Genomic DNA, 46,773 nt, shown 5'->3' with positions numbered 1-46,773 from the left:
GTGTGCGCCGCTCAGCCGGCCCGAGGAAGCAGCCACAAATTACACGATGACTCATAACCACCATGTGACGGCTGCAGCGAGGTAGATGGCGCTGAGGAAGTTGGTGGCGAGTTTGTCGTAACGGGTTGCGATGCGGCGATAATCCTTGAGGCGGCAGAACATGCGCTCGACGGCGTTGCGGCCCTTGTAGAGCGTCTTGGAGAAGCAGCTTTTCCAGCGGCGGTTCGTCTTGGAGGGGATGTTCGGAACTGCACCCTGCCGCTCGATCAGGTCGCGGATCGCATTGCTGTCATAAGCCTTGTCCGCGAGCACGATGGTGCGCGGCGCGAGATCATCGAGCAACACATCGGCTGCGCGGCAATCGGCGACCTGGCCCCCGGTCAGCAGGAAGCGGAGCGGTCGACCTTCGCCGTCGGTGAGCGCGTGGAGCTTGCTGTTGCGGCCGCCCCGGCTGATCCCGATCGCCTGGACGAGCGCCCCCCTTTTCCACCGCCTGCGGATCGGTGCGCCTTCATATGCGTGCTGTCGATCAGGACCTCGGCGGGCGGCCCGCCTGCTGCCGCGAGCGTGACGAACAGCTCCTGCCACACACCCTTTGCCGCCCAGCGCACGAACCGGTTGTAGAGCGTCTTCCTCGGCCCGTAGCAGGCCGGCGCGTCGACCCAGCGCCCGCCCGACTTCACCACATGGATGATGCCGCTGATCACCCGGCGATCATCGACCCGCGCCACACCGCGCACCTTGTCCGGCAGCAGCGGACGCAGCCGTTCGAACTGGGCTTCACTCAACCAAAACTCGCTCAAATCCACGCTCCTGCTGGCGCAGCGCATGAATCACATCCCAGCCGCCAAGGGAATCCCGTTTATGGGTCCTGACCCTAAGATACGACGGTATCGCGTTGAGCTAATCTGTTGCGGATATCCCGCGCGGCAGATTGCGGGGTAGTCAGTACTGGGCAACCAGTCATATCCTCAATGACACGAGCCGATCGCGCCAAGCTGATGGGAACCTAACCCGTGTGACCATGGCCCAGGGATCGATTCGACGCATCCGCTACTGCCCAGCTACGCACAGGAGGCATGATGCTTGAAGCGTCGTCGCTGGATGCAGAGGCCTTCGCCCGCGCGGTCGAGTCGCTCTCCCCGCAGCAGTGCCAGTTGCTGCGATTGGCCGCCGAGGGCTATTCGACCAAGGAGATGCTTCGGATGGGTGTGACCCTGAAAGAGGGCACGATCGACAACTACGTGTCCGCGGCCACCAAATCACTCGGAGCGCGTGACCGGCGGCACGCCGGGAAATTGCTGCTGGCCCACGAGGCGGGACAATCTCAACAATCTCATTTGAGATCGCCGAGGCTTCTCGACGCCCAAGATTCCGGCATTTTTCAACCGTCCGAACCGCATGGCGAATTGGCGCGAAAGGTAAGGGACGAGCGGGTTTCTTTCGACATGGGGGACGCCACGTTCGTACCGGTCTCGTCGGGTCACGCGTCAGCCTGGATCGAATTGGTCAAGCACTCAATGCTGCTCAAGGTCGGCTGCTCCGTCGCGCTCGCGATTGGGCTGGTGATCATTGTTGCCGGCGTAGGGGCGATCGCTTCGAACCTTCAGGCAATGCGGGAGCGGGCAGTTGGCAACATGGCTCCCCCACAGGAGCCGTAATAAGGGGGTTTACGATGCCCACGGCTCAGCAAATGCGCGCCGCTCGCGAAGTCCATGACCTGTTCGTCGCGTCCGAGAGACTCGTCGACCAGGCCTCGCTACAGATCGCAGTCTGCCAATCGAAAATGCAGATTGCCGCCGGCGAACTCGAGGTGCCTCTCGCCACGGGCCTGCGCGCCCTTCAGAAGGTGTCCGAAGCCAATGCTCTGATGGTTCGGGCTCGGCAGCTCATGATCGAGGCGCATCCGTTGATGAAGAAAATCCCCGGGGAACTCGGCCTCGACGACGGATATGGCCATATGGAGCAAACCCCGAAGTTCGCGACGAAATTCGAGGCGCCCCTCGACCAGCCCGAACCGTTGAGGGCCGTCGCCTGAATCGCCTATGCGGGGGCGTCAAGGAGGCGCCCCGGCATGTCAGGAACCCACATTTTCCTCATCATACTGGGGGTCACATGCGGCTATGCATTGTGGCGAGGTGGTGGGCCCGAGCGCGTTACATCGGCGATGCTGCTCGCAGCGGCATTGGCGACGGGCTATCTCTACGCCGCTTCTTCGATCTCGTTCCAGCGCCTCGAATTGGGCGTCCTGATCGTCGATCACCTTTTACTGGCTGGCTTGCTCCTCGTAATGTGGCGCGCCGATCGGGTTTGGCCGATCGCGATGTTCAGCATGCATCTTGTGAACGTCGCGGGCCACTGGATACGCCTGGAGAATCCTGGGATGCTGGGTGCCGTCTACGCGATCATCCTCCAGAGCTGGGCCTACCCGATGCAACTGCTTCTGGCCGTCGCGACGGTCCTGCACCGGCACCGGATCAGGAAACGCGGTGCCGACAACTCCTGGCTGCCCTCCTTGCACCCGTGGCGTCGGGTTCGACCGACATCGCCGACAAGCTGATTCGCCGGTTCGGATCATTGCCAGCTGTATTCGACGCGGCACGGCATTCCGCACATCTGCGCGTACCGATCGAAGTGGCGCGATGGCTCGCACTTCTTGGAGATGCCTTGCAGCATTCACTACTGTGGCGCGTTCCCGAGCAGATCCCGGTCGGCGATAGCAGCGAACTCACCGACTATCTGACCTTCACCCAGGGACATGCCCGCACGGAGCGCGTGCGTGTGCTCTACCTCGACATCAAGAGCCGTCTCCTGAGCGACGAGATCCTTGCGGAAGGCGATGTCGATTCGGCACCGTTCAGCGTCCGCGATATCCTTGATCGCGCGTTTGCCCTGAATGCGGGCGCGATGGTTCTTGTGCATAATCATCCAAGTGGGGACGCCAAGCCCAGTCGGGCGGATATCGACTTGACGCGGCGCCTGGCTCTCGTCGGCCGCGAATGTGGCATCTCGCTCCTCGATCACATTCTGCTCGGAAGGGGAGCATCGACGTCGTTCCGTTCGATGGGACTCATGTGAGCGCCCTCGCCCGCCCGAACTGTTGGCCCAACGGGCACGCTTTCTTGCGGTGCGTTCAAGACCCCGTTCCGGAGAGCGTTCATCGCCGGGTTGTCCAAGCACCCGAGTGTGCGCGATCGGGAAACCGACGCGATCGCGTCACCTGCATAGGCGGCTTGCGATCTGCCGGGTGCACCTCGCTTCACACGCCCGACATTGCTCCAGCAGCCAATGGCGAACAGGCACTGCGGTGCACGGGCGAGCTGCATGGCTGATCGCTCGGTCCGTGGTTCGATCAGCCCTTTGCTGCATGTCTGCAATCTGCTTGCATATTTGCATGAAGTGGAAACCGGACTGGCGGGCCACAGCCGATGTGATCGAGGGCTGCCTGCTGGCGGTGCTTGTGGGCGGATCTGCCCTGGCCGGCTTTTTCCACGCGGCCCGCTGGCTGTTTGGCTAACCACACACTGTAGCACACTGCCTTCTGGCAACACGGGAGAGCGCAGAAGCGCGCTCAGCTTGCCGCGATGGCGCTGGTCGACGGATCGATCTGCTTTTCCGACATTTTGATCCGCCAACCGCAAATGAGGTTTCACACCTCGGTGCCATAGCCACGGCACGCCGGTATGTTCGCCACCCCGCAACGCTCAAGGCAAGGCAGCAAAGCAGCTATCGACGCGAAAGCCTGCCTTGGCGCTCCACGCATGCCTCCCCACCATTTCTGGTAGTTGCGGGGAACCGCATCGCCTCCCAGAGTGACAGGTGCGCGCCGCCACACCGGGGCAAGACGGACAGGGATGCGCCATGATCGAGGTCCACCTGCTGCGCTATGCGCTGGCGGCCGCGGAAACTGGCAGCTTCAGTCAGGCCGCCGACTTGTTCCGCGTCAAGCAGTCGACGCTGAGCAAACGGATCAGCTATCTCGAACAGCGCCTCGGCCTGTCGATCTTTACGCGATCGACCCGGGGCGTTGCCCCGACCAGGAGCGGTCTCCATTTTCTCGCGCAGGCCCGATCGATCGTGGACGATCTCGAACGCCTGTCGTGCGAGGCGCATGCGCTGGCCGCGGGACATCACGGAACGTTGCGGATCGGCTTTCACGCCTCGCTTGCCGGGGGCGATCTGCGCGCCATTCTCGACAGCTATCGTGCCACGTTTCCGGAGGTCAAACTGGAGGCGCTCGAAGGCGGCCGCGAGATGCTCCTCGGCGCGCTCGATCACGATCGGATCGACATCGCGATCGTTGCGGGGGACAGCGCATCGCCCGCGCTTCGGTCGCTGACCTTGTGGAGCGAACCGCTGATGGTCGGACTGCCGAGCGGGCACCGGCTGGCGCAGATTGAAAGGCTATACTGGACCGATCTGCGGGGCATCGCCTTTCTGGTGACACAGGCCGATCCAGGAAGCCTGATCGCGGCGATGATCGCTGCGCGGATGACCGGTCCGGGCACGAGGCCCACGATCACCGTCCAGGCGGTCAGCCGCGACAATCTGCCAGGTTTCGTCGACGACGCGCATGTGTCCGTGACCGCTGGCGCGCTCCCATCATGTGCCGCGACCCGACTTCGGGAGGTGCATGATGCCTTTGGCGCGACCCGCATCGACCAGACGATACTCTGGCATGATACGAACCCGAACCCCGCGCTCGCCCGGTTCCTCTCGCTGATCGAGCAGCGCTACGGCTGCATCGAAAGCGTCGCTCCGGAGGTCCATGGAAGGGCCGCCACGCGAGGGGAAACGTGACGGCCCTCCCCCGTAACGGGTGGCCCAGGGGGCGGGAGCCGACCCGCTCCGGAACTAGCGCAACCCGGTCACCAAATTGGTCGCGGCATTGCCTGTCGCGGTCGCGATCACCTGATTGGCGCCGATCATGATCGTCGCATTTCGCACAGCATCCATGGCGACGTCTCCGAAGCCGCCTGCGACCTGAGCGACAATCGGCGCATGATTGGTCTGCCGGGTGACGAGGGAGACCCCGCCCGCCGCGCCGGGAAGCGCGACCTCATTCGCCGCGCCATTGCCGAAGGCGGTTGCCGAGAGACGGTTGCCGCTGAGCGTCACGGACGCCGCATCGGTCCGGTTGAGCGGGACCTGGACGCCGGAGACCGAAACCAGCGCAGCGACGGATCCATGATTGGTCTGATCGCTGACAAGCGCCTTTGACGTCGCGTGCGCCGGAACTGCGGGGACCCCAGCCAGTGCCTCCACCCCGACATGACCTGCTCCGGAAATCGTCAACCGGTTGTCGGCATGATTGCCTTGCGCGCGTGCCGCGCCGCCATTGCCCTCGATCCGCACCGACGCATCGGCCAGCCCGCCGCCAAACTCAGGCTGCTCGATCAGCGTGCGCGCGGTCGCATAGGCGCCGATGGTCGCGACATTCACCTGAGTTGACGCAAGCCCGCCCGACGCGCCGGCATCGAACGCTGCGGCGTTGAGCGCGCGGTTGCCGGCCGCCTGGGCCAACGTTTGATTGTCCCGGATCGCCAGCACGCCGCGCGTAAGGTCCGGGTGGGTCGCATTGCCCGAAGATGAGCCGGCCAGCGTGGTCACCGCCCGGGCGCTGACGGTGCCCGCCGAATGCTGGGTGCTCGCGAGCACATGATCGCCCATTGCCGACGCGCCGGATGCGGCGCTTGCGACCGATGCGGGCGCGGAGTGACCGGAGAAGCGTCCGCTAACATCAAGCCGGTTATCGACCTCGTTCACGCTCGCTATCGCGCGATTGCTGTTTCCTGCGATCTCGACCGAGGAGTCCACAGCCATGCCGGGCGCAACCGCGCGCATCGTCGAATTGGCGAGGACGGTTGCGTCGCCATATTGCGACGCGGCGAGCGCGGTTCGGGTATCGCCAGGATCGGCGGCATCGAGGATCAGTGTATTGGCACCACTGTTCGCGGTGGCGCTCGATTGCTGCATGTTATCGACAATCTGCAGCGTATCGCGCTTGAACTCCCCCTCGCCGGTGACAGCAAAGCGTCCGACCGCGTCGCTCTGGACGAGCGGCCGCAGCGACAAACTCCCCGAGCGCTGCACTGCGGTCAGCGCCAGCGTCGCCGCGGCGCCATCGCCCATCTCCAGCGCGCCTGCTGCTCCGCGCACATCCTCGCGCTCATCGTCGGCCGAGCCGACATCGAGCGCGAGCCGATTGTCGGCCCGATTGCCGGTCGCTGCCGAGACAATGGTGTTGCCAGCAATGCGCAATTGCGCGTCGCGGATCCAGGGACCCGTCGCGATCGTCGCACCGGCTGGTGCCACCACCGAGCCGTTGGTTGCGAGCAGGTCCGCATCGCTGCCCTGGACACTGAGCAGCCCGGCGCTACGCGCGAACCGGGCCGCTTCGATCTCCAGGCGCCCCACCGACGCATTTGCCACCGCATCGGCAGTTTGCAGATTGTCGGACAGCGTGACGTGCGAAGCGTCCAGCCCGTCTTCGAACCGGGCGATCGCAGCGCCTTCGTTGACCCGGGCGACGATGTTCGCATTGCCTGCCCGCTGATCGACATGGATCGCATAGGGCGCGCTGGTGGTGCGCGTCCCGTCATGTCCGACCATGACTGCTGCGGGCGGCTGGCCGCCTTCGGACGCAGCGGCGATCGTCGCACCGTCGATCCGCAACCCCGCCTCGGCGACATTGCCGGAAGCGCGGGAGACAATTTCATTTTGCGATACCGACATCGACGTGCGTTCGGCAAGACCAGAGACCTGGGCGTAGTCCGATCCGGTCACGGTCGCAGAGCCCAGGCCGTCAAACTGCTGATCGACCAGAACAGCGGCCGACTCGCCAGAGGATGGCCCCGCGAGCGCGTCGATCGCGATCTCGGCGCGCAGGTCGTTCCCCGCGCTCAGCGCTGCACGGCGATTGGCCGCGATCGCGACGCTACTTTCATTGAGCGCGCCGAACCGGAGCAGGATCCCCGTCGGGGCTCCCGGCTGGCCCGCCATCGCGAGCGACAGGCCGGACGCTCGCTGGCGCGACAGGATCGCGTCGCCCGCACGCAGGCTGATCCCGAGACCATCGGCCCGCACACCCGGAGCGGCGACCGACACTGCTGCATCTCCCAGCCTCGACGCGGCGAGACGGAGCGTAGCGCTGTTGATGATCGCCGATGCCTGCCCGACATTGGCGGTGACCTCAACATCACTCTGCGCCACACGATCAGCGCTCAAGAGCACCGGACCCGACAGCGTGCCGCGCACGCCGCTTGCGCCGTCCTGATCCTGCACATTGGCGATCAATCCGCCCGAACCGGCCATGACGACCGCGGCGAGATGATCATTGCCGCGCCCGTCGGCGCGCTGAACAGTGTCCGAAATGGCAAGCGCGCTGTGATCAACAGACCCGATGGTGGCGGTCGGTGCCGATTGCGCAGCCTGCGCGAAGACGAGGGCGCCCCGCATCGCCTGCGCGGCCACCGAACCGATCGCCCCCTCGGCGTGCAACGCCTCGCCGCTTGTCGCCGCGCCGGCACTGCGCGCCATGCGGTCGCCACGTTCGTCTTCGACGCGCGTTTCGAGCGCGTTGGCACTCGCGCTGGCGTGCGCCACATTGGCCGCGAAGCGCATTTGCGCATTGCGCAGCGTCTGGATCGTAAGAGACGGCACGGGCTGGGCGACGCTGGTGATGTGCGAATTCGCCTGCGCCTGGCTGGTGGCGATGACGCGCTCGCCATCGGCTTCGATGTCGAGCGCCTGGGCCAATGCGGCGCAGGGCAGCAAGCTGACGCCGACCAGAAGCCCGCAGGCGCGGGCGCGGAGCTGATGCCGGACACGGTGCAGATAATATGACTGGGGCATTGAATTGTCCTGTGATGTGAGGAAACAGTCAGGCGGAGCGGTGGACGCGATCACCTCCTTTCGGTTGGGAGGATGGCTCAGGCACCGACGCGAAGGCGCGCGATGCGCTGATCGCCGGGACCCTCGCGATGGATTTGCGTGTCGGTTGGGCCCGGTCGCCAGATCAGCCGGATGCTCTCTGCGACGATCCCGCTTGCTTGCAGAAGCGATACGACCGCTGCGATCCGAAGATCGGCGAGCGCATGGCGTCGCGCCGGGTCGGCAGGCTCGGTGTCCCCGGCGGTCAGGAGGAGCTCGACCGCCCCCAATTTCCGGGCCGCCGCGATCCGGGCACCGAGCTCACCGGACGTGGATGCGAACCTCGCCGATTCTGCCTCGAACCGGATCGTGATCTGCTGAGCTGATGGGGCAACGCGCGCGCTGACGGTCGGGCCTGCCACAGTTGCGGCAACCGATCTTGCGGGCACGCGCGCCTGTGCGGCGGGCGACGGTGCGCGCCAGGACTGGGCGGACAGGCAGGGCGCGGGATCGCGCCCGGTCACGGCCCCTACCAGCCGGAGCGTTGCCTCTTCGAGCGCGGTCCGGATGCCGAGCTGGAGCGGCTCCTGCGCCTTGGCGCCAAGGTTGATGTCGAACAGCTCGGATCCGAAGAAGCGGAAGCTGTTGAAACCGACCTCATAGCCCGAAAACTGTTTGGTGAGGCTCAGGGCATGGACGACGAGCAGCGAGCGGGTATCGACGATCCGCAGGTCAATCCCGACCGACTGGGTGTAGGTGCGTGCCTTGGGACCGATCTGGCCGACGCGGAGTTCGCCGCCACCGGACCGGATATTATAGTTGAGCTCGGTGATCCCACCGACGATGTAATAATCCGAGGCCGCAATCGTGCCGCCATAATAAGGCAGCCAGGCGACCTTGGTGCCTGTCTCGCCTCCCAGGACATGAACCTGCCCGTCACCGAGCTGGCGGCGATCGACATAGCCAAGTTCGCGCTCGGCGATGCTCGGATCGAACCGCTCGGCCATGACGATCGCGCCGCCGAGCTTGCCAAGCCCGGAGGCCACCATGAGCGCCCCGCCCTGGGTGATCGCCGTGCCCTCGTTGACCGAGTATTTGCCGGTATAGTCGCGCACCTCGCCGACCGCGATGACTGGCTTGCGCACCCCGAGCGTTGCAAGGGATGTTGCAAAGCAGGCGAAGGCTGGATCCATCGGTGTCCGGTTGTCGCGAACCGGCGCCCCCATGAGCGATGGCACCTCGCCCGGCGCGAGCCTGACGCCCTGGACGCGGACGCAGCCCGCGAGGCTCAAGCCGATCGCGAGCAGTGCGCAGCCCCGCAGAACCAGCGAGCGACCAAGAACGCGGCGCATCAGTTGAGCGCCCCGAAGCCGCATGCGGTGCTGCCTTCGACCCGGGCGCTTTGGATGCCGGCGTTGCGCTGCTCGGAGTTGAGTGCCTGAAACGCCGATCCGCTCACCGACGCGGCGGTGTTACCCGCGGCCGCGGCGCCAACCGCTCCGCCATTATGCTGCTCGACGCCAACGGCGGCATCCCCGCCGACATCGCTGGCCGAATCGTTGCCGGTCGCATGCGCGCTTGTGCCGGTGACTGTCGGAGAGTTCGCAACGGCGCTCTGCGCCCCGCTATTGCCGGTCGCACTTGCACCAACCGAGCAATTATACTGGCGATCGATGGTCGTGTTGTAGACCGGCGCAGCATAAACGCCCGCCCGGCGCTTCATCATCAGGTCGAGCGCTGCCGTGCGTGCCGCAAGGTCCTGGGGCGTTGCAAACTGCCAGTTGCGGTTCTCGCTCACGTCCTGCGCGCGCGCCGTTGGCGCAGCTATGCCGATGATCAGCGCGGGGACGATCACGCCGAGGCGAAGCGTCCATCGGCTCGTGAAACCTGTACAATCTTCCATTTGCCAGCTCCCGTCGCCGTGGCGGGTGCCCGGCGATGGGAGAAGCAAGAGAAGCGGAATTTCTGGTGCCGCAACAGCTTTCTGCGCTCAGCAAAGCCTGGCGAAATATTGGCGCCGATCGGCGAGCTTCGAATCTCGTCTTGCCGGGGTCTTGCGCGCGAGCAGGTCGTTGTTCCGAATCGCTCCCACTGCAGCCAAAGCCCCGGCTCGTCGACCAAATGGACTCGCAGTCTCGTCCCGGTTCGACTAGTTAACGGGCGGGGAACATGCTGACCGCGTCATCAACATCTTCCGGTGCAAAGCCGCTGCTCTCACCCAAGCAGATCGCTGTTCTGCGCCTTGTTCAGTGCAATCTCACGTCCAAGGAGATTGGCCTTCGCAGGGGAGTATCCAGTTACGCTGTTGATGCGCTCATTGAGCGGGCAATGCAGCAGCTGGGCGTGTCGAGCCGGATGGAAGCGGCGCGCTGGGTCATGCAGAACGTCCCCGGGCCATACGAACGGTTCGTATATGAAGCGCAACCCGTTGCGGGCTGGAGCCTGCCCGCTGCATCCATCGAGCCGTCGGATCAATCGAGCGAACCTGAGGAAGCGGGAGTAGCGGAGGCAATTGCCGCTTACACCCCGCCAGATTGGGCAAGCAAGGAAGGACCCCGGCAGAGAGACTGGAGGGATCCAGGAACGATAGGCCCGAGGATGCGTCTGGCGCTGATTCCAGCGGCAGCCTTTCTCACGCTGGCGATAACCTTCACCCTCCTCGCGGCGGGCATGGCAGCCAGTGACTGGGCAAATCGGAACCTTGCCCCCCACCAACAGGCCAACAGATAGCTGCGGTGCCCTCGCGCACTGCGGGGGAGTGCTGCATGTCCGAATTTATCCATGAGATCGCTGCGGAAGTTTCGCCTCTCCTTCGAAAGGCAGAAGAGGCGAACGAGACCGCCATCGCTGCCATCGCCGATCTGATCGCCGGAACGGTCAGCAGGCGTCGCGAGGCAGGAGTGTGCCCATCCGAAGCGCAACCCACCATCCTGCTGCTGCGCAAGGCACTGTCCCAGGCGGTGGACTCGAACGGCAACGTCCTCCGCGCGCATGGTCGGCTTCACCAGCAATACAAAACGCTCGCCAGCGACGATCTCCATCCGTTCACGCAGGAAGGCACCAGGAAGGCATCGCGGGACGCTTCCGAGCACCGGCGTCCTCGCCGCCATCTGACGATCGCAAGCGCGCAGGGTTGACTGGATTGGCGGAGCCGGTCGAACTGGGGTCATGCGACCTTCGATCCTTGCCGGCTTCGCCACCTTCGTTCTGGCCGCCGCGTTCTACACTGCGAGCAACCTCGAACAGCTGGACAGGCTTGGCCTCGCGCCGTTCATGCTCGGCGTTTCGCGAAGCTCGTTCTTCCTGGCGCTGGCGGTCGGTGGTTGCCTGTATGCGATCCGGTGCGGTGGCGGGCCAGAGAGGATCATCGGCGCGACGATTCTGGCAACAATTGTCGCCGATCCGATCCTTCACCTGGCTCTGAGCGTCCGGTTTGTGAGCGTCGATCCGACGCACCTCATCATCGATGTCGCAAGGTTTGGAGCGTTCACGCTCGTCGCCCTTCGCGCAAACAGGTTTTGGCCGATATGGTTGGCAGGACTTCAGATGCTCGCGCTTGGCGCGCACCTGACCCGGGAAATGGAGCTTTCCATTCATCCCGTGGTCTATGCCGTGATGAAGGCGATGTGGAGCTATGGGATGGTGGCTCTGCTCGTGTTTGCCACCCGACACCATCAACGGCTGATCGCAGGCGGCGCGACGCGGAAGTCCTGGAACAGCTTCTCTCCGCCTGCGCCGAACGGGGCACCGCCAGCCAGACGCTGATTGAGAAGTTCGGCTCGTTATCTGGTGTCCTGACCGCGACGCCACCCGCAATCGCCGAGGCCGCATCGCCTTCCGTCGCGGGCGTCATCGCGGCCCATCAGCGCCTGTTGGAGCACAGTCTGCGCAACCGCCTGCTGGATGCGCCGATAACTGCGAGCGGCGACGATCTGCGGCGCTATCTCATCGCGACGATGGGCGACAGGAGAACCGAGAGGTTACGCGCGCTCTATCTCGACAGTGGGAATCGGCTCATCACTGACGAGGTCGTCGCCGATGGCACCCCGTCCGGAATCTGGGCCGAACCACGCTTGATCCTGAAGCGCGCGCTCGAACTCAATGCCGCCGCGCTCCTCGTGGTCCATAACCACCCTGGCGGGCAAATGTCGGCGAGCGACCGGGACCGGCGGTTCACCCGTGCCCTCGCCGACGCGTCCGCCCCATTGGGCATTTGTCTTCAAGATCATCTGATCGTTGCAGACGACCGGTGCCTGAGCCTGCGTGCTGAGGGGCTGATCCAATGACGACCCACAGTCACTCGAATGGCGCACTCGGCAACGCGCAACAGTCCGAGGTTTGGCGGCGGCTGCGCTCGCTGGTCGAAGCGATCCGGGAAGAGGCACTGGCCCATACCGGCGTCGTCAGCCTGGCCGAGCCGGCAGAAAGAGCGATCACCGAGGCGGCGAAGGCGCTCTATTCCGCCCGCCGTCGCCGGAGTCAGTATTTCCAGCAGTTGTCCGGCATGTTTGAGGAACCAGCCTGGGACATCCTGCTGGATCTGTTCATTTCCGAGCGCGAAGGCCGCGAAGTCTCGGTATCGTGCGCATGCATCGCAGCAAATGTGCCGTCTACAACGGGTCTGCGATGGCTTGGCGTGCTGGAGGAGCAGGGGGCAATCCTGCGAGAACCCCACCCGTCGGATCGGAGGCGGATCAATCTGCGCCTTTCGGACGAAACGCGGGCTGCCATGTATGTCTACATCACGGAGGTTGTGACCGGCCGGGCCGGGTGACCGGCCGCTTTCGTCTCAAGCGCCAAGGCAAGCGCGTGATCGATATGGCACGCAACGAGCGACATTCCCGCTTCGTCGGCGCAGCGCAAGGCAGCGCGCAGATGTTGCACGACGCAGTCAGCGGACTCTGTTTGGTCCTCGATCAATTTTTGCTCCTGTCGCCCCCTTGGCTTACGAGCGCGCATCGACAAGGCTTCCGTCCCATGATGCGTGCGGTCGAAGAGTGATCTTCATGATGATTCTCGATCAATCAAGCCAAAGTAAAACCACTCAGCGCCCAGCTATGTAAAACGCGCCTGGCGCGTGCTTCGGCTCACACCATGGCTGGGGGCGTTCAGATGACCAGCCCGCGACGGTGCTTCTCGATCACGGAGACCAATCTGGAAGGCATCGGCAGGTGCGCGATCTCGCTCGTCCAGATGGCATCGAACCGCTCGATTGTCTCGCGCGCGGCCTTGAGCACCGGTGTTGCTGCAATCCGTGCCTTGTCGGCAAGACGGACCAGCGTCTCCTCGTTGAAGTCGCTCCAGTCTTTTGACCGTCGGAACTTGAGGGCAGCCTGCTCGCCCGGGAGATACGCAATGGTCGAGAGGAGATCATAGGCTGGCGACAGGATCGGGCGCCTGCCATCAGGGTAGATGAGCGACCAGTTTTTGAGATGCATGTCGCCATTGCCGATCAGCACGCTGAACGTCAGCCGGCGGATGAACTGATCGACGCTCTGCTCGTCGGTGGCGTCCGCGAGAACCTCAAGGATGTTGCGATAGCTGGCCTTGTCATATTTGTCGTCGGGATAGACGCTGAACACCTGCGCGAAATCCTCGATATGAATTCGCCCTTCGGTCGAGCGATCGAAACGGCGGATTGCGAATGCGCTTTCGCCGAGCTGATTGATGCCTTCGGGCAGGCCCTCGATCTGGTGGAGCGGGAGAAGTTCGATCTCCGGGACGTCGATACCGACCAGTCGGGCAAGCGTCATGACCGAATATTCATTCTCCGGGACGCTGGCGAAATTGGTCGAGGGGAGTTTGACGATCCACTCGCCGCCATCGTCGCTGACAGCGATCGTCAGTCCGCCCTTCTTGCCCTGATTCTTGAGTGCGGAGAATTTGAGCTGCACCCCGGCGAGCGAAAAGCGAAAGCGCTCGGGGATAGCCACTGCCACCTCGGATACCTGCACCACATTGGCGGGTGCCACCTCGCTCGGGACCGCCCGTACAGCACCCGGCAGGTCACCACCCAGCGCCGCAAGAAGCTGGAACTCGCGCACCGCCTTCACGCCAACCTGGCGCGCCAGATAATCCTTGAGCGCACCTTCCGGCAGCAGGTTGGAGAAGAACGGCTCGAGCCGGACGCGATGCGCGCGCGGTTCGTTAATCAGCGCTCCATATGTATCGCGATAGCCCAAGCTCAGTGTTGGCCGCTGCGCGTCGGCCACATAATCCTCGGCGAAACTGAAGATCGTCCGATCGCCCTCGAGCGCGACGAGGGTACCGACCTTGCGGTCGGCCAGGTGGATGTCGAGCGCGCGCGTCTCAATCATCATCGTCCCCGTCATCCAGACGATAGGCGGGGACCGACGAGCGCGGTGTGACCGTCGATGGTCCATGGGCATGCGCGTTGCGCAAGGTCCGTAAGTTCCGGTTCGCGCGCTCGAGCAATTGCCCGAGTTTGGTGCCGTCGAGTCCGGCCGTGGCGAACTTCACCCTCGCCTGCTCCGCAGGCGCAATAGCGCGTTCTAACGCCTTCAACCGCTCGGCATCATAAGGATACAGCTTCAATTCCCTGATCGTGGGCAGCAGTTTTTGCACCGCAGTCAGATCTGGATAGTTCGTTTGGATATGCTCGAGCGCTCGCTGCTGCCGCGCGAGCGTCGCCAGCGCCCTGCTTTGCGCGCTGTCGTCAATTTCGCTTTCGACCGCGCGCACGGCCCCCTCGACCGCCGGCAACACCTGGCGCGGGAGCAGTTGGACGTCGAGGTCGAGCGCGCGCGCCAACTCGACCAGACTGGACACGCGGATATCAACGCGTCCCTGCTCGATCTTTGAAATATGCGCCTGCGGCACTCCGGTGCGCTCGGCCAGAGCGCGCTGGCTGAGGCCTTTGCGCGTGCGCGCGTCGAGCAGCTTGTGCCCCACCTCTTCAAGGATCACATGATTGATGATGTTTTGCATATCACTTAATCGAACTCATGTGGTTTGATATGTCACATGCCGTCCATCGTCAAGGAGTTGACATAGCATTGTATATCAATTACTGAGCCCGATGTAGTTTTACATATAGAAATCAAAAAGGTGTCAGATCGGACCGGTTGTCGCTTGTTGACGACAGGATATCGGGTCACCCTCCCCGTCTTACTACGCTGCGTGGGAGAGGATGATGGAAAAGGAACTGCCGATCCCGAAATGCTTCGACGATCCGGCCGACGCCGCCGCACGGCTCAAGGAAATGTTCGTCGATATCGGCCAGGCGCGCGACACGCGGCTCAATCCGCCGCCCGCGAAGCGCGCGGTGTTCCGCAAGCTCCACGGCGTCGCCCATGGCTGGCTCGAGCGGCATGCCGATGTCCCGCAAGACTGGCGTGTCGGCATCTTCGCGCATGAGCGGCTGATGGCATGGATGCGCTTCTCAAGCGATACCGGGCCGACTGACCCCGACCTGGGCAGCATGTGCGGGATCGGAATCAAGCTGTTCGGCGTGCCGGGCGATAACGCCCTGGGTGAGACCGGCGAGACCGCCGATCTCATCATGCAGAATATCGACCGCTTCTTCCTCGACACCGCGAAGACGATGGTCGAGTTCACCTATGCGGGGGTCGTCCAGAAGGATTATGATTCCTATCTCGCCAAGCACCCCGACATCAACGCGGTGCTGAACGCGATGAACGCACCGCGCGGCTCGTGCCTCACCAACACTTACTGGGCGATCCTCCCTTTCCATCTCGGCGAGGAGCTGGTGAAGTACCGCCTGGTGCCCGAAACGGCGGCCGAGGATGTGCCGGACGACGCCAATGACTATCTCCGGACCGACCTCACCAACCGGCTTGCGGAGCGCGACTACCGCTTCACGCTCGAGGTGCAGCGGCGCAACAACCCCGCGACAATGCCCCTCGACGCTGCCAATATCGTGTGGCCGGAAGCGGAAAGCCCGTTCGTTGCGGTTGCGACGCTGGTCATCCCGCGCCAGCGGATCGATGCACCGGGACAGGCCGACTACGGACAGAATCTCTCGTTCAACATCTGGCGCGTGCCGCCGGCCAACCGCCCGAGCGACCAGTCGTCGATCGCCGTCGTGCGCCGCAGCGTCTATGCCGCCGGCGCCGCGATGCGCCAGCGTGCCAATGGCCAGCTCATCAGCGATCCGACCGAACCCAGGGCCGTCGAAGCAGACCCGCTCGAACGCGACGATTGCATTGTCCAGGCGGTGATCCACCCTGCGATCGGCATTGCCAGGGTCGGGAGCAGCGACGAATATTTCTACGGCCCGGAAGTCACCGATCCGCCACCGCTTCCACCGGGCAGCTATCGCGACAAGAACAAGCGGCTCAAGCGCCAGGCCGCACGCTTCCGCATCTATGGCGTCAACGCGCGCGGCGAAATCGTGCGCGAGCTGACCGGCAAGGAGCCCGGCGCCAAGATCGAGTGGACCGTCCAGCTCGCCAATCAAAAGGCCGCCTGGTACGGGTTCCAGCTCGCGCTCGACATTCCCGAAGCCAATTATGCGCCGCCGACCACGCTGCGCAATCCGGGTGTCGCCGACCGCACGTCGCTGGCGATCGAGGCAAAGCCGCAGGTGCTCAAGGGTGCGCGGGCGCGGGCGAAGAAGTTCGAGGGCCGCTTCGTCGATATCCCCGTCTATCTGGGCGAAGCCATGACCGATGCCGAGCAGCGCCTGACCGTGCTTGGCGGCAAGGGTGTATCGGCAAGCATCGATGGCAGCGCCGCGATCACCTTTGCCAACAACGAAGGCTGGTATGACGATGTGTCGGATGGCCCGGTAACAGCAAAGGTTACGCTGAACGGCGAGGAAATCCAGGTAATCCCGGCCTGGGTGGTGGTCGCCCCACCCAATTACGGCCCGCAGCGCAAGTCGGTGCGGACCATGTGGGACCTGATGCGGGATGTCGCGATCAAGGCGGGCAAACTCGCTGCCCCTGCCCGCCCCTCCTTCACCCGCGACATCCTCCCGATCTTCGTGCGGATGCAGGGCCTGCAATGGGTCAATGCCGGCTTTGCCGCCGGGTTCGGCTGGGAGGGTGTGTTCGACCTGACAAGTCCGGCCGCAATCGCGCGGCTCGGCAGCACCAGCCCCGCCTATCGCGAACAGCGCCGGGTCATCTACAACAACTTCCGCAATTTCGAGACCGACGCCAATTCGCCGGTGCCATGGCCCTGGCTCTATGGCGATGCGATGAACATCCCGCCGGTCGCCAGCCCGCGCCAGAATTCGGTGCTGAGCGATTGCCAGATGGCGATGCTGTGGCAATGGTCCGAGGGCAATTTCGACTCGGATTATGATCCTGCGGCAGTCCCGCCGGCCAGCATCGAGGCGGTGCCGCTCGCCGAGCAGGGCGACATGCTCACGCGCGCCGCGCTCGAATTCTGCCTTGCCGACGCCTTCCACCCCGGCTGCGAGATGACATGGCCGGTGCGCAGCGCGACCATGTATATGGCCCCGTTCCGGTTCCGCCATGCGCCACAGGGCTGGATTCCACCCCGGCCGAGCGAGGTGCTGACCCCGGACGATGTCACCATCCCCAATGGCCCGCTTTATGGCCAGCAGGCCGGCGGCATCACGCGCTGGATGGCGGTGCCCTGGCAGACCGATACCAGCAGCTGCCGCTCGGGCTATACGCCCAACTATGATCCCTATGTTCCATCCTTCTGGCCGGCGCGGGTGCCGAACGAGGTGCTGACCAAAGAGAATTACGACATCGTGATGGACAAGAGCCGGCCGCTGTCCGAACGGCGCAAGGCGTTTGCCAATCGCGAGGCATGGATCGAGCCGCTGGGGGCCGACGGCTACACCCACCAGATCAACAATATGATCCATCACTTCGACTTCCTCGGCGTGGTCGAGGTGCGCGAAGGCCCCGGCGACGCTGACTTCCCCGCCTTTATCGAAGTCGAGGATTATGCGCGCCTGATCACGCCTGAAGAGGAACAGCTGAGCGAACCGGCCAAGCGCGCGACGCAGATGCTGCGGATGGCTCCGGCCGCAGCGCCCGGACCCGTGGCCCGTCGCGGCGAGCGCTCGGCGACCGAGGTCGATCTCTCGGGGATCGCGCTGGTAAATCGCTTCCCCAACGGCCTGCCGCCGCAGCGGCGATGATGCCCATCGTAGTCGATGTTGCGATCATCGGCGCAGGCGCAGCGGGCGCGAGCGCGGCCTGTGTCGTTGCGCCTGCCGCGTCGGTGGCACTGATCGACCGGGTCGCCGTGCCGGAGTGGCGGATCGGTGAAAGCCTGCCGGGCGCCGCGCACCGGCTCCTCAAGTCAATCGGCGCCTGGCCGCGCTTCGTTGCGGCCGAACATGGTCAGGCTCTTTTGAAGATCAGTCGCTGGGGTTCGAATAAAGCCGTCGAGCTCGACCCCATGCGCGACCCCGACGGGCCCGGATGGCAACTGGACCGTGCGCGGTTCGAAGCCGACCTTCGCGCCGACGCATCCGATCGCGGGGCGATCTTCGTGCACACGGGCGTGAGCGGCGCCGTGCGGGCGTATAATCGCTGGTATCTGTCGCTCGATAATGGAGAGACGGTGGTCGCCAGACGACTGATCGATGCAAGCGGGCGGCGATCGCGGCTGCTCGCCAAATTCGGCCAGTTCAAGCTGGTCACCGATCAGCTCGCCTGCATCTATGCGCGGCTGCCGACCGACCTGCCCTATGATCCGGTAACCTACACCCACGCAGTCCATAACGGCTGGTGGTACACGGCGATGGTGCCCGGCGGCGGACGGGTGATCGCGTTCCATTGCGATTCGGACAGCAGGATACTGCGCATGATGCTGCGCAACGGGGTGCTGGCGGCAGCACTGCGCGTTCCACGTCTGGCCGAAGTGATCGGACCGGTCGCTCCGTCGCGTGGGGTGATGCAGCAGGTCTGCGCCGCCAACACCATTGCCCGGAGCGCCGCCGGGGACGGCTGGCTTGCTGCGGGTGACGCTGCCATGGCATTCGATCCCCTCTCCTCCCAGGGGCTGTTCAACGCGCTCGCAACAGGTCGCGAGGCGGGCGAGGCCACGCTGGCGCTGCTCGCCGGCAACGAGCGCGCTACGGTGGATTATGCGCAGCGGATGGGCCGCATCTGGCAAGCCTATCTCGGTCACCACAGATTCTATTATGGTATGGAGGGTCGGTGGCCTGAGAGCCCGTTCTGGGGGCGCCGCCATCTGCAGGATCAGGCGGCATAACCGCGACAGGCCGGCAAGTGCCTCCGGCCGGACCTGAATCCGCCCCTCACGGCCACGGGGCAATGGCGTTCGGCGACGTCGCCGCGTCCGGTCGCCATTTCCATGAGGAGCAGGAAAGCGCCTGGGCGGAGTCTGCCGATCCGCCGAGCGAGCCTCAGAACACCGCCGAAGCAGGGCAGGCCTTGAACACCCGCAGACCATTGTCCCAGTCGCGCCGGTAGATCGCCTGGCGTCGCTTGAGCTGCCAGCATGACAGGTCACCCTTCGCCCCCCGAACCATTGCCAGGGTCCGCCCGTAGCGATCGGTGCCGACACGCTGGATGCGGAGCTTGCCGGTCAGCGCGGCCTCCAGGCTGCGCTGGGAGGCCTTCGGATCGCCGGGAGCGCATTTGCGGCCTGCACGGCATTTCCCTTTCTCGGGCGCGTCGATCCCCAGCAGGCGGATCCGCTCACCGTTGCATCTAAGCGTGTCACCATCGACTGCCTGACATGTTCCACCGGCAGCCAGTGCAGCGGAGAGAAGCAGATAAAACACCTAGACCCCGTAACGCTTGTTCCCGCCACGCGTGATGCAATAGCGTCCTCCACGCGGTCCTACGCAAACACGTCCGCCATTGCATGGACAATCGCCGCTCTCGGTCGTCCCCCGCGTGCCGCTCGCGCTCGAACCGCGACGCGCCGAGCGCCGCTTGCCTGACGACCGCTTCCTACCCTTGGCCGCTGCGTCGTCGGGGATACCCACGACCGCCAGTGCAAATATCGATGCCAGCCAAAGTCTGCGATTCATGTGCCGTCTCCCTCATTCGCATCCCACCCCGTCGCCGTCCCGATCCAGCTTGCGGCTGTAGCCCGGATCGCCTGCATGCACCGGAGCTGCTCCCGCAGCCCGGGCAGCGGCGCAGTTCGGATAATATGCAGACTCGCCAGTCAGCCGACGCGCCGGAGCAGGCGCGTTCGACTTCCTGGGGTGGCAATGCCGCGTCCCGGTCTTGCGGTCCCGGTGGCAGCCATTGGCATCGGTGCCGCCCGAATGCGGTGCGCTCGCCATCATCAAGGCAATGGTGGCGAGCACGATCATCTCATTGGGCCTTCGGAGGCGCAGCCGGAACTGGCTGCGTGGGCGCGGGCGCGGCGGGCACGGCCACAACCACGGGGGCGGGCGCAGGAGCTACCGCAAATACGACCGGCACATCCTCGTCGAGGAAGCCAGTCACGGCACCACCGAGTGGGAGGTTTGCGCTCGTCCCGGTCGTGAAGAAACCGGCGATCGGCACAAAGGCGACAGCCGCCACTACCCCCGCTGTGCCGGTGACGCCCTTGTCGTCGAAGCTGCCGGTCAGGCGAATCTGGCGACCATTCACGCGAAGCGACACGAGTTGTGCGCCGATCCGACCGGACTTGCCCCACATTCCCTTGTTTCGCACTTCGGTAATCTCGCCAATTGCGGGAGTACCTGCGGGGATCACGACATGCTCACCCAGCCGAATGTCTTCTGCCACCTCAAGCTGAAAGCGTTGCCCGACACGCAAGTTCTTGCCCTTCGTCGTCAAGGCCTCGGCCATCTTGAGCGGGACTTTGGTGCCAGCCCGCAGGACGCTCGGCGTTTCAGCCGGAGCGATCATCGGAACAACCTGCTGCGGCATGGGCGCAGGCGTTACCGCGACAGGCGCGGGGTTGGTCGTGGTCGCAACCGGCTGGGTTTGAGCATTGGCCCCGGTTGCCAGCAGCGCGCAGCTCAGCACTGCAATTACCCGATGATTCATTGATTTACCCCCTCCAACGGCGAGTCGCCGCGATATCCGCACGCTGTCCGCAGTACAGTTGATCGTCAATTAGATTTGCGGGACGCGACCTCGGATCGAAATAGTAGGGATCAGGCCAGTTCCAATCACCATGCCTGGTCGGAAGCGGCTTCAACACTTGAGCATCTTCTCAAGTCGGCAGCGGTGCGGAATGCTCCCTCGACAATCGGAATACATCCAATATGGATGTAAATTAAGCGCTCAGCTGCGCGGTTGAAAGGGAAGTGCCATGTCCGACGACACCAATATGAACCCAGTGGAGCTTGCGACCGAACTGACGATCGCCTGGCTCGGCAACCAGAATAACCGCGTACAGGCGGATGACGTCCCGGCCTTTCTGCGCACGATGCATGCGACGATCACCGAACTTTCGGGCGCGACTTCCACGCCAAATGAGTCCCCGGTCGCCGCCGAGCCTGCACAGGAGTTCGAGCCGGCCGTGACTGTTCGCAAATCGCTGGCGTCGAAGGATCACATCATTTCGATGATCGACGGAAAGCCCTACAAGATGCTGCGGCGGCATCTGTCGACCCATGGCCTGACGCCCGAAGAGTATCGTGCGCGTTACAATCTCAGGCCCGATTACCCGATGGTGGCCGAGAACTATTCGGAAGCGCGGCGCGCAATGGCGAAGAAGATCGGGCTCGGCAACAAGGGCCGCGCGACAAAGAAGCGCGCGCCGAAGCCTGCCTGATCCAGGCGGATTACGGTGGTTGCAGCGTGGCCGGGCAGCTTGTGACAGTGTCGTTCAACGCGCCGAGCTGTTCCGGTCATGCGGCATACTCGCCCTTCGCCGATGAGCACGATGGTTCATGCACGCCGTGGCGCAGCGCCTGTTGCGCTGGCCGCGTGCTTGCCCAGATGTTGCGCTCTGCAGCGATGATCAGGCTATCGCGGGGAGCCGGTCGAGATATTTGTCCAGGGTCAGCGGATAGTTTCGAACGCGGATTCCTGTCGCGTTGTACACGGCGTTGGCGACTGCGGCGCCGGGGCCACAGATGCCCAGTTCGCCCACGCCCTTGGCCTTGAGCGGCCCGATGACCGGGTCGAGCGTATCGAGAAACACGCAGTCCTGGTGCGGGATGTCGGCATGGACCGGCACTTCATAGCCGGCGAGATCATGGTTGACGAACAGGCCGAAGCGCTTGTCGACCGCCAGTTCCTCCATCAGCGCTGCGCCCGCCGACATGACCATCGCCCCGATCACCTGGCTTCGTGCCGAGAGCGGGTTGAGGATGCGGCCCGCATCGCACACGGCGAGCATGCGGCGGATCCGCGTCTCGCCGGTATAGGCATCGACCGCGACCTCTGCGAAGTGACCGGCATAGGTCCCGACGTCATAGTCGCGTTTGAACGCGCCGTAGCCCATCTCGCCTTCGGCCGACATCGCACCGACATCGCTCAGCGCGATGGTGCGATTGCCAAGCTTGATCTTGCCATCTTCGAACACCGCGGCATCGCCATCGAAGCCGAGCTTCTCGCCGATCGCGCGGCGCAGCACGAGGCAGGCTGCATAGACGCCGGCGGTCGAACTCGCCGCGCCCCATTGTCCGCCCGAACCCGCAGCGACGGGGAAGTCGGAATCGCCAAGTTCAACCGAGACGCGATCGAGTGTCACTCCCATTGTCTCGGCCGCAGTCTGCGCGATGATCGTGTAGCTGCCGGTGCCGATATCGGTCATGTCGGTCTGGACAGTGATGTGCCCGTCCGCGCCCAGCTTGATCCGCGCGGCCGACTTCATCGTCGGCGCGCCGCGATAGCCGGCGGCGACGCCCATCCCGATCAGCCAGCGTCCCTCGCGCGTCACGCCCGGCTTGGCATTGCGCTTGCCCCAGCCGAAGCGGTCGGCGCCTTCGCGCAGGCAGCGGGTGAGGTGACGATCGGAAAAGCGGCGCTGCGGATTGCTCGGCACGGTCTGCGGCTCGTTGCGGATGCGCAGTTCGACCGGATCGATGCCGAGCTGTTCGGCGAGCTCGTCCATCGCGACCTCGAGCGCCATGTGCCCCGGCGCCTCGCCCGGCGCGCGCATCGCATTCCCCTCGGGCAGGTCGAGCGTCGCGATATAGTTGGCGGTCAGGCGGTTGGCCCCGGCATAGAGCTTGGGCGTCTGCAGCGTTCCGTTCTCACCATCCTCGCCATTGAGGTTACCGGACCAGTTTTCATGCGCGATCGCGGTGATGCGCCCGTCCCGTTCCGCACCGATCCGCAGCCGTTGGATGGTCGCGTGGCGGTGGGTCGCGTTGTTCGCCATCAACGGGCGCTGCATCGCGATCTTGACCGGTCGCCCGGCCGCCTTGGCCGCAAGCGCGGCAAGCACAGCGTCGGCGCGCACGAACAGCTTTCCGCCAAAACCCCCGCCGACATAGGGCGAATCCACCCGGATATTCTCGGCCGGGATGCCGAGGATCTGGCTCATCGACCGCTTCGCCCAGTTGATCATCTGGTTTGACGTCCAGATCGTGAGCTTGTCGCCCTCCCATGCGGCGATGGTCGCGAATGGCTCCATCATCGCGTGGCTTTCGTCGGCGGTGTGGTAGCGCGCGTCGAGTTTGACGGGAGCTGCGGCAAAGGCCGCATCGAAATCGCCCTGGGTCTTGCGATCGGGCTTGTCGCCGCTGCCCTTGGCGAGAGGCGCGCCGGGTGCGGCCTTTTCGAGGTCGAATGCGCCCTCGGCCCGATCATAGCGGGTCTGGATCAAAGCTGCCGCAGCGCGCGCCTGCTCGAACGTCTCGGCGACCACGCAGGCGATCGCCTGGTGATAGTGCGAAATCTCGTTGCCGCCGAACAAGGGCGCATTGTTGAACTGTGGTTTGCCGACCGGCTTGGTCTCGGGCGCCGCGACAACCGCGAGGACACCGGGCGCGCTTCTGGCGGCGCTGGTGTCCATCGACGTAATGCGTCCCTTGGCGATCGCCGATCCGACGATGAAGCCATAGGCCTGGTTGGCGGCGACATCGTGTCGCTCGGCGGCATAAGGGGCGGTGCCGGTGGTCTTGAGCGGGCCGTCGATGCGCGGCGTCGCCTTGCCGACGATCTTTGCCCTGTCGAATAAATTGGTCCCGGCCGGGGCGCTGAACTCCATGGGTCAGCTCCTCGCGTCGGCAAGCACGCCCGCGAGCGTGCGCTCGGCGAGAGTGATCTTGAACTTGTTTTCTTCGGTCGGGCGGGCTTCGGCAAAGGCGCGCGCAACAACCGCGCGGGCGCCCTTCGGCAATAGCCGGTCGGCCTCCTCGACCCGCCATGGCCTGGGCGCGACGCCGCCGAATGCGACGCGGCCGGTGCCGTCCTTGTGCAACACCGCGGCGACCGACACGAGCGCGAAGGCGTAGGAACTCCGGTCGCGCACCTTGTGATAGATGTGCCGGCCGCCAGGCGGCTTGGGCAACGTCACCGCCGTGATCAGCTCGCCGGGTTCGAGTGCGGTTTCGATATGCGGCGTGTCGCCCCACAGGCGATGGAAATCGGCGATCGGGATCGCGCGCGTCGCGCCGTCGGGCTTCACCGTTTCGACCACCGCGTCGAGCACGCGCAGTGCCACGGCCATGTCGCCGGGATAGGTGGCAATGCACGCATCGGACGTGCCGATCACGCCCAATTGGCGCGAAAACCCGCCGATCGCCGCGCAGCCGCTGCCCGGCTTGCGCTTGTTGCATGGCAGATTGGGGTCGTAGAAATAGGGACAGCGAGTGCGCTGAAGCAGGTTGCCGCCGGTCGTTGCCTTGTTGCGCAGCTGGCCCGACGCGCCCGACACGATCGCGCGCGTCAGAACGGCATAATCGCGCCGCACGCGCTTGTCGGCGGCCAGCGCGGTGTTGCGCACCATCGCCCCGATGCGCAGCCCGCCATCGCCGGTCGCCTCGATCGTGTCGAGACCGAGATGGTTGACGTCGATCAGGTGCGTCGGCGCCTCGATCTCGAGCTTCATCAGGTCGAGCAGATTGGTGCCGCCCGCGATGAAGCGTGCGCCCTGAACCCGTGAGGCCATCGCCGCGGCCTCACCGGGCGAGCTGGCGCGGGCATAGCTGAACGCCTTCATGCCTTGGCTCCTGCGACGTCCGCCATTGCGTCGGCGATGTTGGAATAGGCGCCGCAGCGGCACAGATTGCCGCTCATCCGCTCGCGCAGTTCGATGTTCGTGGCGCGGGGCTTGTCGGCCACATCCTCCTGAACATGGCTCGGAATGCCGCGCCTGATCTCGTCGAGCACCGCGACCGCCGAGCAGATCTGCCCCGGCGTGCAATAGCCGCATTGATAGCCATCATGCTTGAGGAACGCCGCTTGCATCGGATGGAGCTTGTCGGGCGTGCCGAGGCCTTCGATCGTGGTGATCTTGTCGCCGTCATGCATTACCGCGAGCGTCAGGCAGCTGTTGATCCGCTCGCTGTTGACGATGACGGTGCAGGCGCCGCACTGACCATGGTCGCACCCCTTTTTCGTGCCGGTCAGCTTGAGGTGCTCTCGCAATGCATCGAGCAACGTTGTGCGGAGATCGAGATCGAGTTCGCGCGGCTTCCCATTGACGGTTAAAGTTAAGGGCATTGTATGCTCCACCGCCTCGGTGATTGTTGCCGCCGACATGCGGATCAGGCTCGCAGTCAAACCAGCGGCTCCTGCAGCAAGAACACCACGCCGGGAGAGGTCGAACAAGTCCCGTTGATTCACGATTAGCGCCCCTCGTTCCCGTGACGATCCCGAGCCTAACGCACGGTCCCGCAAAATGTTACCCGCGCTTGGCAGGCAGGCATGCGCGAACGGGTTTTCGCCGCTCGCTTGCCAATGCGTGCAGAGCCGACCCGATCCCCCATGGCGTGCCGGTGTGCCGCAGCCATTGCCCGACTAGGACACTCCAATCCCGACCGTTCAGGAAAGCTGTTCGAGATTTAGAGCGCAGCGTGTCGCCGAGACAGCGGGTGGAAATCAACGTTCCGCACAAGGGCGCTGCGCCGGACCGCTGACCGACCTGTCTCCCATCGCGTTCGGCAAGAAGCGCGCCTATCGCGAGGCTCTGGTCAAGCTTGCACTTCAGGTCCTGCGCCTTGCAACGCGCAGGTCCACGAACGACGCCGAGGCATGATCGAGGCGCGGCTGATCGCGCGCGGCGTTTCGACCAAGACATCGAACACACCGGTCTCGATCCATCGCCGATGGCCACGAAAGACGCTGTTCCACTAGCCATATTCGTCCGGCAGGTGCCGCCATTGCGAGCCCGTTCGCGCGATCCACATCATGCCCTCGAAGAGCGGCCGGTTGTCACCAGCCGGACGGCAACCGCGACCTCGCTCCGCTGGCAGCTGCGGTCCAATCAGCACCCATTCCGCATGCGAAAGACCAATCCGCTCGCCCAATGCCGCCTCCAAAAGACAGCCTCGAATCAACCCGGGGCAATCACGTCAGCCTTTGTCCACCAACCCTAGCGATGCGGTAGTTTCATCGAACAGATCGTCGACCGCAATCTTGTGCGGGATGATCTTCTGCTCAAACGCCCAATCGATTGCCAACTGAATGCCCTTGCGGTTCGCCTCCAGCCCGATCGGCGGATAGATTGCGGGCACTCCACCCTCGGTCAGCTCGCGGCTTTCGACGATCATCCGGAAGATCTCACGGACCACATCGGGCCGGTTGCGCGACAGTTCCTCATGCACAACGAACATGTGGTTGATGCACACCACGCCTTCGCGGGCATACCAGTCCTTCGCGGCCTCGAACGGGTTCGGGACCAAATACTCAACGCGCGGATCCTTGGGCAGGTCCACGCCCTGGAGCGTTGCGGCCAGCTCGCCATCGAGCATCATCTGGCCGATGTCCGAACCCTTGGGCAGCGCCTCGACATTGGCGGGGTCCCTATACTCCAGCAGGTGCCCCTCGCCGACTTTGCACCAGGTCACCTTATCGAGATCGACGCCGTATTCGTGCTGCAGGATGCCACGAATCCACAGGCCGGTAGTCTGCGCATAACTGCGTACGCCGACGCGCTTGCCCTCAATGTCCTTGGGGTTCAGGTGGCCGAACTCGCCGTTGAACCCGGCGCAATGGTGCTGGAAGCGCCCGTTGATCGGCACCGGAAGCGCGACCCATGGCTTGCCGTAGATCTTGGCCTGCAGCAGCGTGACGATCGCCAGCTCGCCACAATCGTACCCATTTTCGCGCAGCATCGCCTTAAAGCCATTATGTGCTTGGTCGGGCCCGCAATAATCGAGCGTGACGAGATCGGATGTGACCCGGCCGTCTTTCATCGCCTTGGTCACCGGATAGTCGGCCAGATTGGTTTTGAGCGTCGTCACGGCAGTGGTGGCCATCGCCCCTCCCCCTTCAGTAAAGCTTCACTTCGATCAACACCGGACCCTCGGCATCGACCGAGCGGACCATTGCGGCGTGGAAATCCTCGGCGGTCGAGACGGTGACGCCCGGCACGCCCATGCTCTTCGCCATCGCGACCCAGTCGATCGTCGGGCGATCGATATCGATCATGGCCAGCGCCTGCGGGCCCGGCGTGCCGGCGCCCATATTGGCGTACTCGGCCTTGAGGATGGCGTAGCTGTTGTTGGCGAAGATGATCGTGGTGACCGGTAGCGCTTCGCGCGCCTGCGTCCACAGCGATTGGATCGTGTACATGGCGCTTCCGTCGCCGACCATGCAGAAGGTCCGGCGGTCCGGGCAAGCCAGCGCGGTGCCGGTGGCGACCGGGGTGCCATAGCCGATCGAGCCGCCCATATTGTTGATCAGATCGTGTGGGCGGGCGCCCATCGTCAAGCCCATCGATTCGCGGCCGGTGGTCAACGATTCATCGACCAGAATGGCATGCTCGGGCAGCGCCGCGGCGAGGGCGTGGGCGATGCTGATCGGGTTCAACGGTCCGCTCGGCACTGGCGTCTCGATCCGCTCCTGAAGGCTCGGCGCGGTGGCGGAAAGGCCTAGCGCGTCGATCAGCATCTCAAACGCCGCTTCGCTATCCTCGTCAGCCTCGGCCAATGCATGGACCTGCGTGGCAGGCGCCTTCAGCAGGCTCGGCTTGTCCGGATAGCTGAAGAAGGCCACCGGCTCCCTGGTCTCGACGGTGATCAGATGCTTGAAGCCAGCGAGAAAGGCACTGCCCTGCGCCACCGCATAAGGGATGCGCTCCAGCGGAACGCGCCCGGCACCGCGCTCGATCCGTGCGGTGAAGAACTGGCTGCCCAGGCGACATCCGGTGCCCGCTGCAACCTTGCCGGCGAGCGCCAGCGCGCGGCCTCGGGTAGATTTGTTGGCAAGGATGATCAGCGCGGGCTCTCCCGAGCGGAGAATCTCGGCGATCTTGTCGATACGGGCTGCGTCGGGCGTCTTACGCTTCGCAGGCACAATTGCCGGTGTGACGATGTCGCCGGCGTTCTGCCAAGCGGTGTCGCCCGGCAGGATTAGCGTCGCGACCTGCCCCGGGTGCTCGCTCGCCTTGGCTACGGCGGTCGCGGCATCCCAGGCGATCGATCCAGCCGATTCCGCGCGGCGCACCCAGTGACTCAGCGGCCGCGCGAGCCCTTCGATGTCCGAGGTCAGCGGCGGATCGTACTTCAGGTGCGACGCTGAATGCTCGCCGACGATGTTGACCATGCCGACCGACGCGCGCTTGGCGTTATGGATATTGGCGAGACCGTTCGCCAGGCCGGGCCCCAAATGCAGCAGAGTGGACGCTGGCTTGTCCTTCATCCGGTACCAGCCATCGGCAGCGCCGGTGCACACGCCCTCGAAAAGGCACAGCACGCTTTTCATCCGCGGATTCTCGAGCGCGGCGAGAAAATGCATCTCGGACGTGCCGGGATTGGCAAAGCAGATGTCGACGCCCTGATCGACCAATGTGCTGACAAGACTCTCGGCGCCGTTCATTCCCGCTCCCCTCGATGGAGAAGGCAGACCATTTCGAGGGTTCAGCTTCCAATCCAAAGCATCGGCTGAGCGATAGATTCTCGGATCAGACCACCAGCTTGCCGTCCACGCGCCGCGGGATCCCAGCATCGCCGTCGCGCAGATCCACCGGCAGCAGCGCTTCCGGCAAACTCTGGTAGCTCACCGGCCGCAGGAAGCGGTCGATCGCCAGCGTGCCGACCGAGGTGCTGCGCCCGTCCGCGGTCGATGGGAACGGCCCGCCATGGACCATCGCGTCGGTCACCTCGACGCCGGTCGGCCAGCCGTTCGCGAGGATGCGGCCGACCTTGTGCTCCAGCACTGCGACCAGCTTCTGCGCAACTTCGGTGTCGCCCTCGTCGAGGTGAAACGTGGCGGTAAGCTGGCCTTCGAGATGGCGCACCACTTCGATCACCTCGTCAATGCTGGTGCAGCGGATCACCACCGACGCCGCGCCGAACACTTCCTCGGCATTGTGCGCGTCGGCGAAGAAGTCCTTGGCGGCGATGCTGAACAGCGCCGCACGGCCGCAGGTCGGACCCTCGGCTTCCTTGCCTTCGGCCAGCTTGGCCAGCGCGGGCGCCGAAGCCATGCGGTCGACGGCGCTCTCATAGGCCTTGTGGATACCGGGAGTCAGCATGGTCTGCGCAGGCACGCCGGTCATCGCGTCGCAGGCCGCGGTCAGGAACCGGTCGAGCGACGGTCCCTCGATCGCCAGCACGAGGCCCGGATTGGTGCAGAACTGCCCAGCGCCCATGGTTAACGATCCGACGAATGCCGTGCCCAGCGCCTCGGCGCGCGCCTCGAGCGCGGCGGGGAGCAGGATGACGGGGTTGATGCTGCTCATCTCGGCATAGACCGGGATCGGCACGGGGCGATTGGCTGCCAGCTTCATCAGCTGGGTGCCGCCGCCGCGCGATCCGGTGAAGCCGACCGCCTTGATCCGCGGATCGGTGACCAGCGCCGAACCCACCGAATTACCGGGCCCATTGATCAGCGAGAAGACACCCGCGGGCATGCCGGTCTTCTCCGCGGCCCGGGTGACGGCCCCCGCGACCAGCTCGGCCGTGCCGGGATGCGCGCTATGGCCCTTGACGATCACCGGGCAGCCGGCGGCCAGAGCGCTCGCCGTGTCGCCGCCCGCGACCGAGAAGGCGAGCGGGAAGTTGCTCGCGCCAAATACGGTCACGGGGCCCACCGGCACCATGCGCAGGCGCAGGTCGGGCCTGGGCAGCGGCTGGCGTTCGGGGAGGGCATGGTCGATTCGGGCGCGGAGATATTCGCCGAGCCGCAATTCCTTCGCGAACAGCCTAAGCTGGCCCGAGGTGCGGCCACGCTCGCCGGTCAGGCGCGCATGCGGCAGACCGGTCTCGGCCATGGCGCGCTCGGTCAGCGTCTCGCCCAGCGCGTCGATCTCGTCGGCGGCCGCCTCGAGGAACTCGGCGCGCTTCTCACGGCTGAGGCTCGAATAGACCGGGAAGGCCGCAGCGGCGGCGGCGCAGGCGGTCTCGACATCGTCGAGCGTCGCGACGCTGAAGCTCGGCTCGATCTCGGCGCCGGTCCCCGGCGAAACCGCCTTGAAGCCCGTACCGTCCCGCGCCACGCGCTTGGACGCAATGAACAATTCGCCAGTCAGCGCCACGGTCCGATCCTCTGCGATTTCGCTAATAGCCCGCCAAGTCCCGGCCCTGACCGACCACCCCATAGCTGCGCGAGGGCGCCGACATCAGAAACTTGTATCCCTCGTCGATCAGCCGCCCGACATTGCCGGCGTTGGTGTGTGGATTGCCCACTGCAACCTTGTGCTTGCGGCAGATCTCGACGATTCGATTCATCGCGCTGACCACTTCTGGATGGTCATACTGGCGCGGATAGCCCAGCGCCTGGCTCAGGTCACCTTCTCCGATCAGCACTAGGCCGATGCCGGGGACGTCACTTAGGATATCGTCAAGATTCTCAATTGCCTCGGGACTCTCGCACATCATGCCGACCAGGATTTCGCCATGTGGAGCCAGCGGCCACACATCGGCACGGGCGTAATATTCCTGCATGGTCAGGCCCCAGTAGCGCGCCGCCGTCGCCGGACCGTCGCCGCGGATGCCCTTGGGTTCGTACAGTGCGGCACCACTGGGCTTCGCATAGCGGCACGACGCGACCATGTTATACGCTTGGTCAACCGTGCTGACATGCGGGGTGATGACGCCATAGACCCCGCGATCAAGCACCTGCTTGGCCTGGAACTGGTTCATCTCGCCGCCATTGGCGGGGATGCGCGCGATCGGCGTCACCGCGGGCGCGACCGATCCCGACGACGCGATCACCTTGCGGTTGAGCATATATTGCAGCGCATCGCCCAGCGCAGCGACATCGTACGGATTATGCTCCATCTCGAAGACAATTCCGTCATAGGGTGCGTCGCTCAGCTCCTGCGCGGTCAGCTTGTCGGCCTTGGCGAAGCAGGTGAAGGCAGGCTTGCCCCTTTCCAGTGCTCGGATGATTCCGTTGAGACGCTCGCCGCTCATGCCGCATCGGCCGCGTTGGCGGCCGCACCGGTCCGGATCAGCTCCCAAATCTCGGCGCGGATGCGTTGAAATTGAGGATCGCCCCGTAGCTCGGGCAGCGGCGGGCGTGGATGCGCGAAGGGAACATCGACGATGCGCTTCACTCGGCCGGGCTTGGCTGCCAGCACGACGATGCGGTTGCTGAGGTAGATAGCCTCGTCGAGGTCGTGGGTGACGAACAAGGTGGTCTTGCCAGTCTCGGCCTGGATGCGCAGCAGCTCGGCTTGGAGCACCTCACGCGTCTGGGCATCGAGCGCGCTAAATGGCTCGTCCATCAGCAATATCTCGGGATCGATCGCCAGTGCGCGGGCCAAGCCAATGCGCTGCTGCATGCCCCCCGAAAGCTGGTGGGGATACTGGTCTGCGGCATGGCCAAGGCCGACTAGCTTAAGCAGATCGTCGGCACGCTTGCGGCGCTCCTCCTTCGAAATGCCCTGCAGTTCGAGCCCGAATTCGACATTCGCCCGGGCGGAACGCCACGGCAGCAGGCTCGCCTGCTGGAACACGAACCCACGGTCCCGCCCTGGCGTGCTCACAGGCACGCCCTCTACCTCGATCGTGCCGGCGTCGAGCTTGATCAGCCCCTGAACGATGCGAAGCAGGGTTGTCTTGCCGCATCCACTCTCGCCGATCAGCGAGACGATCTCGCCTTGGTAGACGTCGAAGCCGACGCTGCCGAGCACATTGAGGAAGCTGTCCTGCCCAGTCTCCTTATTCTTGATGCGAAACGTCTTGTGGACGCCCTTCACCGCGAGCTTCACTTGTCTCGTTTCCATCCGTGGTTCCTCGTTCGCTGCGCGTCGCACTGCCAATTTCGTAGCCATCAGTCTGCCAACCCTGGATAGAGGGTCTGCGCGGTGCGTGCAAAAATCCAGCTGCGCTCTTCATCGGACAGGCTGGCCAGGCGATCCTTCGCAGTGGCCAAGATCTCGGCAAGCGTGCCTTCCGATGTCGGGAAATTCGACCCCCACGCCATGCGGTTCGCTCCGAATGTTTGGACCAGCATGGGGAACAGCGTCTCGGGCGATGCTGCGCCTTTCACACAATCCGCCATGATGCGCGGGGTGAGTTTGAGGTAGACCGAGGGAATGGCCGCCAGCGCAAACAGGCTCGCTGCCGCATCATAGGGCGGACCATCGGTCACATCGGGGCGACCAAGATGGTCCAGGATGATCGGGACGTCCGGGAAGCGCCGGGCAAGCGAGGTCACCGCTCCCAGGCCGACCGGTCCGGTCTGAATGCTCATAGTCAGCCCGAGCTTGCCGAGTAACTCCCACGCCGGATAGGCGCGCGGATCGTCGAGCTCGCTGGCGTCGAAATCCTTGGTGCTGCCGCCGGTAAAGACGCGCAACCCGCCCAGGCCACGTTCGGTCCAGCGATGAATTTCATCGACCGCGTCGGGCGCGAGGACATCTATCGATCCAACCGCGAGCAGGCGTCCGGGATAGCGATTGCAGGCATCTACGACATAGCTATTGTCGAAACCGTAGGTGGTCGAGCTGTGAACCACCGCTGCCTTTTCCACGCCAGCAGCGTCCATGTGTGCGATCAGCGTCTCGACCGTCGACGGGCGCTCCTGCGACCAGTCCGACCGCTTGCCGAACAGTGGCGTCGGGGGATAGCGGATTTCATCATCCGAGATGACGTGCGGGTGGATATCGACGAACGAGGGTGACAACGCCTGCTCCTAAGCGGGGCCGGTTAAACCCGGCTTCGTCATCCTGATTTCCCTAGATTGCCCGCCGCGAACAGTTGATGTTCCGTGGCGGGCAATAGGTTTTGGTGTCAGAGGCCCTTGGCCGTGAGCTGCGCGTCGAGGCGCGGATAGACGCGGCGGGCATTGCCCTCGTAGATCTTGGCCTTGTCCTCCGCCGACAGCGGCAGCGCGTCGATATAGAGCTTGGTGTCGTCGAAGTATTCGCCAGTATCGGGGTCGCGCCCGCGCACTGCCCCGATCATCTCCGAGCCGAACAATACATTGTCCGTGGGGATGACCTTGGTCAGCAGTTCGACGCCTGGCTGGTGGTAGACACAGGTATCGAAGAAGATGTTGTCGAGCAGCCCTTCAAGCGGGCGGTCCATCATCTCGAGCGACATGCCGCGATAGCGTCCCCAGTGATAGGGCACCGCGCCGCCGCCATGCGGGATCACCAGCCGCAGCGACGGGAAATCCTTGAACAGGTTCGACTGGAGAATCTGCATGAACACGCTGGTGTCAGCGTTGATGTAGTGCGCGCCGGTGCCGTGGAAATTGGGGTTACACGATGCCGCGACATGCACCATGCCCGGCACGTCGAGGTCGCACATCGCCTCGAACAGCGGATACCATTCCCTGTCGGTGAACGGCTTGCCAGTCCAATAGCCCCCCGTCGGGTCCGGGTTCACGTTGCAGCCGACGAACCCGAGTTCCTCGACGCAGCGGCGCAGCTCAGGCACCGAGTTTGCAGGTGGCGCGCCGGGCGATTGCGGCAGCTGGCATACCGGCACGAAATTGTCCGGATACAGCTCGGTGACGCGCTTCACATTGTCGTTCGAGACCCGTGCCCATTCGAGGCTGGTGCGCTCGTTGCCGAGATGGTGGCTCATCAGCCCTGCGATCGGCGAGAATAGGGTCAAGTCGCTGCCGCGCTCTTGTTGGAGCTTGAGCTGGCCGCCCTCGATTCCTTCGCGAATCTGATCGTCGCTCAGAATCGCGCCTTCCTCCGGTTTCGGGGCATTGGCCGGATCGTCCGCAAATGCGACCTGCTTCGTCCGCCAGTCGCGGAACGACGTCGGGACGGTGGTGAAGTGGCCGTGACAATCGATGATCATGCCGTCACCTTCTCGACATCGACGAACAACTCGTCGATCGACATGCGCCGGGGGGTAAGCCCCTGGTCAAAAGCGGTCTTCTCAAGGGCCTCGATGGTGGGGCGGTTCACCTCGATGCCATAGGGAAGCGGGTCAGTGCCGACGATCTTCTGGAGCTTGCGATACTTGTCTGCGCCCTTGCCGGTCTCCTCTCCCGAATTGAGACGGGCCAGCCATTCCTCCTTGGCGCAGGTAAAGGCTTCGGTCAGCGACTGGGCAACCCATGGATGCTCGGCGAGCACCGAGTCCTTGACCACAATGGTGCCGTGCATCGGATAGACGCCCGTGCGGCGGTAATAGTCGGCCTCTACCTCAGCGGCATTGGGGATCAGGTCGGGATAGTCGGCCTCGACTTCCTGCCAGCCCCCGGTTGGGTTTCCGGTGCGGCCGATGCCGGCATTCGCTTCCACGCCCGCGTCCAGCTCACCTGCGGCCATCATGTCGGCAAGGCTGCGACCTTCGGGGGCGTGGATGACGTTGGGCGGCAGCTCGAGCTGGGTTACATGCTCCTCGTCATCGACCACCCAGGTAACCTTGGAAGGATCGAGCCCGTAGTCGTCGATGAACGCCTGGCGTATCCAGGCGCCGGTCGTGACTGAATAGGCGCGCACGCCGACCCGCTTTCCTTCCAGATCTTTGGGCGTTTTGATGTCGGAGCCGGGATGCACCAACATGCCCGCATGGTGGAAGCGACGCACCACAAAGATCGGCAATGCCACGAACGGCGCGCCATAGGCACGAGCAATGATATAGGTGGTCGGCGCCAGCTCGCAGACATCGAACTCGACATCGCGGACCATCCGGCGGAACGCGCCGATCTGCGGCTTCACCGTGATGAATTCGGGCTCCACGCCCCTGATCGGGATCGATCCGTTCTTGATCGCCACGGTGTGCGGATGATCCGCGATCGCGATCTTCAGTTTTACCTTTTCCGCCACGAGACTCTCCCTGGAATACGCTCGGCGAAAGCGCCGACAGCGTCCGCTTTCGATCCGCTTCCCCTGCACAAAGCGCCGACTGTACCGCCAGGGCAACGGGGCAGAGCGCATATCTTGGACTCTGCAGCGCAATTCCTATCGGCCTGCCACGGGTGTCGCAGTGGGCGTGCCGCATAAGTTAGGCGCAAAGCGGGCGACAGATATTGAGCTTTGGGGCGATAAGTTTTGCGCTCATTGAGAGTGGTTTTGCCTGCTTTGAACGGCTGCTTTCCCCACGATTTCGCAGGCGCGACTAGATGTGGTCAGCCGTAATCGAAGTCGCGTCATCGATGCCAGGTTGGTGCTATATATCTGTATTAATTCGCGTATCGCGAGAGGCGAGCATTCCAGACGATGCAAGCACCGCGCCTTTGGAATGGCTATTTCAGGCGATCATATTCGCGTTGCAGCATATCGCCCGTCCTGTTTCAGGTGAGATAAATTCTTGCTATCCAGCTTGGCAGGAGAGGCAGAAAAATGATCTACATGGACCCCGAGGCGCGGGCAGCGTCGCTCAGCTTTCGGCAGCTCAAGCTCTTCGAAAGTGTTGGACGGCTGGACAGCGTTCGCCGAGCATCTGAGGAATGCAATCTTTCGCAACCTGCGGTGACCCAGGCGTTGGCCAAGCTGGAGCAGCAAGTCGGCGTGACTCTGCTCGAGCGGCGCGCCAGCGGCTCCTATCTCAACGAGCTGGGCAAGATATTTCATCGCCGCACTACGCGGCTGTTTGTGCAGATGGAGGAGGCGCTGGTCGAGCTCGGCTTGCCTGTGGCTTCCGCCCCGATGATCGCCAAGCGCATCTCCAAGTCGCAAGCGCGCAGTCTGATCGCCATCGTCGAGACCGGATCGTTCGGACAGGCGGCGGAAGCGCTTGGCCTTAGCCAGGCCTCGCTCCAGCGTGCAGCACGCGACTTGGAAGGCAACCTCCGCAAGCCACTCTACTACCGCACAGCAGCAGGCGTGATGGTCACGCCTGCCGGTATCGAGTTGGGCCGCCGTATGAAGCTAGCGACCCAGGAAATCGAATGGGGTATCAAGGAAATCGAGGCGGCGCGCGGGAGCTTCAATAGTCAGATCTCGATCGGTGCCATGCCCTTCGGCGGCAGTGTGTTGCTAGCATCGGTGCTCGACGAGTTCGTGAAAGCCTATCCGACCGCTGAAATACGCATCATCAACGAAAGCGCGTCGGAAATGCTTAAGAGCTTGCGCGCGGGTGCGGTCGATTTCGTGCTCGGGCTGGTGCAGGAAACCACCGCTCGGGATCTAAGCAACGAGGCACTGGCCAAAACGCCCTACACGATTGTCGCGCAGCGCGGACATCCGATCTTGCGCAAGGGCAAGGTGACGGTGGCAGATCTGCTCGAATATGACTGGGTGGTCGGCACACCCGGCGCGGCGCGGCGCGGCTGCTTCGAGCGGCTCTTCGCAGGCGGCCCAGGGCCGAACGCGTCGATCGCCACTTGCGCACTGCCCGTCATCCGTCACCTCCTAACGGGCAGCGACAGGCTGACGTTGATGACCACCTACGAGTTGCTCCACGAGGATGGCCGACTCGTTGCAGTGCCCTTCGGTCCGATCGAGCCCGCTCCCGCAATCGGCATTACCATGCGAGCCGGCTGGCTCCCGACGCAGCTCCACCAGGCATTCATCGACCTGGTGCGCAAGCATGTGACCGATGCCGCAGTGATGCCGCTGTTCCGCGAGGCGAGCTGAGCTTTCTGAGGATAGAGATGACCGACAATTTGATGATCGGGCGCCGCGGTTTCCTCGCCGGCGCCGCTGCTTCTGCATGGCTGGTCGGCGGACCGGTGCTCGCCGGAGGCAGGCGTTACGCTATCCGCGTCGCCAGCAATCAGGGCTCGGAAAATGCCACTCTCCAGCAGATGATCGTCGATCTTAACCTGTTCGATCAGCTCTCACTCGACGCGGTAATCGTCGAGGGCAGGACCATCTCTGCACCGATGGAAGCGCTGCTCGCCGATCAGGCGGATGTATGCATGATTTCGGGTTTCGTCGGGGTGCTGCCGGCGATCGAAGCAGGCAAGGAACTACGGCTGGTCGGCTCCGCGATGGAAAAGCCGGCGTTGGCGCTGTACTCCATGGAGGTGGCACGGGTCGAGGATCTCGCCGGTCGCACCATTGGCATCGGTGCCACCAAGGGGCTGCTCCACATCCTTACGGTCGCGCTGTTACGCAAGAAGGGGGTCGATCCGGCGAGCGTCGAGTTCGTCAATGTCGGAAGCAACGCGCAGGTACTGGAAGCAGTGCTTTCGGGCACGGTCGATGCCGGCCTGAGCGGCATTGCAGGCGTGTCGGATTCCCGCGCCCGAGTGGTCGCCGGTGGCGAACTGTGGCGCGAACTGCCGGACTATACCTATCAGCCTGCCTATGCTTCGCTTCGCGCGATCCGCGACAAGCCAGAAGCGGTCGCGCGCTGCCTGGCGGCCTATTCGCGGCTCTTCCGCTATCTTTCCAGCCCAGGCTCGAAGCTGGCCTACCTGGAAGCGCGGCGCAAGGCCGCCGGTCAACCTGATCCAACAGAGGCTGAGGCAGTCTGGAACTTCATTCAGAAGCACCAGCCCTATGGGCGCTCGCCAGGGCTAAGCGTCAAGCGGGTGGACTATCTCCAATCACTCAATGTCGAGGTCGGGCTGCAGGCCAAAGCGTTACCCTTTGATGCGGTCGCGGCGATGGGCCCGGCGCTCCGGGCACGGGAGCTTCTCTGAAAGAACAACGGCCCGCCCTCTTTCGAGAGCGGGCCGCATCGCCTTCGGTCGAGCCGACTGTCCTCAGCTCGCCTTCCACGGTTCGAACGCGGCCTCGGCCTTGCGCACGATGGTGGTGAGCAGCACCCCCATCAGCGCCAGGGTAAGGATCGGTACGAACATTGCCGCAGTGTCGTACTGGTTGCCGAACTTCATGATCAGCGCCCCGAGCCCGCCGACCGAGGTGTAGAACTCCGCAACGATCATGCCGATGATCGCCCGGCCTATGCCCAAGCGGATGCCCGTCATGATATAGGGGATCGACGCCGGCAGGATGATCTTGACGAAGGTCTGGCGTTCGTCGGCCGCAAAGGCATTGCCGACATCCAACAGCGACGCGCCGACGTTGCGCACGCCACTGGCCGTGTTGATCAGGATCGGGAACACCGAGATGATGCAGACGATGAACAACTTGGCTGAGAAGCCGAGCCCGAACCAGAGGGTTACCAGGGGAACGAGCGCGACCAGGGGCGTCGCATAGAGCCCATTGACCAGCCAGTCGGTTGCGGCTTCCACCTTGCGGTACCGGCCGATGAACATTCCAAGCAGGATGCCAATGACGGTCGCCAGCACGAAACCGTAAATCAGGGTCGTGGCGCTCTGGTACAGTGCGTCGAGCAACTCGCCCGAGACCAGCAGATCGAACAGTGCCTCCGTGATCTTCGACGGTGCCGACAGCATCAGCGGATCGACGACGTAGGAGCCAAGGACTTCCCAGAGTCCCAGGAAACTGACAATGGCGACCAGCCGGATCGGCCAGAAATTCTCCTTCTCGTCGAGCGGCTTGATTTCTTCGATCTCGTCGAGTGCGGGATCGATACTGTGGGCGCTCGCGGCACCTGGTGATAATGTATTCGCCATCACTCGCTCCTTCAATCGCTTATGCCAGCGCCGGATAGAGGCGCTTGGCAGTGCCGCCGAGAATCTGGGCTTGATCGTCCTCGCTCAGCGAGGCGAGGCCCCGCTTTGCTTGATCGACCAGCGCCGTCATCGGGCCCTCATTGGCGGGTAGGTTCGAACCATAGGCGATCCGGTCCGCGCCGAAGGCGGCGACCAGCGCCGGGAAGAATGCTTCGGGGGTGGACAGCCCGCCTTCGGCCAATGTGAAGCTGCGCGGGGTGAGCTTGAGTACCAGATTGTCGTATTGCGCCAGCTCGAAAAGGGTTTGGGCGTCCTTGTAAGGGGGCCCATCGTCGAGCTTGGGCCGACCGATATGATCAAGCACGGTGATCGTGTTCGGGAAACGTTCAAGTAGTTTCACTACATTGGGCAAACCGACAGGCGCGGTCTGCACGCATATCGGGATGCGGTTTTCCGCGGCATACTCCCACACGGGATAGGAGCGGGGATCGGCAAGCAGCGTTTCATCTGTGCTGTGGGTGGCGCCGCCGGTGAAAATACGCAGCCCCGAAAAGCCTTTGGCCAGCCAGCCTTCGAGCGTCTTTAATGCGTCCTCGGCAAAGACATTGATCGTGCACACGCCGGTGAAGCGCTTGGGATCCTTGGCAATCGAATCCGCGATATAGCTGTTGTCGAATCCATAATAGGTCGATGCCTGGACGATCGCCGCCTTGGCGACTCCGGCCGCGTCCATTTCCGCGACCAGTTGCTCGAAAGTCTGCGGCCGCTCCACAGACCATGCCGACGGCTTCCCGCGCAGCGGACCCGACGGATAGCGGGCGGTATCATCGGCAATGATGTGCGGATGGATATCGACGATTTCGAATGACATGAATGAGCAACCTCTCGGACTTGTCTGGGCGGTATCAGGTAAGCTTCGCGACTGCCTCTTGAGCGAGCGAGGTGTCGAAGATCCGCGAATAGGGGAGCTTCTTCTTCTGGACGCCCAGCGAGATGTTGAGCTCCTGCATATAGTCCACCCGTTCCTCGCTCAGCACGAGATCCTCATCGTAAATCCGACGTTCCTGCAGGTATTTCCACTGGGACCTCGCACCGGCGATACCCTCTTCCTTGTTGCGCGGGGACAGCGCGGCGAGCTGAGCATCGATGAAATCCTGTTCGGAGCCAGGATTCTGAACGAAGCGGAATGCCTTGCAATAGACCGCAAGGGCGCGAACCAGCCCGTCGCGGCGCTCCTTGATTGCGGCCGTACTGGTGAAGGATGCCTGCCAGGTATATTCTGGTAGCTGGGTCGCATAGTCGCCGTCCGAGATCATATGCACGCCCAGGCGATCGAGGCTGGCGAGCACATCGGCCTGGCCGTTGCCGGCGTCGACACGCCCGGCGACCACCGCGCGGAATACGTCGCCCGAGTTGCCGACCACCACGAACTTGACCTTGTTAACGTCGACGCCCTTCTTCTTGAGCAGGGCGGATACGACCTGATGCAGCTGGGCACCGATTGCGCCGACGCCAATCGTGTGCCCTTCCAGATCCTTCACCGTCTTGATGCCCGGCACCTTGGTGAAAAGCGCCTGCTGCCCCTTGATACTGGCTCCGCCCAGAATCTTCAGATCTGCACCCTTTTCGATCGCAGCGAGAAGCTGACTAAAACCCGCGAAGATGCAGATGTCGGCCCTCTGATTGAGCAGGGGCCCGATCAGATTGGTTCCGGACGCGACCGCAAGGACCTCCGGCGAAATGCCGAATTCCTTGTAATAGCCCTTGCGCTCGATCAGCGCCTGGATCGTCAGTACCTGCGAGCCCTGGCTCGAGACAATTCGGATGGGGATGCCACCGTCCGCCTCCTTGCCTCCGCATCCGCCGAGCAAGCCCATCAGCCCGGCGCCGGCGACACCTTTCAGTGCTGTGCGGCGGTCAATTTCGGGTAACATCTCCACCTCCCCAAGGTCGGCCTGGCCGTGCAATCAGCCTAAACTTTGTGATGTGACTGTAACCCGGCCGCGCCCGAGGTCACGAACTGTAGTAGGGTCCGGGTTATAAGAAAATTGCAGTGCGCCGGATGCGCGACCGGCCGGAAAGCAGGATTTGCTTTCCGGCCGGTTCGTTTCGGGTCTCCCGAAGGCCTGCTAGCTGAGCGAGCTCAGAAAGTAACCTTGACGCCGGCGGTGAAGTAGCGCCCCCTCGGGTCATCACCGATGGCAAAGCCGTCACGAAGACCCGCGCGCGAACCGTTGCCCGAGAATGCGCCGATCGGCGGCTCGGCGTCGAACAGATTCTGGATGTTCAGGTAGAACTGAAAGGATGAACGCTCGCCCTTGTTGATGTCCCACGCGATGTTCAGAGCGGTGGTGCCGAAGCTGCCCATGCGGTTGCTGACCCAGACCTGGTTCGGATCGCCGCCCAGCTTCATCGGGTTGCGCCACCGCTGGTTGATGTCGATCGTCAGATTGTCGATCGGCTCGAAGCGCAGATTGGCGTTGATACGCACCGACGGCGATGCGTAGAGCCCCAGCGGACCGAAAGCGACACCGCCCTGATCGACGGTAGCGACGCCCGGCTGGATGTACCGGATATGGGGCTGCCACGCGGCGAGAACGCGGGCCGCGATCGGCCGCCCGAACAGACGGGAAGAGAAATTCGCTTCGAAATCGATCCCCCAGGTTTCGATCTCGGAGAGGTTGATATTCTGCACCTGCCACTGCCTGACGGCATTTGAGGTAGACGTATCGCTGAAGCCGTTGGGCCGGATCTGCAGCGCACAATATGGCGACGAACCGCCACTGGCGTAGCATGCGTCCTGCAGATTCGCCGTCGATCCGGTTACCTGCGTGATCGCATTCCCAATTCTGATATGATAGGCGTCGACCGCGAAGCTGAGCGTGCGGTTCGGCTTCCACACAACACCTCCAGTCAGCGTGTTGGCGATTTCCGCCGTCAAGGTTGGATTCGCCAACGTCACCTGCGGGACCGATGCGGTCACACCCGTGAGCCGGTCAGTGAAGCGAACGATCGTCTGATTGCTGGGTGCGAACAGTTCGTACAGGGTTGGCGCACGGATGTCCCGCGAGCGGGTAAACCGCAACCGGAGGCCGTCGACTACTTCCAGATCTCCCCCGACCTTCCAGGTCGTGTAGCTACCGCTGGTGCTGTACCTTGTGTAGCGAACCGCGCCATTGAGGCTGAGCGAATTCACGAGCATGTCTTTGAGGATCGGCACCTCAACTTCGCCGGCAACCTCCCACACTGTCTGACTGAGGCCATCCGGGGACGCGCCAAACTGGAAATCGTTGAGTGCCGTCGGCGTAGCCGTGCCCCCGCTGGACACGCAGTTGAAGCGCAAGCTGGTGCAGTCCGCGCGGTCGGAAGGCGCAGAGGTGCTGGTGGACGTAAAGCCGATCCGCCGCCATTCTGCCGATAGCGCCGCACCGATTGGACCCGCCCACCCCTCCAGCACACTGCCGCTCAGCTGGCCGGAAACGTTGTCGGTAACCGTGTGGGTGCGGTAGATTACCGTATCGGTGATATATGCGATGGCGGCCGGGCTGGCCGCGTTAGGACCAAAGGGATTGAACGGCACGCATCCCGCATAGGCAGAATTGGTCAGGGACGCGTTGCAGACGATCTGGCCGCCGCTCGTGACCGCGTCGAGCGCCGCCGATAGTTTCTGGCGGTTCACGTTGTTCGACAGCGCGCTCCTCAGCTTGGTGTCGCCACGCGAATAATCCGCGGCCCATTTCCAGCCGCCCAGTTTGCCGTCAAGGCCGGCAACGAACACATATTGGTCCGATTTCACGCCCATATGGGCTTCCGGGACCTGGTTGAGCATCTGGCTGAAGGTGAAGGTGGACTGGGTCGTCGGTATCAGCGCTTGGACCGAAGCCGGCAGAAAAGCGTTCGTTCGGCTGATCGTCACGTTCGTCAGCAGCGCCGCGTCGCCATCGCTGTCGTTCTTCTTGATGTTGCCCGAGAACTGAACAAAGGCGTGTACCGAGTCCGTAAGGTCGTAGTCGGCCCGTCCGAAAAACTGATGGGCTTCGCTGCGGCTGATCAGGCTGCCGTCGAAATAGCCACCGTCACCGCCCACCTGTACGCCCGACGTCCCAGTGGCCGTGCCGGCAACGAACGGGGTCAGCACGCCGTTCGACGAAAAATGCCTCCCGGCGAGCGCGCCATTGGTAATCAGACCGCCGAAAGGGAAACCCGCCTGACGCAGGTTGGTTTGCAGCACATAAGGATTAGCGGCCGTACCGTTGCCAGTTACGCCCACCTGGTTGAGATATGGGCGGCTTGCTCGACTGAACACGCCTTCCTCGACGCGATATTCGTAGCTGGCCTCGACATGAAGGCGGTCACCGAGATTGGCACCATAGGCCATGCCGATATTGTAACGAGCGTCGTCACTGTATCGCGAGATTCCGCCGCTTGCCATGCCGCGAAAGCCCTGCAAGTTCCGATTCACGATATAGTTGACCACACCGGAAACCGCGTCGGACCCGTAAACCGCCGAAACGCCCCCGGTGACGATATCGACGCGATCGATCAGCATCTGCGGGATGATGTCGACATCGACCAGTCCGTTGAACAATGTTGGCGGAACGCGCCTGCCGTCCTGCAGGATCAGCGTCCGCGTTGAGCCCAGATTTCGCAGGTTCAGGGCGTTCGCCGCGCCGTTTCCACCGGACTGGGCGCCGGTATTGGTCGGATTGGAAGTGCTCTGACGCGAGCCCGAGAATGCCGGGATCGTGTTGAGGGCCTCGGCCAGCGAAACGCCGGGCGTTGTCGTCAGCACTTCGCTCACACCTACCACGGTCATCGGCGAAGGGCTGTTGTCGCCGTTCCTGACGATGCGCGAGCCGGTGATCGTGATTTCTTGATCCGATGACGCCTTGGTTTCCGCGATGCGCTCCGCGGCTTCGGCGGTTTCATCGGTCGGTTGACTCTGCGCAGCCGCTGAATTGCTGACGACGATCATGCTGGTGCCAGCAAGCAGTATTGACGCGATTTTTAGGGTTTTCATGGCCTTCAGAACTCTCCCTGGGCCAGCGGCGCGACCCCCGATTTTTCGAGTAGTCCAAAGGTGCCGCCAGCAGTTTCCACGACCGAGCGCTGCGCTCACTTCCTTCCCTGACCCAGGATGGCAAAGGCAACGTACGCCATTCCTGCTAACAGGACCGGTCGCCGCAGCCACATTCATTCCGGGAGCGCCTGTATAGATTTTGCGTGCCGCAGGTGCTCTATGCACAATCACAACTTTGTGCGCAGCGATCGGTTTGCGGGCGCGGCGGTTGCGCGGCGTGCGAATGCATGGGCATCGCGCCAGAGTGGAATCCAAGCAGCACCCATTCGCGTTTCGCGACTTCCGCCATTTCTGGGCGGCGCGCCTGTGCTCGACCATCGCACAGAATTCGATGATCGTGATCATCTCCTGGCAGGTTTATGACATAGCCCGCAAGACGATGGGTATAAAAGAGGCGGCTCTCCAGCTCGGACTGGTCGGGTTGCTGCAGTTCCTGCCACTGTTCGCGCTTACCCTGATCACCGGGTGGGTGGCCGATCGGGTCGACCGGCGCTGGATTTCCCGCGCGTGCATTGCGCTGCAACTGGTCTGCGCCGGGGTGTTGGCGTGTCTCAACTCAAGCGGAAACATCACCCTGCCGGCGCTGTTCTCGATTGCCGTCCTGTTGGGGATTGGGCGTGCCTTCTCGATGCCCGCACTCAATGCACTTGCCCCCAATCTTGTGCCTCTAGCCGTGCTGCCGCGCGCCATCGCCACCAACGCCATCGCCGCGCGTGTAGGCGCGATCCTCGGGCCGGCGGCGGGCGGCTATCTTTATGCGGCTGCGCCCTCCGCACCCTATTCGGTGAGCGCAGCGCTATTCGCTGTGTCGCTGTTCTGCACCTTTATGATCCGCCCGGTACCGCGCACCGAAATCGACCGCTGCCGCAATCCCTGGCGGCAAATGATCGAAGGCCTTGCCTTTGTCCGCGCCAACCGACTGGTGCTGGGCGCGATCTCGCTCGATCTGTTTGCGGTGCTGCTAGGCGGGGCGACCGCGATGCTGCCGGTCTTCGCATACGACATATTACAGGTCGGACCCCTGGGACTGGGCCATCTGCGGGCAGCACCGGCAGTCGGAGCAATGGCGGTGGCGTTCTGGTTCTCCTGGGCGCCGCTCCGTAACGGCGTCGGAGAAAAGATGCTGTGGTCGGTCGCGATGTTCGGCGTGGCGACGATCGGGTTCGGCCTGTCGCGCTGGCTGCCGCTGTCGCTCGCCTGCTTGGTGACGCTCGGCGCGGCGGACATGTTCTCGGTCTATGTCCGCCAGTCGCTGATTCAGCTCTCGACTCCCGATGCGATGCGCGGGCGCGTGGGAGCGGTATCGACTCTATTCATCTCCGCTTCGAACGAACTGGGCGAGGCGGAATCGGGCTTTCTAGCCGCACTGATCGGACCGGTGGCCGCAGTCGTCGCCGGTGGCGCCGGCGCCCTTGCGGTGACTCTATTGTGGGCGCGGCTATTCCCGGAGCTGCGACATGCCCGCACGTTCGACGTCAACCCATCCAGCGGCTGACCGGCACCGCCGATTCCTCCAGTGGTTGGGAGATGACATCGACGAGGGTTGGCCCATCATGTGCCATCGCCTTGGCCATTACCGCGTCCAACTCCAAGGGATCGGCGACAGTCCAGGCTTTCACGCCATAGGCCTCGGCCACGCGGGCATGATCGGTGCGGTCGAAGTCAACCGAGAAATAGCGGCTGCCATAGCCATCCTTCTGGCTGGCCTTGATCCAGCCGAACGATGCGTTGGAGAAGACGACCAACGTGATCGGCAATTGCTTGCGTACTATCGTCTCCAGCTCGCCGACCGCGAAGCCGAAGCTGCCGTCACCCATCACTGCCACCACCTTGGTCCCCGGCGCCCCATATGCGGCACCCACCGACGCCGGAAGCGAGAATCCTAGCGCGCCATGCGCACGGTTGGTGATGAAGCGGCGGCCAACCGAGTTGAAATCGAAATGGCCCGAGAAATAGGGGCAGGGCGTGCCCGGATCGGCGACGACGATGCCATCCGTCGGCAGCGATTTCTGGATCGCGGCGAGTACGCGCTCGGGGCGGATGGGGCGCTCGGCCGAGTGCGCCAGCCTGAGGAAACGCGCGCGCTTCGCTTCGCGCAGTCCTCGGAGCCGCTCTCCCACATCGCTGCTGCGCGTCTTGCCACCCAGCCGGCTTGCGACTTCGACCAGCAGCGCGGACAGGCACAACCTCGCGTCGCCGATCACCCCCGCCTCGACGCGATAATTGGCGCCGACCACCATCGGATCAACATCGATATGGACGATCGGCACGTCGCGGCCCGGAACCTCGCCATGCTCGGTGGTCGTCGATCCCGCGCGGCAGCCGATGAACGCCACCATGTCCGCCCCCGCGACCACCTCGCGCGTCTCCACGGTCCCGCCATTGGCGCCGACCACCCCGACGGCGAGCCGGTGATCGTCAGGGATGACCCCGTGTCCGCTGACGGTGGAAGCGACCGGTGCGTCGAGTAATTCGGCCAGCGCGATCAGCTCGGCAGTCGCTCCGGACAGGATCGCCCCGCCACCGCAGACCAGCACCGGCCGTTTTGCCCAGAGCAGTATCTCGGCGGCCGCCGCGACATGATCGGGATCGGGGCCGGTGCGGAACGCGGGGAAGCGGCCATGCTCGGCCTGAGCCCACACCTCGCCCGCGTCGAGCGCCTGCTTCTGCAAGTCATAAGGCAGTCCGATATGCGCCGCACCGGGGCGTCCGGTGGTCATCGCGCGAAAGGCGGCGCGGAACAGGTGCGGGATTTGCCCCACATGATCGGCGATCGCATTCCATTTGGTCAGCGGGCGGAACAGCGCCTTCTGGTCGAGCTCAGTCAGCGGATAGCGGCCGCGCGCCGTGACGGGCACATCGGACGTGATCGACAGCAACGCCACCGAGCTTTCATTCGCCTCGATCACGCCCGGCAAAATGTAGGTCGCCCCGCCCCCACTC

General features: G+C 63.8%; 44 protein-coding genes. 18 read left to right on the top strand and 26 right to left on the bottom strand.

Annotation, left to right across the window (positions count from 1 at the left end; translation table 11 throughout):
- Positions 1 to 51: 51 nt before the first annotated feature.
- Positions 52 to 830, bottom strand: a protein-coding gene (locus tag AX681_RS21490; RefSeq protein WP_374580061.1) for an IS5 family transposase whose coding sequence is annotated in 2 segments (ribosomal slippage) — positions 52 to 473 and positions 473 to 830 — 780 coding nt in all. Because the reading frame shifts where the segments join, the coding sequence is not laid out codon by codon here.
- 252 nt (positions 831 to 1,082) lie between these two features.
- On the opposite strand from AX681_RS21490, the gene AX681_RS14545 reads away from it, so the two are divergent.
- The 6 genes from AX681_RS14545 (at position 1,083) to AX681_RS14525 (ending at position 4,800) form a co-directional block, all read left to right on the top strand.
- Positions 1,083 to 1,661 (top strand): helix-turn-helix domain-containing protein, encoded by a 579-nt coding sequence (locus AX681_RS14545; RefSeq protein WP_197424296.1) that lies wholly within the window; start codon positions 1,083 to 1,085, stop codon positions 1,659 to 1,661.
- Between the two features lie 14 nt (positions 1,662 to 1,675).
- Positions 1,676 to 2,038, top strand: a complete 363-nt coding sequence (locus AX681_RS14540; RefSeq protein WP_066663707.1) for a hypothetical protein — start codon at positions 1,676 to 1,678, stop codon at positions 2,036 to 2,038.
- Between the two features lie 36 nt (positions 2,039 to 2,074).
- Complete coding sequence (locus AX681_RS22540) at positions 2,075 to 2,560, top strand: hypothetical protein (RefSeq protein WP_197422035.1); 486 nt, start codon at positions 2,075 to 2,077, stop codon at positions 2,558 to 2,560.
- On the top strand, positions 2,524 to 3,078 hold the full coding sequence (locus AX681_RS22535; protein ID WP_066663700.1) for a JAB domain-containing protein: 555 nt from the start codon (positions 2,524 to 2,526) through the stop codon (positions 3,076 to 3,078). The genes AX681_RS22540 and AX681_RS22535 overlap by 37 nt, the downstream gene beginning before the upstream one ends.
- Positions 3,079 to 3,394: 316 nt before the next feature.
- Positions 3,395 to 3,517 (top strand): hypothetical protein, encoded by a 123-nt coding sequence (locus AX681_RS23220; RefSeq protein WP_269450351.1) that lies wholly within the window; start codon positions 3,395 to 3,397, stop codon positions 3,515 to 3,517.
- Between the two features lie 344 nt (positions 3,518 to 3,861).
- Complete coding sequence (locus AX681_RS14525; RefSeq protein WP_066663697.1) at positions 3,862 to 4,800, top strand: LysR family transcriptional regulator; 939 nt, start codon at positions 3,862 to 3,864, stop codon at positions 4,798 to 4,800.
- A 54-nt stretch (positions 4,801 to 4,854) separates the two neighbouring features.
- Here the strand turns inward: AX681_RS14525 and AX681_RS14520 are convergent, their stop codons facing one another.
- From AX681_RS14520 to AX681_RS14510, 3 genes are all read right to left on the bottom strand, one after another.
- A complete protein-coding gene (locus tag AX681_RS14520; protein WP_066663693.1) occupies positions 4,855 to 7,854 on the bottom strand; it encodes a hypothetical protein in 3,000 nt (999 codons plus the stop codon).
- Positions 7,855 to 7,931: 77 nt separating this feature from the next.
- Entirely contained in the window at positions 7,932 to 9,224 is a 1,293-nt protein-coding gene (locus AX681_RS14515; RefSeq protein ID WP_231733827.1) for a CsgG/HfaB family protein, read from the bottom strand.
- Positions 9,224 to 9,775: a hypothetical protein gene (locus tag AX681_RS14510; protein ID WP_066663687.1), complete on the bottom strand. Its 552-nt coding sequence runs from the start codon at positions 9,773 to 9,775 to the stop codon at positions 9,224 to 9,226. Before AX681_RS14510 ends, AX681_RS14515 begins: the two co-directional genes overlap by 1 nt.
- A gap of 266 nt (positions 9,776 to 10,041) precedes the next feature.
- Between AX681_RS14510 and AX681_RS14505 the strand changes: the two genes are divergently transcribed.
- The 6 genes from AX681_RS14505 to AX681_RS14480 all read left to right on the top strand — a co-directional run bounded on the left by AX681_RS14505 (position 10,042) and on the right by AX681_RS14480 (position 12,873).
- Positions 10,042 to 10,602 carry a helix-turn-helix domain-containing protein gene (locus tag AX681_RS14505; RefSeq protein ID WP_082738098.1) on the top strand — a complete coding sequence of 187 codons (561 nt, stop codon included), beginning with the start codon at positions 10,042 to 10,044 and terminating at the stop codon, positions 10,600 to 10,602.
- Positions 10,603 to 10,637: 35 nt separating this feature from the next.
- Entirely contained in the window at positions 10,638 to 11,009 is a 372-nt protein-coding gene (locus tag AX681_RS14500) for a hypothetical protein (RefSeq protein WP_066663678.1), read from the top strand.
- Positions 11,010 to 11,040: 31 nt separating this feature from the next.
- On the top strand, positions 11,041 to 11,637 hold the full coding sequence (locus tag AX681_RS22530) for a hypothetical protein (RefSeq protein ID WP_066663676.1): 597 nt from the start codon (positions 11,041 to 11,043) through the stop codon (positions 11,635 to 11,637).
- A 107-nt stretch (positions 11,638 to 11,744) separates the two neighbouring features.
- Positions 11,745 to 12,158, top strand: coding sequence for a JAB domain-containing protein (locus AX681_RS22525; RefSeq protein WP_066663674.1), 414 nt, complete (start codon positions 11,745 to 11,747; stop codon positions 12,156 to 12,158).
- Positions 12,155 to 12,646, top strand: coding sequence for a hypothetical protein (locus AX681_RS14485; protein ID WP_066663671.1), 492 nt, complete (start codon positions 12,155 to 12,157; stop codon positions 12,644 to 12,646). The genes AX681_RS22525 and AX681_RS14485 overlap by 4 nt, the downstream gene beginning before the upstream one ends.
- Complete coding sequence (locus AX681_RS14480; protein WP_066663670.1) at positions 12,643 to 12,873, top strand: hypothetical protein; 231 nt, start codon at positions 12,643 to 12,645, stop codon at positions 12,871 to 12,873. The genes AX681_RS14485 and AX681_RS14480 overlap by 4 nt, the downstream gene beginning before the upstream one ends.
- A gap of 107 nt (positions 12,874 to 12,980) precedes the next feature.
- On the opposite strand, the gene AX681_RS14475 is transcribed toward AX681_RS14480, so the two are convergent.
- Complete coding sequence (locus tag AX681_RS14475; protein WP_066663724.1) at positions 12,981 to 14,189, bottom strand: type II toxin-antitoxin system HipA family toxin; 1,209 nt, start codon at positions 14,187 to 14,189, stop codon at positions 12,981 to 12,983.
- Positions 14,182 to 14,820: a helix-turn-helix domain-containing protein gene (locus AX681_RS14470; protein ID WP_066663668.1), complete on the bottom strand. Its 639-nt coding sequence runs from the start codon at positions 14,818 to 14,820 to the stop codon at positions 14,182 to 14,184. Before AX681_RS14470 ends, AX681_RS14475 begins: the two co-directional genes overlap by 8 nt.
- A gap of 205 nt (positions 14,821 to 15,025) precedes the next feature.
- Between AX681_RS14470 and AX681_RS14465 the strand changes: the two genes are divergently transcribed.
- Complete coding sequence (locus tag AX681_RS14465) at positions 15,026 to 17,977, top strand: LodA/GoxA family CTQ-dependent oxidase (protein WP_066663723.1); 2,952 nt, start codon at positions 15,026 to 15,028, stop codon at positions 17,975 to 17,977.
- Positions 17,974 to 19,059: a tryptophan 7-halogenase gene (locus AX681_RS14460; protein ID WP_066663667.1), complete on the top strand. Its 1,086-nt coding sequence runs from the start codon at positions 17,974 to 17,976 to the stop codon at positions 19,057 to 19,059. The genes AX681_RS14465 and AX681_RS14460 overlap by 4 nt, the downstream gene beginning before the upstream one ends.
- Positions 19,060 to 19,213: 154 nt before the next feature.
- On the opposite strand, the gene AX681_RS14455 is transcribed toward AX681_RS14460, so the two are convergent.
- From AX681_RS14455 to AX681_RS14445, 3 genes are all read right to left on the bottom strand, one after another.
- Positions 19,214 to 19,594 carry a thermonuclease family protein gene (locus AX681_RS14455; RefSeq protein WP_066663666.1) on the bottom strand — a complete coding sequence of 127 codons (381 nt, stop codon included), beginning with the start codon at positions 19,592 to 19,594 and terminating at the stop codon, positions 19,214 to 19,216.
- Positions 19,595 to 19,858: 264 nt separating this feature from the next.
- Positions 19,859 to 20,137, bottom strand: a complete 279-nt coding sequence (locus tag AX681_RS14450) for an excalibur calcium-binding domain-containing protein (protein ID WP_066663665.1) — start codon at positions 20,135 to 20,137, stop codon at positions 19,859 to 19,861.
- A gap of 1 nt (position 20,138) precedes the next feature.
- Entirely contained in the window at positions 20,139 to 20,801 is a 663-nt protein-coding gene (locus tag AX681_RS14445) for a hypothetical protein (protein ID WP_156442898.1), read from the bottom strand.
- A 289-nt stretch (positions 20,802 to 21,090) separates the two neighbouring features.
- Here AX681_RS14445 and AX681_RS14440 point away from each other — a divergent pair, with 289 nt between their 5' ends.
- Entirely contained in the window at positions 21,091 to 21,555 is a 465-nt protein-coding gene (locus tag AX681_RS14440) for a MucR family transcriptional regulator (protein WP_066663664.1), read from the top strand.
- Between the two features lie 189 nt (positions 21,556 to 21,744).
- Here the strand turns inward: AX681_RS14440 and paoC are convergent, their stop codons facing one another.
- The 12 genes from paoC to AX681_RS14380 form a co-directional block, all read right to left on the bottom strand.
- Positions 21,745 to 23,943 carry an aldehyde oxidoreductase molybdenum-binding subunit PaoC gene (gene paoC, locus AX681_RS14435; protein ID WP_066663662.1) on the bottom strand — a complete coding sequence of 733 codons (2,199 nt, stop codon included), beginning with the start codon at positions 23,941 to 23,943 and terminating at the stop codon, positions 21,745 to 21,747.
- A 3-nt stretch (positions 23,944 to 23,946) separates the two neighbouring features.
- The gene (locus tag AX681_RS14430; RefSeq protein ID WP_066663660.1) at positions 23,947 to 24,897 is read right to left on the bottom strand and encodes an FAD binding domain-containing protein; all 951 of its coding nucleotides are present in this window, start codon (positions 24,895 to 24,897) and stop codon (positions 23,947 to 23,949) included.
- Positions 24,894 to 25,508: an aldehyde dehydrogenase iron-sulfur subunit PaoA gene (gene paoA / locus AX681_RS14425; RefSeq protein ID WP_443026148.1), complete on the bottom strand. Its 615-nt coding sequence runs from the start codon at positions 25,506 to 25,508 to the stop codon at positions 24,894 to 24,896. Before paoA ends, AX681_RS14430 begins: the two co-directional genes overlap by 4 nt.
- Positions 25,509 to 26,029: 521 nt before the next feature.
- Positions 26,030 to 26,206, bottom strand: a complete 177-nt coding sequence (locus AX681_RS14420) for a transposase (protein WP_197422034.1) — start codon at positions 26,204 to 26,206, stop codon at positions 26,030 to 26,032.
- A 45-nt stretch (positions 26,207 to 26,251) separates the two neighbouring features.
- Positions 26,252 to 27,157, bottom strand: coding sequence for a phosphate ABC transporter substrate-binding protein (locus AX681_RS14415; protein WP_066663654.1), 906 nt, complete (start codon positions 27,155 to 27,157; stop codon positions 26,252 to 26,254).
- A gap of 13 nt (positions 27,158 to 27,170) precedes the next feature.
- Positions 27,171 to 28,718 (bottom strand): acetolactate synthase large subunit, encoded by a 1,548-nt coding sequence (locus AX681_RS14410; protein ID WP_066663651.1) that lies wholly within the window; start codon positions 28,716 to 28,718, stop codon positions 27,171 to 27,173.
- Between the two features lie 85 nt (positions 28,719 to 28,803).
- Positions 28,804 to 30,378 carry an aldehyde dehydrogenase (NADP(+)) gene (locus AX681_RS14405; protein WP_066663650.1) on the bottom strand — a complete coding sequence of 525 codons (1,575 nt, stop codon included), beginning with the start codon at positions 30,376 to 30,378 and terminating at the stop codon, positions 28,804 to 28,806.
- A gap of 22 nt (positions 30,379 to 30,400) precedes the next feature.
- Complete coding sequence (locus AX681_RS14400) at positions 30,401 to 31,258, bottom strand: HpcH/HpaI aldolase family protein (protein WP_066663649.1); 858 nt, start codon at positions 31,256 to 31,258, stop codon at positions 30,401 to 30,403.
- Positions 31,255 to 32,058, bottom strand: a complete 804-nt coding sequence (locus AX681_RS14395; protein ID WP_197422032.1) for an ABC transporter ATP-binding protein — start codon at positions 32,056 to 32,058, stop codon at positions 31,255 to 31,257. The genes AX681_RS14400 and AX681_RS14395 overlap by 4 nt, the downstream gene beginning before the upstream one ends.
- Positions 32,059 to 32,120: 62 nt before the next feature.
- Positions 32,121 to 32,975, bottom strand: coding sequence for an amidohydrolase family protein (locus tag AX681_RS14390; RefSeq protein ID WP_066663646.1), 855 nt, complete (start codon positions 32,973 to 32,975; stop codon positions 32,121 to 32,123).
- A gap of 107 nt (positions 32,976 to 33,082) precedes the next feature.
- Positions 33,083 to 34,108 (bottom strand): amidohydrolase family protein, encoded by a 1,026-nt coding sequence (locus AX681_RS14385; protein ID WP_066663643.1) that lies wholly within the window; start codon positions 34,106 to 34,108, stop codon positions 33,083 to 33,085.
- Positions 34,105 to 35,196, bottom strand: a complete 1,092-nt coding sequence (locus tag AX681_RS14380; RefSeq protein WP_231733826.1) for an ABC transporter substrate-binding protein — start codon at positions 35,194 to 35,196, stop codon at positions 34,105 to 34,107. Before AX681_RS14380 ends, AX681_RS14385 begins: the two co-directional genes overlap by 4 nt.
- A 405-nt stretch (positions 35,197 to 35,601) precedes the next feature.
- On the opposite strand from AX681_RS14380, the gene AX681_RS14375 reads away from it, so the two are divergent.
- Complete coding sequence (locus AX681_RS14375) at positions 35,602 to 36,837, top strand: LysR family transcriptional regulator (RefSeq protein WP_066663636.1); 1,236 nt, start codon at positions 35,602 to 35,604, stop codon at positions 36,835 to 36,837.
- A gap of 17 nt (positions 36,838 to 36,854) precedes the next feature.
- Complete coding sequence (locus AX681_RS14370) at positions 36,855 to 37,850, top strand: ABC transporter substrate-binding protein (RefSeq protein WP_066663634.1); 996 nt, start codon at positions 36,855 to 36,857, stop codon at positions 37,848 to 37,850.
- A gap of 63 nt (positions 37,851 to 37,913) precedes the next feature.
- Here the strand turns inward: AX681_RS14370 and AX681_RS14365 are convergent, their stop codons facing one another.
- The 4 genes from AX681_RS14365 to AX681_RS14350 all read right to left on the bottom strand — a co-directional run bounded on the left by AX681_RS14365 (position 37,914) and on the right by AX681_RS14350 (position 43,770).
- Positions 37,914 to 38,750 carry an ABC transporter permease gene (locus tag AX681_RS14365; RefSeq protein WP_066663632.1) on the bottom strand — a complete coding sequence of 279 codons (837 nt, stop codon included), beginning with the start codon at positions 38,748 to 38,750 and terminating at the stop codon, positions 37,914 to 37,916.
- A 19-nt stretch (positions 38,751 to 38,769) separates the two neighbouring features.
- Positions 38,770 to 39,621 (bottom strand): amidohydrolase family protein, encoded by an 852-nt coding sequence (locus AX681_RS14360; protein ID WP_066663625.1) that lies wholly within the window; start codon positions 39,619 to 39,621, stop codon positions 38,770 to 38,772.
- Between the two features lie 34 nt (positions 39,622 to 39,655).
- Positions 39,656 to 40,717, bottom strand: coding sequence for an ABC transporter substrate-binding protein (locus AX681_RS14355; RefSeq protein ID WP_156442896.1), 1,062 nt, complete (start codon positions 40,715 to 40,717; stop codon positions 39,656 to 39,658).
- A gap of 176 nt (positions 40,718 to 40,893) precedes the next feature.
- Positions 40,894 to 43,770, bottom strand: a complete 2,877-nt coding sequence (locus AX681_RS14350) for a TonB-dependent receptor plug domain-containing protein (protein ID WP_197422031.1) — start codon at positions 43,768 to 43,770, stop codon at positions 40,894 to 40,896.
- Between the two features lie 304 nt (positions 43,771 to 44,074).
- Between AX681_RS14350 and AX681_RS14345 the strand changes: the two genes are divergently transcribed.
- Positions 44,075 to 45,325: an MFS transporter gene (locus AX681_RS14345; protein WP_231733825.1), complete on the top strand. Its 1,251-nt coding sequence runs from the start codon at positions 44,075 to 44,077 to the stop codon at positions 45,323 to 45,325.
- Here the strand turns inward: AX681_RS14345 and AX681_RS14340 are convergent.
- On the bottom strand, positions 45,306 to 46,773 hold a 1,468-nt coding region (locus AX681_RS14340), incomplete at its 5' end, for a thiamine pyrophosphate-binding protein (protein WP_066682425.1). The two genes, AX681_RS14345 and AX681_RS14340, sit on opposite strands and share 20 nt — an antisense overlap.

Origin of the sequence: Sphingomonas sp. CCH9-E2 (assembly GCF_001557215.1) — a bacterium.
GTDB lineage: Bacteria > Pseudomonadota > Alphaproteobacteria > Sphingomonadales > Sphingomonadaceae > Sphingomonas.
Note: the sequence above shows the minus strand (reverse complement) of the source record. Positions and strands in the feature narration are given on the sequence as shown.

What these genes read in the sequence shown, in the direction of transcription:
- AX681_RS14545 (WP_197424296.1), top strand. Translation starts at nt 1,083, where the DNA reads ATGCTTGAAGCGTCGTCGCTGGATGCAGAGGCCTTCGCCCGCGCGGTC.
- AX681_RS14540 (WP_066663707.1), top strand. Translation starts at nt 1,676, where the DNA reads ATGCCCACGGCTCAGCAAATGCGCGCCGCTCGCGAAGTCCATGACCTG.
- AX681_RS22540 (WP_197422035.1), top strand. Translation starts at nt 2,075, where the DNA reads ATGTCAGGAACCCACATTTTCCTCATCATACTGGGGGTCACATGCGGC.
- AX681_RS23220 (WP_269450351.1), top strand. Translation starts at nt 3,395, where the DNA reads ATGAAGTGGAAACCGGACTGGCGGGCCACAGCCGATGTGATCGAGGGC.
- AX681_RS14525 (WP_066663697.1), top strand. Translation starts at nt 3,862, where the DNA reads ATGATCGAGGTCCACCTGCTGCGCTATGCGCTGGCGGCCGCGGAAACT.
- AX681_RS14520 (WP_066663693.1), bottom strand. Translation starts at nt 7,854, where the DNA reads ATGCCCCAGTCATATTATCTGCACCGTGTCCGGCATCAGCTCCGCGCC.
- AX681_RS14515 (WP_231733827.1), bottom strand. Translation starts at nt 9,224, where the DNA reads ATGCGCCGCGTTCTTGGTCGCTCGCTGGTTCTGCGGGGCTGCGCACTG.
- AX681_RS14510 (WP_066663687.1), bottom strand. Translation starts at nt 9,775, where the DNA reads ATGGAAGATTGTACAGGTTTCACGAGCCGATGGACGCTTCGCCTCGGC.
- AX681_RS14505 (WP_082738098.1), top strand. Translation starts at nt 10,042, where the DNA reads ATGCTGACCGCGTCATCAACATCTTCCGGTGCAAAGCCGCTGCTCTCA.
- AX681_RS14500 (WP_066663678.1), top strand. Translation starts at nt 10,638, where the DNA reads ATGTCCGAATTTATCCATGAGATCGCTGCGGAAGTTTCGCCTCTCCTT.
- AX681_RS22530 (WP_066663676.1), top strand. Translation starts at nt 11,041, where the DNA reads ATGCGACCTTCGATCCTTGCCGGCTTCGCCACCTTCGTTCTGGCCGCC.
- AX681_RS14485 (WP_066663671.1), top strand. Translation starts at nt 12,155, where the DNA reads ATGACGACCCACAGTCACTCGAATGGCGCACTCGGCAACGCGCAACAG.
- AX681_RS14475 (WP_066663724.1), bottom strand. Translation starts at nt 14,189, where the DNA reads ATGATTGAGACGCGCGCGCTCGACATCCACCTGGCCGACCGCAAGGTC.
- AX681_RS14470 (WP_066663668.1), bottom strand. Translation starts at nt 14,820, where the DNA reads ATGCAAAACATCATCAATCATGTGATCCTTGAAGAGGTGGGGCACAAG.
- AX681_RS14465 (WP_066663723.1), top strand. Translation starts at nt 15,026, where the DNA reads ATGGAAAAGGAACTGCCGATCCCGAAATGCTTCGACGATCCGGCCGAC.
- AX681_RS14460 (WP_066663667.1), top strand. Translation starts at nt 17,974, where the DNA reads ATGATGCCCATCGTAGTCGATGTTGCGATCATCGGCGCAGGCGCAGCG.
- AX681_RS14450 (WP_066663665.1), bottom strand. Translation starts at nt 20,137, where the DNA reads ATGATCGTGCTCGCCACCATTGCCTTGATGATGGCGAGCGCACCGCAT.
- AX681_RS14440 (WP_066663664.1), top strand. Translation starts at nt 21,091, where the DNA reads ATGTCCGACGACACCAATATGAACCCAGTGGAGCTTGCGACCGAACTG.
- paoC (WP_066663662.1), bottom strand. Translation starts at nt 23,943, where the DNA reads ATGGAGTTCAGCGCCCCGGCCGGGACCAATTTATTCGACAGGGCAAAG.
- AX681_RS14430 (WP_066663660.1), bottom strand. Translation starts at nt 24,897, where the DNA reads ATGAAGGCGTTCAGCTATGCCCGCGCCAGCTCGCCCGGTGAGGCCGCG.
- AX681_RS14415 (WP_066663654.1), bottom strand. Translation starts at nt 27,157, where the DNA reads ATGGCCACCACTGCCGTGACGACGCTCAAAACCAATCTGGCCGACTAT.
- AX681_RS14410 (WP_066663651.1), bottom strand. Translation starts at nt 28,718, where the DNA reads ATGAACGGCGCCGAGAGTCTTGTCAGCACATTGGTCGATCAGGGCGTC.
- AX681_RS14400 (WP_066663649.1), bottom strand. Translation starts at nt 31,258, where the DNA reads ATGAGCGGCGAGCGTCTCAACGGAATCATCCGAGCACTGGAAAGGGGC.
- AX681_RS14385 (WP_066663643.1), bottom strand. Translation starts at nt 34,108, where the DNA reads ATGATCATCGATTGTCACGGCCACTTCACCACCGTCCCGACGTCGTTC.
- AX681_RS14380 (WP_231733826.1), bottom strand. Translation starts at nt 35,196, where the DNA reads ATGCGCTCTGCCCCGTTGCCCTGGCGGTACAGTCGGCGCTTTGTGCAG.
- AX681_RS14375 (WP_066663636.1), top strand. Translation starts at nt 35,602, where the DNA reads ATGATCTACATGGACCCCGAGGCGCGGGCAGCGTCGCTCAGCTTTCGG.
- AX681_RS14370 (WP_066663634.1), top strand. Translation starts at nt 36,855, where the DNA reads ATGACCGACAATTTGATGATCGGGCGCCGCGGTTTCCTCGCCGGCGCC.
- AX681_RS14365 (WP_066663632.1), bottom strand. Translation starts at nt 38,750, where the DNA reads ATGGCGAATACATTATCACCAGGTGCCGCGAGCGCCCACAGTATCGAT.
- AX681_RS14360 (WP_066663625.1), bottom strand. Translation starts at nt 39,621, where the DNA reads ATGTCATTCGAAATCGTCGATATCCATCCGCACATCATTGCCGATGAT.
- AX681_RS14350 (WP_197422031.1), bottom strand. Translation starts at nt 43,770, where the DNA reads ATGAAAACCCTAAAAATCGCGTCAATACTGCTTGCTGGCACCAGCATG.